The 45453-nt window shown below is 69.1% G+C and carries 34 protein-coding genes and 2 pseudogenes (1 of these 36 running past the window's edge); 27 read left to right on the top strand and 9 right to left on the bottom strand.

The features are described from left to right. The 9 genes from HV826_RS04440 to HV826_RS04400 all read left to right on the top strand — a co-directional run. Positions 1 to 708, top strand: a 708-nt coding sequence (locus HV826_RS04440) for an FIST signal transduction protein (RefSeq protein ID WP_176415742.1), incomplete at its 5' end; no start/stop codon positions are given. Positions 709 to 724: 16 nt separating this feature from the next. Continuing rightward, positions 725 to 3319 (top strand): ATP-binding protein, encoded by a 2595-nt coding sequence (locus HV826_RS04435; RefSeq protein ID WP_176415741.1) that lies wholly within the window; start codon positions 725 to 727, stop codon positions 3317 to 3319. A gap of 238 nt (positions 3320 to 3557) precedes the next feature. Continuing rightward, complete coding sequence (locus HV826_RS04430) at positions 3558 to 3809, top strand: hypothetical protein (RefSeq protein ID WP_176415756.1); 252 nt, start codon at positions 3558 to 3560, stop codon at positions 3807 to 3809. Beyond that, on the top strand, positions 3806 to 4156 hold the full coding sequence (locus HV826_RS04425) for a helix-hairpin-helix domain-containing protein (RefSeq protein ID WP_176415740.1): 351 nt from the start codon (positions 3806 to 3808) through the stop codon (positions 4154 to 4156). The genes HV826_RS04430 and HV826_RS04425 overlap by 4 nt, the downstream gene beginning before the upstream one ends. Positions 4157 to 4309: 153 nt before the next feature. Continuing rightward, the gene (locus tag HV826_RS04420; protein WP_176415739.1) at positions 4310 to 5995 is read left to right on the top strand and encodes a dipeptidase; all 1686 of its coding nucleotides are present in this window, start codon (positions 4310 to 4312) and stop codon (positions 5993 to 5995) included. 202 nt (positions 5996 to 6197) lie between these two features. Then, a complete protein-coding gene (locus HV826_RS36955) occupies positions 6198 to 7364 on the top strand; it encodes an ADP-ribosyltransferase domain-containing protein (protein ID WP_255208368.1) in 1167 nt (388 codons plus the stop codon). A 155-nt stretch (positions 7365 to 7519) separates the two neighbouring features. Next, a complete protein-coding gene (locus HV826_RS04410) occupies positions 7520 to 8083 on the top strand; it encodes a MarR family transcriptional regulator (RefSeq protein ID WP_176415738.1) in 564 nt (187 codons plus the stop codon). A gap of 194 nt (positions 8084 to 8277) precedes the next feature. Then, positions 8278 to 11415 (top strand): DUF4175 family protein, encoded by a 3138-nt coding sequence (locus tag HV826_RS04405; protein ID WP_176415737.1) that lies wholly within the window; start codon positions 8278 to 8280, stop codon positions 11413 to 11415. Beyond that, positions 11412 to 13196: a peptidase MA family metallohydrolase gene (locus HV826_RS04400; protein ID WP_176415736.1), complete on the top strand. Its 1785-nt coding sequence runs from the start codon at positions 11412 to 11414 to the stop codon at positions 13194 to 13196. Before HV826_RS04405 ends, HV826_RS04400 begins: the two co-directional genes overlap by 4 nt. A 216-nt stretch (positions 13197 to 13412) precedes the next feature. On the opposite strand, the gene HV826_RS04395 is transcribed toward HV826_RS04400, so the two are convergent. Continuing rightward, positions 13413 to 13616: a hypothetical protein gene (locus tag HV826_RS04395; RefSeq protein ID WP_176415735.1), complete on the bottom strand. Its 204-nt coding sequence runs from the start codon at positions 13614 to 13616 to the stop codon at positions 13413 to 13415. 690 nt (positions 13617 to 14306) lie between these two features. Between HV826_RS04395 and HV826_RS04390 the strand changes: the two are divergent. From HV826_RS04390 to HV826_RS04365, 6 genes and pseudogenes are all read left to right on the top strand, one after another. Continuing rightward, a pseudogene (locus HV826_RS04390) lies at positions 14307 to 14665 on the top strand (transposase); the annotation flags it as partial. 122 nt (positions 14666 to 14787) lie between these two features. Continuing rightward, positions 14788 to 15946: pseudogene (locus HV826_RS04385) on the top strand (IS256 family transposase). A 206-nt stretch (positions 15947 to 16152) separates the two neighbouring features. Then, positions 16153 to 17622: a dGTP triphosphohydrolase gene (dgt, locus tag HV826_RS04380; protein ID WP_176415734.1), complete on the top strand. Its 1470-nt coding sequence runs from the start codon at positions 16153 to 16155 to the stop codon at positions 17620 to 17622. Positions 17623 to 18592: 970 nt separating this feature from the next. Next, positions 18593 to 19024: a DUF1622 domain-containing protein gene (locus HV826_RS04375; RefSeq protein WP_176415733.1), complete on the top strand. Its 432-nt coding sequence runs from the start codon at positions 18593 to 18595 to the stop codon at positions 19022 to 19024. A gap of 163 nt (positions 19025 to 19187) precedes the next feature. Continuing rightward, the gene (locus tag HV826_RS04370; RefSeq protein WP_255217033.1) at positions 19188 to 19862 is read left to right on the top strand and encodes a DUF4142 domain-containing protein; all 675 of its coding nucleotides are present in this window, start codon (positions 19188 to 19190) and stop codon (positions 19860 to 19862) included. 86 nt (positions 19863 to 19948) lie between these two features. After that, entirely contained in the window at positions 19949 to 20227 is a 279-nt protein-coding gene (locus HV826_RS04365) for a hypothetical protein (RefSeq protein WP_255217032.1), read from the top strand. A gap of 67 nt (positions 20228 to 20294) precedes the next feature. On the opposite strand, the gene HV826_RS04360 is transcribed toward HV826_RS04365, so the two are convergent. Continuing rightward, positions 20295 to 22331 (bottom strand): S9 family peptidase, encoded by a 2037-nt coding sequence (locus tag HV826_RS04360; protein ID WP_176415732.1) that lies wholly within the window; start codon positions 22329 to 22331, stop codon positions 20295 to 20297. A gap of 190 nt (positions 22332 to 22521) precedes the next feature. Here HV826_RS04360 and HV826_RS04355 point away from each other — a divergent pair, with 190 nt between their 5' ends. Continuing rightward, positions 22522 to 23142: a DsbA family protein gene (locus HV826_RS04355; RefSeq protein WP_255217031.1), complete on the top strand. Its 621-nt coding sequence runs from the start codon at positions 22522 to 22524 to the stop codon at positions 23140 to 23142. 3 nt (positions 23143 to 23145) lie between these two features. On the opposite strand, the gene fliB is transcribed toward HV826_RS04355, so the two are convergent. Next, positions 23146 to 24429, bottom strand: coding sequence for a flagellin lysine-N-methylase (gene fliB, locus HV826_RS04350; protein ID WP_176415730.1), 1284 nt, complete (start codon positions 24427 to 24429; stop codon positions 23146 to 23148). Positions 24430 to 24438: 9 nt separating this feature from the next. After that, entirely contained in the window at positions 24439 to 27714 is a 3276-nt protein-coding gene (locus HV826_RS04345) for a TIGR02266 family protein (protein ID WP_368670834.1), read from the bottom strand. A 192-nt stretch (positions 27715 to 27906) separates the two neighbouring features. Between HV826_RS04345 and HV826_RS04340 the strand changes: the two genes are divergently transcribed. Next, entirely contained in the window at positions 27907 to 29049 is a 1143-nt protein-coding gene (locus HV826_RS04340; RefSeq protein WP_176415728.1) for a hypothetical protein, read from the top strand. 87 nt (positions 29050 to 29136) lie between these two features. After that, positions 29137 to 30156, top strand: a complete 1020-nt coding sequence (gene mltG, locus HV826_RS04335) for an endolytic transglycosylase MltG (RefSeq protein WP_176410013.1) — start codon at positions 29137 to 29139, stop codon at positions 30154 to 30156. 9 nt (positions 30157 to 30165) lie between these two features. Here the strand turns inward: mltG and HV826_RS04330 are convergent, their stop codons facing one another. Together HV826_RS04330 and HV826_RS04325 are read right to left on the bottom strand one after the other, a co-directional pair. Beyond that, positions 30166 to 30957: an enoyl-CoA hydratase/isomerase family protein gene (locus HV826_RS04330; protein ID WP_176415727.1), complete on the bottom strand. Its 792-nt coding sequence runs from the start codon at positions 30955 to 30957 to the stop codon at positions 30166 to 30168. 27 nt (positions 30958 to 30984) lie between these two features. After that, positions 30985 to 32346 carry a hypothetical protein gene (locus HV826_RS04325; RefSeq protein WP_176415726.1) on the bottom strand — a complete coding sequence of 454 codons (1362 nt, stop codon included), beginning with the start codon at positions 32344 to 32346 and terminating at the stop codon, positions 30985 to 30987. Between the two features lie 273 nt (positions 32347 to 32619). Here HV826_RS04325 and HV826_RS04320 point away from each other — a divergent pair, with 273 nt between their 5' ends. Genes HV826_RS04320 through HV826_RS04310 form a run of 3 tightly spaced genes read left to right on the top strand, consistent with a single transcriptional unit; the run spans position 32620 to position 36632 of the window. Beyond that, positions 32620 to 33648, top strand: a complete 1029-nt coding sequence (locus HV826_RS04320) for a MoxR family ATPase (protein WP_090488185.1) — start codon at positions 32620 to 32622, stop codon at positions 33646 to 33648. Positions 33649 to 33657: 9 nt separating this feature from the next. Further along, positions 33658 to 34536 (top strand): DUF58 domain-containing protein, encoded by an 879-nt coding sequence (locus HV826_RS04315; RefSeq protein WP_163785405.1) that lies wholly within the window; start codon positions 33658 to 33660, stop codon positions 34534 to 34536. Further along, positions 34533 to 36632, top strand: coding sequence for a BatA domain-containing protein (locus HV826_RS04310; protein WP_176415725.1), 2100 nt, complete (start codon positions 34533 to 34535; stop codon positions 36630 to 36632). Before HV826_RS04315 ends, HV826_RS04310 begins: the two co-directional genes overlap by 4 nt. 6 nt (positions 36633 to 36638) lie before the next feature. Here the strand turns inward: HV826_RS04310 and HV826_RS04305 are convergent, their stop codons facing one another. Both HV826_RS04305 and HV826_RS04300 read right to left on the bottom strand, forming a co-directional pair. Further along, positions 36639 to 37037, bottom strand: coding sequence for a hypothetical protein (locus tag HV826_RS04305; RefSeq protein ID WP_255207892.1), 399 nt, complete (start codon positions 37035 to 37037; stop codon positions 36639 to 36641). 16 nt (positions 37038 to 37053) lie between these two features. Further along, complete coding sequence (locus HV826_RS04300; protein ID WP_176415723.1) at positions 37054 to 38202, bottom strand: zinc-dependent alcohol dehydrogenase; 1149 nt, start codon at positions 38200 to 38202, stop codon at positions 37054 to 37056. 238 nt (positions 38203 to 38440) lie between these two features. On the opposite strand from HV826_RS04300, the gene HV826_RS04295 reads away from it, so the two are divergent. Beyond that, on the top strand, positions 38441 to 39526 hold the full coding sequence (locus HV826_RS04295; protein ID WP_176415722.1) for a YcjF family protein: 1086 nt from the start codon (positions 38441 to 38443) through the stop codon (positions 39524 to 39526). A 10-nt stretch (positions 39527 to 39536) separates the two neighbouring features. On the opposite strand, the gene dbpA is transcribed toward HV826_RS04295, so the two are convergent. Beyond that, the gene (dbpA, locus tag HV826_RS04290; protein WP_176415721.1) at positions 39537 to 40922 is read right to left on the bottom strand and encodes an ATP-dependent RNA helicase DbpA; all 1386 of its coding nucleotides are present in this window, start codon (positions 40920 to 40922) and stop codon (positions 39537 to 39539) included. 151 nt (positions 40923 to 41073) lie between these two features. Between dbpA and HV826_RS04285 the strand changes: the two genes are divergently transcribed. The 5 genes from HV826_RS04285 to nagZ form a co-directional block, all read left to right on the top strand. Next, the gene (locus tag HV826_RS04285) at positions 41074 to 41634 is read left to right on the top strand and encodes a hypothetical protein (protein ID WP_176415720.1); all 561 of its coding nucleotides are present in this window, start codon (positions 41074 to 41076) and stop codon (positions 41632 to 41634) included. A 160-nt stretch (positions 41635 to 41794) separates the two neighbouring features. Continuing rightward, the gene (locus HV826_RS04280) at positions 41795 to 42721 is read left to right on the top strand and encodes a DUF6209 family protein (RefSeq protein WP_176415719.1); all 927 of its coding nucleotides are present in this window, start codon (positions 41795 to 41797) and stop codon (positions 42719 to 42721) included. A 160-nt stretch (positions 42722 to 42881) separates the two neighbouring features. Beyond that, entirely contained in the window at positions 42882 to 44381 is a 1500-nt protein-coding gene (locus tag HV826_RS04275) for an ATPase domain-containing protein (protein ID WP_176415718.1), read from the top strand. A gap of 2 nt (positions 44382 to 44383) precedes the next feature. Beyond that, entirely contained in the window at positions 44384 to 44749 is a 366-nt protein-coding gene (locus HV826_RS04270) for a response regulator (protein ID WP_176415717.1), read from the top strand. A 100-nt stretch (positions 44750 to 44849) separates the two neighbouring features. Next, positions 44850 to 45453: the 5' portion of a beta-N-acetylhexosaminidase gene (gene nagZ / locus HV826_RS04265; protein WP_176415716.1), read on the top strand. The gene runs 506 nt beyond the window's last position; the window shows 604 of its 1110 coding nt (coding positions 1–604); its start codon is at positions 44850 to 44852; its stop codon lies off the right edge, out of view.

Genomic DNA, 45453 nt, shown 5'->3' with positions numbered 1-45453 from the left:
GGCGTCGTCTGGGCGGGGGGCGGAGCGGGAGGCAACCTCCAGAGCGGCACGACGGCCCAGTTCGCGGATGGGCAGGCCTACCGGGACCAGGCGGTGGTGATTGCCTTGGATGCCCAGGCGCCGATAGGCGTTGGGATTCAGCACGGCTGGTATCCCTACGGCCCACCGACCCAGGTCACGAAGGCCCACGGCGCGACCGCCATCGAGCTCGATTACGAGAGCGCGTTCGAGGTCTACCGGCGCACGGCCGCGAGCCGCGGAGACGCGCTGGACGCGCAGGGCTTCGCCCTCTTTTCGATGACCCACCCGCTGGGGATTCCTCAGGCCAATGGAGAGTTCGTGATTCGCGACCCCATCTCCATCGGCCCCGACGGCTCGGTCCGCTGCGTCGCCGAGATACCTGATGGCTCGTTGATCCGGGTGATGGAGGGAGCGCGCGGGGACCTGATGGACGCGGCCGCGGGTGCGGCCACCCTGGCGCGGAGAGGAACCCCTGGCGCGCTGGGCGGCGCGGTCGTGTTCGATTGCTTCTCCCGCTACCCCATCCTGGGCGAGGAAATCATGGACGAGCTCTCACGCGTCCAGGGCGCGCTCGGGGAGACCACTCCGCTCGTGGGCTGTCTGACCCTTGGCGAGGTGGGGGCCATGGGAGGTGGCGTTCCGCAGTTCCACAACAAGACAGTGGTGGTGCTCGCCCTTCCAGGGTGATGGGACAAGGTCGGACATGGCGGACCCCTGCGAGGACGCGGACCGGAAGCTCACCGAGGAGCGCCTCGCGCTGCTGAGCGTGCTCCAGGAGCTCACCGTCGCGGCGCTCGACCTCTTCGACCCGAGCAAGCCCGCGGACGCCTTCATGGACCGTGTCGCGGAGCGGCTGGGGTGCATGGTCGCGCTCTGGGTCCAGGTGAACGCGCGGGGCCAGGTCGTCCTTCAGGGCGCGAGTGGGCTCTCCGCGGCGTCCCGCCAGCTTCCGCTCCCCGCCCGCTCAGAGTCCGGAGCGAAGCAAGGGCCCGGCGAGGTCAGCCTGCCCTTTCCGGAGCTGGAACTGCCGGGGCTCGTGCGCTGGTCCATTCCCATCATCGGGGCGGACGCGGAGCACAGCGCCAGCGCGCTGCTGCTGTACTTCGACCGCGAGCCTCACCTGCCGCGACAGTACCGGGGCATGGTGGAGCGGCTCGGCGGCGTGCTCCGTACCGCGCTCACGCACCGGCAGCTCTTCACCCGCATCCTGGACAGCGAGCGCGCGCTCCACCAGCAGAAGACGCTGCTGGAGTCCCTGAGCGAAGCCTCCGACGAGGGCATCCTCATCTCCACCCTGGAAGGAAGGGTCCTCACGCACAACCGCCGCCTCGTACAGCTGTGGGGGCTGGAGGAGGAGCTCCTGTCCGCATCCTACGGGGCGTGGGTCCGCGCGGCGGCGGAGCTCGTGGAGGAGCCCGCCCGGTTCACGGCGCGCGCCTTCTTCTTCATCGAGCACCGAGACGCGTCGGGACACGACGTGCTGCGGCTCAAGGATGGGCGGATCTTCGAGCAGTATGACGCCCCGGTGATGAGCGCGGACGGCCTCTACTATGGGCGGGCCGTCTACTTCCGGGACGTCACCGCTCGACAGCGCACGGAACGGGACCTCCAGCACGAGCGGGACTTCAGCTCGGCGGTCCTGGATACAGCCCGCGCGCTGGTCATCGTCCTGGATGCGGAGGGCAGAATCGTCCGCTTCAACCGTGCCTGCCAGGAGATGACCGGCTACGCCTTCGAGGAGGTTCGCGGCGCGCGGTTCTGGGAGCAGCTCCAGGTTCCGGAAGAAGCGGCGCGGGTCGAGCGGGACTTCGCCCAGCTCACCACGGGCCAGGGGCACGAGCAGTACGAGAGCAGCTGGCTCACGCGAGCGGGAGAGCGCCGCCTCATCTCATGGTCCAGCAACGTCCTCCGCGGCCCGACGGGAGCGATTGAGTACATCATCGGCACGGGCATCGACATCACCGAGCAACGCCGGGCCGAGCGGGAGCGAGACCAGACCTTCCTGCGTGAGCAGCAAGCGCGGACCCGCGCCGAGGAGCAGGAAGGGAGGTCCGCGTTCCTGGCGGAAGCCTCGGGACTGCTCGCGGGCGCGCTCGCGCCCGAGGACGCGCTTCGAAGCGTGGCGGCGCTGACCGTCCAGCGGTTCGCGGACTGGTGCGCGGTCGACCTGCTGGACAACGAGCAGGCCCCTCAGCGGCTCGCGGTGGCCCACTCCCAGGCACTGCGGGCCCGGTGGCCCGCGAAGGACGACCACGCGCCACCGGACCTCAATGCCACGCAGGGCCCTGGGCGGGTGCTCCGCCGCGGCGAGCCGGAGTTCTTCCTGGAGGGTTGCGGCTCCACGGCCCTCGGGTGCGGCGGCCTCGAGTTCCAATCCTGTCTGTCGGTGCCGCTGCTCGCGCGTGGCCGGACGCTCGGCGCGCTCACACTCGCCCGGATGGACGGCGAGAGCCGCTATGGCCCGGCCGAGCTCACCCTCGCGCAGGAGCTGGCCCGCCGCGCGGCCATGGCCGTGGACAACGCCCGGCTCTATCAGGAAGCCCAGCAGGCCATTGGCCTTCGTGATGAGTTCCTCTCCGTTGCCTCTCACGAGCTGAAGACCCCGGTCACCTCCCTCCAGTTGTCCGTGCAGGGCTTGCTGCGCCGCGCCCGGTCGGGAGCGCTCCGCGCCGCGCCGGCGGAGACCGTGAGCCAGTCGGTCGAAGGCATCGAACGCCAGGCGTTGCGGATGGCGAAGCTCGTCAACACGCTGCTGGATGTCTCGCGCATCCATGCCGGGCGGCTCGAGCTCGAGCTGGAGGAGGTGGACCTCACCGCGCTGGTCCGAGACATCGCGGCTCGCTTCGCATCCGAGCTGGCCCTCTCCGGCGCCACGCTCCGGGTTCATGCCGACACGCCGATGCCAGGAATCTGGGACCGGTCGCGGCTCGATCAGATTGTCACCAACCTGCTCTCGAATGCGATCAAGTACGGCGAGGGCAAGCCCATTGAAATCCTGGTCACCGGGGACGCCAGGACCGCCCTCCTGGAGGTGAGGGACCAGGGAATCGGCATCCCGGTGGAACAACAGGCGCAAATCTTCCGGGCCTTCGAGCGCGCGGTGTCATCGCGCCACTACGGAGGACTGGGCTTGGGCCTCCACATCGTCAGTCAGCTCGTCGAAAGGCTGGGAGGCGCGGTCCGAGTCCAGAGCGAGGCGGGGCGCGGCGCCACCTTCACGGTCGCGCTCCCCCGCAGCGGACCCGCCGCGCCGCGGCCGGCCCCGGCGGACAGACACCTCGATTCGAACCATGCCTGAGCGCGCGTTCGCGCCCTCCCGTGCCTGGCGCCGCGCTCTCGTCCGCTGAGAAGCCACTGGAGCCTCGCTGCCCGTCCTCGCCGCTGGACGGTTCTCACCTCCGCGCACGGTGTGCGCAGGGCGCCCCGAGGAGAACACCGCTGGCACGCGGGCTGCTCTAGCCCTCCCCGACCTCAGGCGGTCAAGCCGACGAGGCAGCCGCGCCGTGGTGGCGCGATGCGGAGTGTGGAGGTGGATGATGCTGACGGCGGGTAAGCGACTGGCGGTCTTCTCCATTCGCGAGGGCAAGGGCGGGAGCATCTGGGTGCGGGCGGGGAGCGCCTTCGTGAACAAGGACGGCTCGCTCAACGTGTTGCTGGACGTGCTGCCGCTGGACGGGAAGCTGCACGTCCGCGAGGCGGCGGAGAAGCGCGACGCGGCGGGGATGAGCGGGGGCCGCTACGCGGGCGAGCTGGGGCTGGACGCGGCGCCGGTGGGTGGACACTCGTGAGGGCGCTGTGCGCGGTGGTGGTGGGCCTGCTCTTGTGCGGGCCCGGGGTGGCGGGGGCGGCGAAGCTGCGCACGCAGCACACGGGGACGGTCAACCTCAACGAAGCCAGCGCGGCGGAGCTGGATTTGCTGCCGGGCGTCGGTGAGAAGGCGGCGCAGCGCATCATCGCGCACCGCCAGAAGCGGCCCTTCAAACGCGTGGAGGAGCTGGTGCGCGTGAAGGGCTTCGGCAAGAAGAAGTTCCTCAAGCTCAAGGCGCACCTGGCGCTGAGCGGGCCCACGACGCTGCGAGTCGAACAGGTGCCCGCCCCTCCTGAGAGAAAGGAGGTGAGCACGACGAACGACTGAGACGAAAAGCTCCGGCAAGAGGGGCCGCCGCCCGGGATTTCTCTCGTGGCCCGGCGCGGCGGCCCCGTGGTGCAAGGACCCATGAGGGGCAAACAGGGGAGCGCCCCGTGGGAGCGGTAGCCATCCGGGAGTGGATTGGTACCATCCGCCGCCATGAACCGACGCCTGACGAACCTGCTCACCGCGCTGCCTGTCACCGCCGCGCTGGTCGCTCCGCCCGTGCTCGCCTGCACAAGCATGCTGGTCTCCAAGGGAGCCACGGCGGATGGAGCCACCTTCATCACCTACGCCGCGGACGCGCACGAGCTGTACGGCGAGCTGTACTACACGCCCGCGCGCCGCCACGCGCCGGGCGCCATGCGCGACATCATCGAGTGGGACACCGGCAAGTTCCTGGGCCGCATCCCCCAGCCCGCCGCGACGTATTCGGTGGTGGGCAACATGAACGAGCACCAGCTCTCCATCGGTGAGTCCACGTTCGGCGGCCGAGAGGAGCTGGCGGGCCCCGCGGGCATCGTCGACTACGGCTCGCTCATCTACATCGCGCTGGAGCGCGCGAAGACGGCGCGCGAGGCCATCCAGGTCATGACGTCCCTGGTCGCCGAGCACGGCTACGCCTCCAGCGGTGAGTCGTTCTCCATCGCCGACCCGAAGGAGGCCTGGCTGCTGGAGATGATTGGCAAGGGCAAGGGAGAGAAGGGCGCGGTGTGGGTGGCCCGCAAGCTGCCCGACGGGTACCTCTCCGCGCACGCCAACCAGGCGCGCATCGGCACGTTCCCGCAGAACGAGAAGCAGACGACGTTCTACTCGCCGGACGTCATCTCCTTCGCCCGGGCGAAGGGCTGGTTCAAGGGCGCGGACAAGGACTTCAACTTCGCGGAGACGTACAACCCCATCGACTTCGGGGGGCAGCGGTTCTCCGAGGCGCGCGTGTGGAGCATCTTCCGGCGCGCGGCGCCGTCGATGAAGCTGGGCGCGGAGTACGCGACCGGCGCGGCGCCCCAGAAGCGGCTGCCGCTGTGGGTGAAGCCGGACAAGAAGCTGTCCGTGCAGGACACCATGGCGCTGATGCGGGACCACTTCGGGGGCACGCCGCTGGACATGACGAAGGACGTGGGCGCGGGCCCCTACGCGCTGCCGTACCGCTGGCGGCCGATGACGTGGGAGGTGGACGGCAAGCAGTACGTCCACGAGCGCGCCATCTCCACGCAGCAGACGGGCTTCTCGTTCGTCGCGCAGATGCGGGACTGGCTGCCGGCGCCCATTGGTGGCGTGCTCTGGTTCGGCGTGGACGACACCTTCACCACCGTCTACACGCCCATGTACGCCGGCATCCGGCAGGTGCCGCGCAACTTCGCGCAGGGCGTGGCCAGCCGCGGTGAGTTCTCCTGGGACTCCTCCTTCTGGGTGTTCAACTGGGTGTCGAACCAGGCCTACGGGCGCTGGAGCGACATGGTGAATGACGTGCAGAAGGAGCAGGGCGCGCTGGAAGGCCAGTTCCTCGCGGACCAGGCCGACATCGAGAAGCGCGCCCAGGAGCAGTTCAAGCGCAGCCCCGAGGAGGCGCGCCAGTACCTCACCGACTACTCGCTCCAGCAGGGCGAGAAGGTCCACGCCCGCTGGCGCAAGCTCGGTGAGACGCTGCTCGTGAAGTACATCGACGGCAACGTGCGCGATGAGATGGGCAAGGTGAACCACCCCAAGTACCAGGAGGCCTGGTACCGCCGCATCGTCCAGGAGAATGGCAAGGCGCTGCAGATGCCCGCCAAGCCCGCGGCGCCCGCGCCCGCTCCCGCCCAGAAGCCGGCGCCCAAGCCCACCGTGGCCCCCGCGCCGTAACACCCCGTCCGGGAGCGGGGAGCCCTCTCCCCGCGCCCCGGCCGGCGCTGCGTCCCGTGCGCATCAGCCCAGGCATCCGTCATCGGGCTGATGATTCCTGCTCCACCCCCTCCGGACACAACCTCGGCCACACCGGCACCGAGAATGGGGAACAAGCGCACATCAACCTCCTGGCACTCACCAGGAGGAGGGGGACAGAGCCATGGGTCGCATCACGAACAACACGACGACGAAGACGACCAGCATCACGCCCACCCGGACGACCGGCACGCCGCCTCCGCCGCCTCCGCCGAAGACGTCCGCGGCGCCGTCGACGTCGACGGGCATTCCGACGCCGCCGGATGCCTTCGTGTCCGGCACGCCCACCAACACGGTCCGCACCCCGAGCCTCACGTCGCCGCCCCCGCCTCCCTCGCTGGGCGGCGCGAAGGCGCCCGTCACCACCACGCCGACGACAGTCCCCGTCGCGGTCGGCCCCGCCGTCCTCCGGGCTGACTCGGTCATCGCGCCCTTCGTGGCCCTGGGGGTGCCCCGGGGCGCCATCAAGAGCATCAGCGACGGCGGCTTCTCCGCGCTCCAGGGCCTGCAGCGCAGCCAGGGTGACGCCAGCTCCGCCGACTTCGCCACCCTCAAGGCGGAGGTCGGCCCCAAGGCGGACCTCATCCGCGCGGTGTTCGCCCAGGGCGGGCCGCACGTGAAGGCGGGTGACGCGGAGCGCGTCAAGCTGGCCAACGTGTTCAACGAGGGCTTCACCGTGGACGCCACCACGGTGGAGAACTACCGCAAGCAGATGAGCGTGCTCACGGAGGGGAAGTTCGAGCCCTACGTGGAGATGGCGAACACCCACCTGACGCAGAACCAGAAGGACTACCCGAAGACGGCCACCAGCGTGGCGAACATCAACGGGCTCTCCGACGAGGGCAAGGTCTCCATCTACAAATACACACAGGAGAAGTTCAAGCCGTACAACGGCCAGGTCCTCTTCCCGCTGGCAAGAAATGGCGCCGGCCCGACGACGCAGGCGCTGCGCAACAACCTGGATGGCATTGCCGTCACCCGCGCGGCCCTCAACGAGCTGCCGAAGTTCCAGGGCACCGTGTTCCGCGGCGACAGCAAGAAGTACTACGACGCCTACACGAAGGACGCCGTCATCACCCGGGATGCCTTCACCAGCACGGCGAAGAACCCGGACGCGAAGTTCGATGGCGACGCCATCCTCGAAATCCGGACCAAAACGGGCCGCGACATCCAGGGCGCCTCGCTCAAGCCGGGTGAGGAGGAGGTGCTCATCCCGCCCGGCGCCACCTTCAAGGTCCTGGACCGGGACGACACGGGCTCCATCCTCCGGCTCACGCTCGAGGAGCTCTGAGCGCTCGCTCGCCTGGCACCCGGCCTTCAGGGCGGGGGGCTTGACGTCCTGTTCGCGAGCGGTCAACAGCCAACGGTTTTTCAGCAGCAGGTCGGACGGCGACGCGATAGACCTGCTGCGACTCAAACCATTGGCTTGAGACACGGAGGCAGCAGGTGACGGCAGAAGAATCCCCGAAGGACCCGGCAGGAGCGCCGCTGGAACCCCACGAAGGTGAGCGGACCTCCAAAGGCCCCCCCCTCGGTGAAGTGCTCGAATTCATGCGCCTGCTCTGGGCCGTGGACCACGGGCTCCAGTCCACGTCGAAGCGCATGGAGTCCTCGCTGGGACTCACGGGTCCGCAGCGCCTGGTCATCCGCCTGGTGGGGCGCTTCCCCGACATCACCGCGGGCATGCTCGCGCAGATTCTCCACGTCCATCCCAGCACCCTGACGGGCGTGCTCAAGCGCCTGGAGAAGCGGGGCCTGCTGGAGCGCAAGTCCGACCCGCTCGACGGGCGCAAGGCGCTGTTCTGCCTGACGGACGAGGGGCGCGCGCTCGACATCCCCTCCGAGGGCACGGTGGAGTCGGCGGTGCAGCGCGTGCTGGCGCGCCTCTCGCGGCCTCGCATCATCGCGACGCAGGAAGTGCTCACCGCCCTGGCCCAGGAGCTGGGCGGCGTCCCCATGCCCGAAGTCGAGTTCGACGAGGCGGGCGCCCGCAAGCAAGTCGTTCGATGAGCCGGTGGCCCGCCCGCTCGACCGCGTTACCTCCCGGACCCTCGCCCTTGTATCTCCTTCCAGCGTCAGACACCCGGAGCCCTTTGAACGGGCTCCTGGGTCGTTATGCTTCGCAAGAAGGGGGAGGCTGCTAGAAAATCGGGAAATAGGCCGCCCTCCCAGGGGTTGCCTCGCCACTGAGCGGACAGGACAGCGTGAACCTCGACACACCTCAGACACCAGGCCCCGAGCTCCCGCCTCCGCCCCCGCCGTCACCTCCCGCGTCACAAGCCCATACTCCCCTGGAGGCCCCGGGCGTGGAGGCGTTGCTCGCCACCGTCCAGGGCCGGCAGCGCCGGTTCCTGTGGCTCCAGGGCTTCATGCTGGGCGTGGCCACCGCGTGCCTGCTGCTGGTCGCCGGAGGCTTCCTGGCGCTGGTGGCGCCGCGCGCGGGCGCGTCCCTGATGTGGACGGCGCTGCCGTTGGGCGTGGCGGTGGCTTGCGTCTTCGGCCTGTGGCTGGCCCGCCGCCGCGTGGGAGACGACATCCTCACCGCGCGGCTGGTGGGCGAGAAGCGCCCGGAGCTGTCGCTGGATGTCCTCGCCGGGGTGGAGCTGATGCGCGAGCCGGACGCGCCGGGCAGCGGCTCTCCGGCGCTCGCGCGCGCCTTCCTGCGGGAGCTGGACACGCGGGCGCGCACGGTGGATGTCCGCACCGTGGTGGACAGCCGCCCGGTGCGTTACGTGGCCCTGGGCGCGGGCAGCGCGCTGCTGGTCCTGCTGGTGTTGATGGTCGTGCTCGGTGACCGCTGGTCCGCTGGCATCGCGCGCATCCGCGAAGTGGCGGCGAGCCCCAAGACCCAGGCCCAGGTGGAGCCCATCACCGGAGACATCGAGCTGACGTACCGCTACCCCGCGTACACGGGGCTGGCGCCGCGCACGGTGCCCGGAACGAACGGCGACATCAGCGCGCCGGCGGGGACGGAAATCCTGCTGAAGACGCGCTCGGACCGTCCGGTGGAGCGCGCGGAGCTGGTGGTCAACGGCCAGGCGCTGCCGCTGAAGGTGACGGGCAACCGCGACTTGGAGGGCGGCTTTGTCGCGAAGCAGTCTGGCCACTACCGCTTCGCCTTCTACGGCGCGCGGGACAAGGCGCTCGCGGTGGGGCCGGACATCGCCCTCACGGTGGAGGCGGACAAGGCGCCCGAGGTGTCGCTGCTGACGCCCACGGTGGAGCTGGAGGTCGATCCGGGCGACCAGGTGATGCTCAAGTACGAGGCGTCGGATGACTACGGGCTGTCCGGCATGGCGCTCGTGTTCCGCGCGCCCGGCGCCCAGCAGGAGACGCGCGTGCCGCTGCCGCGCGAGGACGGCCGGCGCCACCGGGGCACGTATTCGTGGAGCCTGGGCAACCTCAAGCTCGACCCGGGTGACCGGATTACCTACTACGTGGAGGCGCAGGACAACGACGCGGTGGAGGGCCCCAAGAAGGGCGTCAGCCGCACGCAGGTGCTGCGCGTGTACTCCGCGGCCGAGCACCGCCGCGCCGCGCTGGAGAAGGCGGAGCAGCTGTGGGGCCGGATGGTGGACCACCTCGCGGACCGGCTGGAAGGCCCGGAGCGCGCGAGGCAGAAGGACCCCCAGGCCATCACCGCCGGGGCCACGGTGGACACCAGCGGGGAGAGCCTGGTGGCGGACATGAGGACGCTGGCGCAGGAGTTGGCGCGCGAGCGCGACGTGCCCACCGAGCTGGTCTCCGCGCTGAGCAACATCTCCGAGTCCCTGGGCAGCCACATCCGCGGCACCGCGGAGCTGCGCCGGCTCTACCTGCGCACCCAGCGCGCCCGCGGCGAGGACTGGGGCACGGGCAACCGCCTCACCGCCGTGGTCAACGAAGAGATAACGGAGCTGGAGAAGGACATCCTCTACCTGGAGTCGCTGCTGGACCGGCAGAAGCTGGAGGCGCTCCAGGAGATGGCCAAACAGCTGTCCAACGAGCGGCGCGAGCTGGCGAACCTCATCGAGCAGTACAAGTCCAATCCAGACGAGGCCTCGCGGCAGGCGGTGATGGAGCAGCTCCAGCAGCTCAAGTCCCGCATCCAGGAGCTGATGCAGCGCATGGCGGAGATGCGCAAGGGCATCCGCGACGAGCACCTCAACGCCGAGGCCCTGTCCGAGATGATGAAGGACCAGGACATGCGCGGCGCGCTCGACGACGTGGAGAAGCTGATGCGCGAGGGCAAGGCGGACGAGGCCCTGGCGAAGCTCCAGGAGCTGGGCATGCAGATGGAGGAGATGCTGGAGAACCTGGACCAGGCCGGCGACGAGTTCGGCGGCGAGCAGCACCCCGAGCTGGCGGAGAAGTTCGGCGAGTTCATGGAGGAGCTGCAGGGCACCGTGCAGGAGCAGCAGCGCGTCGCGGACCAGACGAAGCAGCTCCGCGACCAGGGGCGCTCGCAGAACCGCGAGCGGCTGGCGGAGAAGGGCGAGGCCATCAAGGACAGCCTGATGCGCAAGGTCCAGCAGGCGCAGGAGGACTACAAGGCGTTGGAGCCCAGCCAGCTCAACAGCCGCGCCGCGCGTCCGCTGGAGGAGGCCCAGGCGGAGCTCGAGAACGTGGAGAACGCGCTGAAGGTGAACGACTACGACCTGGCGGCGGAGGCGGCGGCCCGGGCGGAGGACGCGGCCCGGCAGCTGGCCATGATGGGCGAGCAGCAGCGCCATCTGGACGAGATGTTCGGCAACCCGGAAGAAGTGGTGAAGCAGTCCACGGAGCTGGCGCAGCGCCTCAACCGGGACGCGCGCAACGTGTCGGAGGTGAACCGGCAGCTCCAGTCGCTCTTCCCGCCGCCGGGCTCGCAGCTGTCACAGCAGGAGAAGCAGCAGCTCCAGCAGCTGGGCGAACAGCAGTCGCAGCTGGAGGAGCGCGCGCAGGGCCTGCGTCAGCAGATGGAGGAGATGCAGCAGATGGCGCCCATCTTCGGCGAGGAGGCCACGCAGCAGCTGGAGGGCGCCGGCCAGCGCATGGGTGAGGCCGCGCGGCGGATGCAGGGCAAGGACCCGGGCCGTGGCTACGGCGAGCAGCAGGCGGCGCTGGAGGGCCTGCGCCAGTTCCAGCAGCAGATGCAGGAAGGCCAGCGCGGCGGCAAGGGCGGGCTCCCGCTGCCCATGGGCATGGGGCGCCGCCAGCAAGGCAACGGGAGAGACCCGAAGCAGAAGGTGGAGCTGCCGGACGAGGATGCCTTCCAGGCGCCGAAGGAGTTCCGCAAGGACCTGCTGGACGCGATGAAGCAGGGGGCTCCGGAGAAGTACCGGGAGCAGGTGAAGCGCTACTACGAGGAGCTGGTGAAGTGAGCCGCCACGCGCTGAAGCATCCTTCCGGATTCGGGGCGCTCGTCACGGCGCTGGCCATGGGGCTCCTCTGCGTGCCCCAGGCGGCGTGGGCGCAGGCCAGCTCGCTCAAGGACGAGGTGAAGGCGCGGCTGGAGCGCGTGGAGACGGCGCTGGACGACTGGGACGTGCCCGGCGCCCGGCGCGAGCTGTCCGGGGTGGAGCAACTCCTCCCCGCCGACGTGGAGCCCCTGAAGTACTTCCAGGGCCGGGTGGCCTTCGAGGAGGGCCGCTACGACGACGCGGTGGCGCTCCTGGAGGGCGCCCACATCGAGGACAAGCCTGGCAGCTACCTGCGGCTGGCCAAGGACACGCGCGCCATCACCCGGGAGCACGAGCGCGCGGAGAGCGAGCACTTCATCTTCCAGTACCCCAAGGGGAAGGAAGCGGTGCTGGTGCCCTATGCGCTGGAGACGCTGGAGGGCATCCACCGGGCGATGAAGGAGGACCTCGGCTGGACGCCGCCGGGCGGCAAGATTCGCGTGGAGGTAGTGAGCAACGCGCGCGAGCTGTCGAAGGTGAGCACGCTGACGGAGAAGCAGATTGGCACCACGGGCACCATCGCCATCTGCAAGTTCAACAAGCTGATGGTGACCAGCCCCAAGGCGGTGGCGCGCGGCTACGACTGGCAGGACACGCTGGCGCACGAATACATCCACCTGGTCATCAGCCAGATGAGCCGCAACACGGTGCCCATCTGGCTGCATGAGGGGCTGGCCAAGTTCCTGGAGTCGCGCTGGCGCGGCAAGGCGGGGCTGGCGATGACGCCCTCCACGCAGGCGCTGCTGGGCAAGCGGGTGAAGGCGGACACGCTCATCCCCTTCGAGAAGATGCACCCGTCGATTGCGCTGCTGCCCACGGCGGAGGACGCGGCCACCGCGTTCGCGGAGGTGTTCTACGCCATCGACTACGTGCACAGCGTCAAGGGCACGGCGGGCCTGCGCGCCATCATCCAGGAGCTGAAGGCCGGGCAGAAGGACCGCAAGGCGGTGGAGGCGGCCATGGGGATGCCCTTCGCCCTCTTCGAGAAGTCCTGGCTGGCGCACATCAAGAAGCAGCCCTTCCCCACCGAGCTGTTGCCGCGCGAGGACCGCGTGGTGCTGAAGGAGAACGCCAAGGGCAAGGTGAAGGACGACAGCGAGAAGAAGGGGCGTGAAATCTCCTTCGGCGACTTCCAGGAGGTGACGGAGGTGCCGGCGCGCAAGTTCGCGCACCTGGGCGAGCTCTTGCGCGAGCGCAACCGCGTGAAGGCCGCGGCGGAGGAGTACGCCAAGGCGCACGAGCTGGTGGGCGACAAGTACGAATCAGTGTCCAACAAGTACGCGTTGGCGCTGCTGGAGCTGCGGCGGCTGGACGAGGCGGAGCGCGTGCTACGCGGCAGCCTGCGCGTGCACCCGGGCTCACCTTCGACGAACGTCCACCTGGGCCGCATCCTGCTGTACCGGAAGGACTACCCGAAGGCGAAGACGGCCTACCTGGAGGCGCTGGCGTCGGACCCGTTCGACCCGGAAATCCACCTGGCCCTCACCCGCATCCACGGCTCCATGGGCGAGACGGCGCTGGCGGGCCGCGCGCGGCAGGCGAGCGCGCTGCTCACGGGCCTGAAGGCCGAAGAGGTGGACCGCGTGGCGCAGCAGTTCCTGCAGGACGAGGGCGGCCTGTCGGAGATGAACGTGTCGGGCACGTCGGACACGGAAGCGCCGAAGGAAGCGGCGCGGCCCGAGAAGCCGGACGCGGGGAACTGAGACTCTTCGCGTTGCGAGGCAAGCTAGAGTCTAGCCGGTTGCTGAAACGCTTTGGGCAGAATGCCGTCGGCTATAGTACCCAGCCGCCAGCGCCAAAGAACCAGCCCGCACACAAAAATCAAAACTGAGCCAGACCAGTGAACTACGGCTGATGCCGACAATTCGTCGGTCGGCACCAGCCAACTTCCCGCGCTCACCGCCTAGATTCGCCCCATGCTACGGCTGCCCCAGGTAGAGCAGATATAGCGCCCACATCAAGGTCACGACGGTCGCACTTCCGCCAAGTCCAATCACTTGGAGCCGATGTGCGGCCATCTGCTTCTCGGCCATTCGCATGTGGATTTCGTACAACGCCCAGAGGCACGTCAGCAGCGCGCAGCCACCGCCCAGCCCCCAATACAAGAGCTTCAGAACCGACATTCGGCACACCTTTCACTAGGGGTGGCCTCGGACATCGGATTGCGTGTCGCGAAGTGCCGAGGTACCTCCCCTGATTTCAACCGCTTGTGTCTGTGCTACATGCTTCCCATGTCGCCTTTTGTGCTACCTCCTTTCAAGTAGCTTGCGAATCTGCCTCACCCAGTCCATGTTTGAGCTGCGTGTCGCGAAGTGCCGAGGCACTTCCGCAATTCGAGGGGCGTCCACCTGCCAGTGGGCGCCCTTCGTTTTTCACTCGCAACTATTGGGCGGGCTACGAAGCAAGCTATGGGGGGGTTCCCAACCTGTCAACGCGAGATCTAGCGCCCACGCCGGCATGGTCCTTGCATTCTATGATCGATTCGCCCTCCGATTTTGTGCAGTTGCTTAGCCATGTACTGCGAGGAGTCTAGGGATGCGATGTATGCCTCCCCTGGAATCCAACCTCGACGGCAGGAAAAGGCCCCATGTTCTGCATCTAGGGCCAATCACCAACCCAGGCAACACATGTGTTGCGACAACTATACGCCTATGGCGGCACATGTAGCGTCACGCCTTCGCAAGCGAGCGTAACCACTGGAAGACGGCTACTGCTCCTCCTCCCCCGGATTTCTTGAGACCTCTCCCCTGGAGATAGCCTGAAGTTCCTCAGGTTTCGTGGAGCCCCACCAACTGTGGGAAAAGGGCCCCATGATGCCGAAGTCACGCCCCCCCCTTAACCGCCGGAGTTCCGTAAGCGGGTCGTCGAACTGATGAAGGCCGGCCGGTCCGGCAAGAGTCTCGCAAGAGAGTTCAGTTGTACCGAGCAGAGCATCCGCAACCGTAAGAAGCAGTTGGAGGGCAGCTGCAGTGGCGCCCCCAACAGCAATGGCGAGAGCAGGCCAGCTCCCAGGGCGAGCAGTGTCGCCTCGGGTGAGCGCGCCGAGTTCGAGCGACTGCGGCGCGAGGTGCGGGTGATGCGCGAAGAGCGCGACATCCTAAAAAGCTGCGGCCCAGTTCGCGCAGGAGTCCGTGGCGATGCCCAAGCGGCGAACCGACGCGTGAAGGCGGACCCAGGTCGTGTCCCTATAAGTGTGTAGATGGTGAGGAGGGACGAGCGGGAAAGAGGGAAGCTCCTCGATGAAACCAACCGAGACGGTCTCCCCCTGGCAGGGGAGCCGAGGAGATCCCTGACGTGGACGATACCGAGTTCGAATCCCCCGCGCACGAAGAGGTGCAGGCCGACCTGCGAGCGCTGTTTCGAGGCGCCATTCGGATGACGCTGGAGGAAGAGGTACCGGAGCTGGTGGGGGCTGGCCGGTGGCAGCGGATGGTGGGCCAGGCGGACGTGCATAGCGGCAGCTACGTGCGCACGTTGGTGACGACAGCGGGAGCTGTGGAGATGACGGTGCCGCGCACCCGGCACAGCGGCAGCGCGGGGGAAGTGCTGGGGCGCTACAAGCGTCGCAGCGCGGAACTCGACGAGGCGATTACCAGCGCGTACGTGCAGGGCGTCTCCACGAGGAAAATGGGCAAGGTGACGCGCGCGCTCATGGGGCAGACTCAAGGCGCTGCGTACCCAGCCCCTTACCCAGGCCTACCTGTACCTGGATGCCACCTTCCTTGACGCCAGGTGGGCACGCACGGTGCAGAACGTCTCCGCCCTGGTGGCCTACGGCGTGGGCGAGGATGGGCACCGGCACCTGCTGGCCGTCACCCTGGGCGGCAGCGAGTCGGCGGATTCCTGGTTGGACCTGCTTCGCCAGTTGCTGGAGCGTGGGTTGAAGGGCGTGCGGCTCGTCATCGCCGATGGGCACGCGGGACTATCGGCCGCCGCCCGCCAGGCCCTGCCAGAGGCGCGGTTGCAGCGCTGCACCGTGCACCTCACCCGGAACGTGCTCGCCAAGGCCCCCTGGAGGCTGCGTGGGCGCCTGGGCAAGGAGACGTCCGCCGTCTTCGAGGCCCCCAACCTCCAGGACGCCAGGAAGCGGCTGGAGGCCCTTGCGCAGGGGCTGGGGCGTCACCTGCCAGAGGCCATGGAGTGCCTCCGCGAGGGCTTCGCCGCCGCCACCTGCTTCTTCGCCTTCCCTAAGGCCCACTGAAAGCGCCTTCGCAGCACCAACGGACTGGAGCGCCTCAACGGCGAGGTGAAGCGCCGCATCCGCGGTGTCGGCGCCTTCCCGGACCGCGCCAGTGCGCTGCGCCTCATCACCGCCGCCGCCCTTGAAGTCACCGGAGTCTGGGATGACCGCCGCTACCTCGACATGTCCCTGCTGAATTCAACCGCCGATTTCTGCGCTTGGCGGCCGATTTTCCGGGGGTGGGAATGCCTCTCAGGGCTAAGCAAATTGTGAGTAGGCCCTTACGAGAAGAAGCACCGCGCTGCCGCTTGAGGGCGAAAGCGCGGAACACTTTGCGGAACCGGGGCAACGTCAAAGCAATGCCGCACAACAGATGGAGCGAAATTGACCCATCGAAACGTGTCAGCCGATCACCTATGATGGTGCATAGGCAACGTGAACTCTTGCTTCGAATTCACCCATGAATGGGGGGGACACAGATGTCACTGGACTGGACCACACTGCTGTGCATCAAGAGACTTCGAGAGATCGAAGGTGGCAGTCCCTCGCAACCAACCACCGGTGACGACCGCTCCGCTTTCGATCGCGACTACGACCGCGCCATATTCTCGACGCCTGTCAGAAGGCTTCAGGACAAGACTCAGGTCTTCCCTCTGGACCCCAATGACGCGGTGCGGACGCGCCTCACCCACTCCATGGAAGTCTCCACGTTAGCCCGCGGACTCGCACGCGGAGCGGCTCGCTGGATGCTAAACGAGAAGCATCTGAAGGATGCCGACCAAGCACTCGAATTCGAGTCCATCGCTGCCACGTGCGGCCTCATTCATGATTTAGGAAACCCTCCTTTTGGACACGCTGGGGAACGAGCTATCAGCAGCTGGTTCGACAAGCGCTTGAAACACAATAAAGACTTTTTTACGGGCCTCGGGGACGAATCCACCGAACTCGGACAGCAGCTTCGAAATGACTTCCTCTATTTCGAGGGAAATGCACAGACCTTGCGCATAGTATCCAGACTTCAACTCCTGGCAGATACGCATGGCCTCAACCTGACTGTAGGAACGCTATCTGCGGCTATGAAGTACACAGCCGCCTCCCATGAATTGGTGGAGAAACAGCCTCACGAACGAACAAAACCTGGCTACTTCGCTTCGGAGAATGTCATTGTTCAGACGGTCCGTAAACACGCCGGAACCGACGCCATGCGGAACCCCATTGCTTATCTCGTTGAGTCCTGCGACGACATGGTCTACGCGACCGTGGACATTGAAGACGGCGTCAAGAAAGGCATCATTAGTTGGAGTGGACTTAAGAAGGCACTCCTTGATGCGGCAGACTCCGACGAGAAGGCAATCGAAGCAATCCAAGTCCAGATCGCCAAAACCGAGAATTACATCAACAAGGCTCGAAAGCGACCTACCGGTAAGTCACTCGACGAAGCCCATGCTCAGTACTTTCGAACGCTAATCATTGGTGAGACCAAGGTCGCAGTCCTTAAGGCCTTCCAGCACTACTACTCCGACCTCATGGAGCGGCGCCCGATTGACGGAGGTGAACTTATCCCACTAAGCGCAGCCTCGGCGCTCATCAAGGCTTGCAAAAAGGTGGGGCGTACGCACATCTACACTTCGGAAGAGACTCTTCGACTGGAGACGATGGGACGAAACATCCTACACGACCTGATGGACATCTTCTGGGAGGGAGCCTCGGCATACCCATTGCCCACCGCTCCTGAAAAGCACGAGGAGGAACTCAAGGAATTCAGGAAGAGCCCCGAGGGAAAGATCTACCGCCTGCTCTCGGAAAACTACCGAACAGCCTTCGAATCCGCCATAACGGAGAAGCGACTCCCCCCGCTGTACCACCGCTTCCAACTCGTAACCGACTACGTGTGCGGCATGACCGACACGTTTGCGTGTAAACTCCACAGCCAACTTACGCATGGATAGCGCCGTCACTAGAGATCCAGAAGGCGTCCTCCGAAGGAGGCTGAGTGACTTCATCACTCGCAGGTGGCTCTGGCATCGGGCCATTAACACCCTCCTTAAGACCTTTCGGGCGCAGGACTGGACGGTCTTCGTCTTCGGCGGAACGCTGCGCGACCTGCTAGCGCTGAAGACCAGCTCGGTCCCTCGCGATCTGGACCTCGTTGTCGCGGGAGCCACTCGGGAACAACTCCAGCGCGAATTCTCCAACGAGGTGGTCCGCGTCAATCGCTTCGGCGGACTGCACCTACTCGTTCACCGGGTCCCTGTCGATATCTGGCCTCTGGAGTCTACCTGGGCGTTTCGGCAGGGGCTCGTTCAGGGCGGCGACTTTGGGGATCTACCGAAGACTACCTTCCTCAATGTCGAGGCAGTGGCAGCAGAATTCGATACACGGCCTGGCCGCGCCCGAAGGGTCCACGGAAGCACATTCTTCCGTGCCGTACAGGAGCGAGTGTTGGACATCAACCTAGAAGAGAACCCCTATCCAGGATTGTGCGTTGTCCGATCGCTAGTCATGGCTCGAAAGCTCGATTTTTCCCTGGGCCCCCAGCTGACTCGATTCATTGCGCACCATGGAACCCGCACGGCACTTGAAGAAATGGAGGCCGTGCAGCTCTCACACTATGGCCATGTCCGACTCAACCGCAACCATCTTCACGGTGTTATCCAGGTAATGAGTACCCGAGCTCGCTCGCTTCGCCCCAAGCCGGTTAGGCTCCCTCGCGCGCATCAACTTGGATGGACCTTTCAACCGCCCACCGCGATTCAGAGCCCCAGTCAGCTTGACTGGTATACTGAGTGATGTGAGCGTCGCTTACGGGGAAACGCGTCCCCTCAAGCTATTACCTTCGTAGCAACCAGTGCGCGAGCAAATACACCGGGGCCTTTGCTCCGTTCGCCCCCATGCCTAGCTTCCCGCACGGGAGGCTCGATGGAAGTCGGATCCATCATCTCGCTCGCCGCCCAGCTCATGGAGTGGGCGGGCGTAGGCAGCATGGTGCTGGGGGCCGTGCTCGCCCTCGTCTTGCTCGTCACGGGCAAGCCGCTCCCCGCGGGTGAAACCTACCGCCGCTTCCGGCTGAACCTGGGCCGCGCAATCCTCCTGGGCCTGGAGTTCCTCGTCGCCGCCGACATCATCCGCACCGTCAGCCAGCGGCCCACGTTGGATGGCGTGCTGGTGCTGGGCCTCATCGTCCTCATCCGGACCTTCCTCAGCTTCACCCTCACCGTGGAGCTGGAGGGACGCTGGCCCTGGCAACACCGCGAGGACATCGCCGACCCTGGTCATCCTCCGCCAACGTCGTCCACCCCGCAGCGCCACCTGCCGCCCTCGCCCGACCCGCCACGTCCGGTGAAGCACTGAACGCAGCGGGTCGGCCACCTGGGCAGCGACACCGTCCTCCGCCGCACCCTGCCCTCCCCCCGCGTGAAGTGGCGCACGAACACGTCCTCACATGCCGTGCATCTCGCGCCAACGCCGCTCCAACGTGCGCGCCCGCATTCCCCCACACAAGGAGCAGCACTTCATGAAACATCCCCTCCCGGGGCTCGTCCTCGTCGCCTCGCTGTTCACCCAGGGCGCGTCCTTCGCCCAGTCCGGCATGCCCGACAGCCCGCCCTCCCAACAGGACACGGTGTCCGTTCAAAAAGGCATGGCCACCTACCGCGGCTACACCGCCCCCACGGACGAGAAGGCGCTGCTCGACCGGCTGCACCTGGCGAACCAGCACGAAATCAAGACGGGCCAGCTCGCCCAGCAGCGCTCGCAGAATCCGGACGTGAAGGCGTTCGGCACCATCATGATGAAGGCGCACACCGCGCTGGACCAGAAGCTCACGTCCTACGCGCGCAGCAAGGGCCTGAAGCTGGCGGAGACGCCCAAGCCGATGAACGACGCGGAAGAAGCCTCCATGGCCAAGAACAAGGCCACCCAGGAGCAGCTCCAGGTCATCCGCGGCGCCCCCTTCGACTCCGCCTATCTGGCCTCGCAGGTCGCGGGACATGACGCCGTCCTGGGCATGGTCCTCACCGCCCAGAAGGCCATGCCCAAGGCCACGCCCGAGCTCGCCGCCATGCTCCAGGACCTCAGCAAGCAGGTGCCCGCTCACCGCCACCAGGCCTGGTCCATGCTGGGCAAGCTGGAAGGCGACACGGGCGTGGGCGGCTCCGGCCCGGCGCACGAAGCTCCGCCGAAGCCCTGACCCGACGCGCGGCGCGCGCTCCCACGCCGTACTCCCCTGAATCCCGATGATGAAGCCGGGGACGCGCACGGGGCATGATGGCTCGCATGATGCCTCGGACGCTGACCCTGACCTTCGCCGTCACCGTGAGCGCGCTGCTGACCGGCTGCTTCAGCGACACGGACACCCTCTGCGAGAAACGGAAGGAGTGTTTCTCGGACACGCTCGACGTCCAGTCGTGCGAGGACGACCTCAGGGCCTGGATGGAGCGGCAGGACCAGGACCGCCGCCGGGACAAAGTCGCCGAATGCGCGGACTGCCTCGGCAGCCACACCTGCTCGCAGATTCGCACCGCCTGCATCGGCGCCTGCATGGGCGTTCCCTGAGGCATGAACGACAGCGGGGCCCGCACCTCACGATGCGAGCCCCGAGTCCTACGACATCACGCGGTGACTACTTGCGCGTCCACTGGTCCAGCCAGCCAAGGACTTCGTCGTGCCACTGCACGCTGTTGGCCGGGCGCAGCACCCAGTGGTTCTCCTCCGGGAAGTAGAGCAGCTTGGAGGGAATCCCCTTCCGCTGGAGCGCCGTGAAGGTGCCCAGGCCCTGCGTCTCCACCACGCGGAAGTCCTGCCCGCCGTGGATGACCATCATCGGCGTCTTCCACTTCGCGACGTGCTCAATCGGGTTGTGCTTGCTGTAGCCCTCCGGGTTCTCCCACGGCGTGCCCTTGTGCTCCCACTCCGGGAACCACAGCTCCTCGGTGTCGAAGTAGCCCATGCGCTCGTCGAGGATGCCGTCGTGGTTCACCAGGCACTTGAAGCCGTCCGGCCAGTTACCGGCAATCCAGTTGATCATGTACCCGCCGTAGCTCGCCCCCAGCGCGCACATCTTGTCCTTGTTGATGAAGCTGTAGCGCTTGAGCGCCGCGGCCAGGCCCTTCTGCAGGTCCTCGAACGGCTTGCCACCCCAGTCATCGGAGATGGAGTCGGTGAAGGCCTGCCCGTAGCCGGTGGAGCCGTGGAAATCGACCATGACGGCCACGTAGCCACGCCCCGCGTACACCTGCGGGTTCCACCGGTAATGGAAGTGATTGCCGAACGAGCCCTGCGGCCCACCGTGGATGAGGAACGCCAGCGGGTACTTCTTCTTCGGGTCGAAGTTCACCGGCTTCACGACGTACGCGTGGACCGTCTCGTTGTTCCAGCCGGGGAACGAGAACTGCTCGAAGGCGCCGAAGCGGATGCGGGCCAGCGCGTCCTGGTTCACCTGGGTGAGCTGGCGCGAGGCCGAGCCATCCACGTTCATCACGTGCAGGTCCGCGGGAGAATCCAGGTCGTCATACACATAGACGAGCCGGCCTCCGGCGGCCGGCTGCGGCGCGCCCGCGGCGCCATCCTTCGTCAACTGGGTGGGCTTGCCCGTGGCCACGTCCAGCGCGAAGACAGGCTGCTGGCCCACGTGCCCGGCGCTGGCGAAGAGCGTCTTGCCGTCCGCGCTCCACGCGAGGCTGCCCACGGAGCGGTCCCAGTCCTGGGTGAGCACGCGCTCCTGGCCGCCAGGCCAGGTGCGGAGGATGACGCGGTAGCGGTCCGCCTCGAAGCCGGGGCGCGACATGGCCAGGTAGGCCAGCGTCTTGCCGTCCGGGCTGAAGACGGGGCTGGTGTCGGTGGCGCGGTTCTTCTCCGTCAGCTTGCGCGGCTTCGCCTTGCCATCAATCGGCGCGACGAAGAGGTCCAGGTCCGTGGACCAGGCCTCGGTGCGGCCCACGTCCCGCGCGGCGAAGACGATGCTCTTGTTGTCCGGCGTGAAGGTGAACTCCTCCGCGCCACCAAAGGGCTTGGAGGGGCTGTCCGCGTCCATGCCCTTCATCACGTCCACGGGCGCGCCGCCGGCCACGGGGACGACGAAGACGTGCGAGCGCCGTCCGTCCTTCCACGTGTCCCAGTGACGCGCGAAGAGCTTGTCGTAGGTGCGGCCGGTGGCCTTGCGCTTGGAGCGTTCCTCCTCGCGCTGCGGGGTGCACTCCAGCGTGGTGCAGTCCGGAAACACCTCCAGCGCCACGGCCAGCCGCGTGCCGTCCGGCGACACGCGGAAGGCGCCCACGTCCAGGGGCAGCTTCGTCACCTGCACGGCCTCGCCGCCGTCCACGGCCAGCCGCCACACCTGCGAGGAGCCGCCGCGCGAGGACAGGAAGAAGAGGCTCTTGCCGTCCGGCGCCCAGGTGGGCTCGGAGTCCGCGTCCGGATGCGAGGTGAGCTGGCGCGGCGCGGCGTTTCCGTCGACGCCGACGAGCCACAAGTCGGTGCGTCCCCGGTTGGCCTCCATGTCCGTGGTGCGCAGGACGTAGGCGACCTGCTTGCCGTCCGGCGAGACGCTGGGGCTGCTCAGCCGGCGCAGCGAAATCATGTCGTGGTGGGTGAACGGCTGGGGCCGGGCCGGCGCCGGAGTGGCGCTCAGGGCCAGGGCCGCGAGAAGCGACAGCGACAAGGGAGTCTCCTGGTTCAGTCGCCCCGCCGTCACCCCAACCGAGGGGCGCGTCACGGGCACGGTTGTCGGGGGTGGACGCTGCCTGCTACGGCCCGCGCTGTCCACCTCCGCGTACCCGGGGTGCCACCCACGCGCGGCCCCGGCGCACTCCGTCATGACGCGGCGCTTCGACGCAGTTAGACACGGCCCCATGAGCGAGCCCATCACCGTCCGCGTCTGGTCCGATTACGTCTGCCCCTGGTGTTACGTGGGCTACGCCGAGGTCCAGAAGCTGAAGCAGGAGTACGACGTCCAGGTGGACTGGCGGCCCTTCTACCTGCGCCCGGAGACGCCGCCCGAGGGCCTCCCCCTGCCCGACTACGTACGCGAGAAGATGAAGGACCCGAACAACCCGCTGAAGCTCCGCGCCCAATCCGCCGGGCTCACCCTGGTGATGCGGGACCTCATCCCGTCCACCCGCCGCGCCCACGAGGCCACCGAGTACGCCCGCGAGCAGGGCCGCCTGGAGCCCTTCCACGCCGCCCTCCTGCGCCGCTACTGGAGCGAGGGCCAGGACCTCTGGCAGTGGGACACGCTCCGCGGCGCCGCCCAGGAGGCGGGGTTGGACCCGGACGCGGTGCAGCGCGTCGTCGAGGAGGGCCGCTACACGAAGGTCGTGGAGGACGCCATCCAGGAGGCGCGGACCCTGGGCGTCAACGCGGTGCCCACGTTCGTCGTCGGGGAGCGCTTCGGCCTCCAGGGCGCGCAGGAGTACCCGGTGTTCCAGGAGGCCATGCGGCGGCTCGGCGCGACGCCCCGCGCGCGGCCCTGAGCGTCAGAGCCCCTTGAGCAGCACGAGCATCCGGCCGAGCGTCTCGTCGCCCCCGCTCCCCGCCAGCCCCTGGGCCAGCGCGTGGAGCTGGGGCGCCTGCTCGACGTGCTTCGCGATGAGCTGGAAACACTCCACCGCGGCGGCGTCGAGCCGGGACCGGGCTTCGGCCGTGTCCGCCGCGCCCTCCGCGCAGAGCGCCACCACCGTGGGGTGGCCAAAGAGCGTCCAGCTCACGACGGCCTCGCGCAGCGCCATGCGGAACACGTAGTCCAGCACCCGCGGCGCGTCGGTGAAGGGGTGACGCAGCCAGTGGTTCACCGCGTGGTGGCGCAGGTACTGCTCCACCCGCTGTGACAGCCCGGGTGACAGCCGCTCACGGCGCTCCGCGTAGCGGCGCCACGCGTCGTCGGGCAACAGGTCCGCGCCGCCGTAGGACTCCAGCACCCACTCCACCAGCGTGTGGAACCGCTCGCTCCGGACCGCGCCCAGGCGGGACTTCAGCGCCGCGGCGCAGATGCCCACCCACGGGCCTCCCGGCAGCGCCAGCGCCGCGAAGCCACCGTGCAGCGCCGTCAGCGCCTCCGGCAGGGAGAAGGCCCGCAGCACCTCCGCCAGCAGGGCCTCCGCGCCTTCACGCGCGTCGCCGCGAAACACCTCCGTGCCTTGGAAGTAGAAGCCGTCCAGCCTCAGGCCCAGCTGCCCCAGCGCGAAGAGCCTCGCGGCGAAGGGCAGCTCGCGACGCTGGAGCACCGACAGCGCGGTGGAACGCACGGCCTCCGCGTGCCGCGTCCACGCGTCCTCGGAAGCGCCGCCGCCCAGGGAGCGCGCAACCTCGGGACGAAGCGCGAGGTCCTCGGACACGGGCACGGTGTCCACGGCGTCCTCCGCCAGCAGGCACAGCCGAGCCACCTCTGGACACGCGAGCGAGCCCGTCACCTCCAGCCCGTGCGCCCAGCGCGTGGCGACTCTCGGGAAGGTGGCGCACGCGTCCGGCAGCGCGGCCTCGCCATAGGCGCGGTGCAGCGAGCACGTCTTGCGCGCATCCAGGAACACGCAGTGCCCGTCCTCGCGCTTCGCGATGACGGCCTCGTCGCCAGGGCTGGCGCCGGGCTCCGGCTGGATGAAGGCCTCCACCCGCTCCGCGTCCGGGCCGCCCGCCGCCGCTTGCTTCAAGTGCCGCAGGCGCGGCTCGCTGACGAGCACGACGAGCCCCGCGCAGCAGGTGTCCTCGCAGGCGTCCGCGAGGCACCTGAAGCGCGTCATGTACCGGGGCGCGGTGGCCGTCATGGAGACACGTTACTTCCGGCCCAGCGCCTTCTTCACGAAGCCCCAGAAGCCACCCGCGCGCTCCTTGAGGTCGGCGCCACGGCGATCCTCGGCGGCCTTCACGGACTCCTTGCTGACCTGGAGCTGCTTCTGGAGCTCCTCCGGCGAGTAACGCGTGGCCAAGGTGGCCTTCACTTCCTTGCGCGTGGAGTACTCACGCGCCTCCACGTGCAGCACGCATTCGGAGTCCAGCTTGAGCGTCACCGCCACGCGCACCGAGCCCTTGGGCCCCTTGGGCAGGCCTTCGATGCGCACGGTGCCCAGGTACTCGTTGGCGGAGATGTGGTTGTCCTCGCCCTGGAAGATGGACAGCTCCAGGAAGGCCTCGTTGTCCTTCGTCGTGTTGATGGCGAAGGAGCGCTGCGCGGGCAGCGGGCTGTTGCGCTCGATGACGCGCTTGAAGGCGCCGCCGGGCATGGCCACGCCCACCGTCATCGGCAGCACGTCGATGAGCACCACGCTGCTCACCTTGTCCACGGAGCCCGAGTAGAGCGCCGCGCCCAGGGCCACGGCTTCATCCGCGTTGACGCTGGCCTGCGGGCCCTTGCCGAAGAGCCCCTTGAGCTTGTCGCGCACCAGCGGCATGCGGCTCATGCCACCCACGAGGATGATGTCGTCCACCTCGGCGGCCTTCAGCTTCGCGTCCAGGAGCACGTCGCGCACCACGTCGATGGTGCGGCTGAGCAGCGGCTCGCAGATCTTCTCCAGCTCCTGCCGGCTGAGGACGACGCGCAAGTCACGCGGCCTGCCCGTGTCGTCCATCATCAACATGGGGATGTGGACCTCGAAGGTGCTGCGCTCGGACAGCCCCATCTTCGCGCGCTCGGCCGCGTCACTCACGCGCGACAAGGCGATGCCGTCACCCGTGAAGGCGATGCCTTCCTTCTCCTGGAAGCGCGCCAGCAGGTAGTCGACGATGAGGTTGTCGAAGTCGATGCCGCCCAGGAAGATGTCGCCGCCGGTGCCGAGCACCTCGAAGACGTTCTTCTCGATTTTCAGAATCGTGGCGTCGAAGGTGCCGCCGCCCAGGTCGTAGACGAGGACCTTCTTGTTGAGGTCGCGGTTGAGGCCGTAGGCGAGCGCCGCGGAGGTGGGCTCGTTGAGGATGCGCTCCACCTTGAGGCCCGCGAGGATGCCGGACTTGCGCACGGCCTCACGCTGCGGCTCGGAGTAGTACGCGGGCACCGTCACCACCGCGCGCTCCACCTTCTGGTTGAGGTGGGCCTCCGCCATCTCCTTGCACTCGCGGAGGATGATGGCCTGCACCTCTTCCAGCGACAGGGCCGTGTCCGCCAGCCGCACGGCGGCGCGGCCCGCGGAGTCGGGGACGATGTCGTAGTGGAAGCGCTCGCGGACCTGGTTCACCACGGCGCTGTCGTAGGGACGTCCGACGAGCCGCTTCGCGCCGTAGATGGTGTGCTGGGGACGCAGCACCAGCTGGTTCTTCGCGCGGTGGCTGACCAGCAGCTTGTTCTGCGCGTTGAGCGAGATGACGGAGGGAATGGTGTTGTAGCCCTCGCGCGAGCGCAGCACGAGCGGCCGGCCGTTGGAGAGCAACGCCACGCACGAGTTCGTGGTGCCCAGGTCGATGCCGATGACAGGCCCCGTGCCGCTGAGCGGCCCCGGCGGAGGCAGGAACACCGTCTTCGGCAGGCCGTGTTCATCCAGACCGGGCGCTTGCGCGGCGGCCTTCGCCACGGCGGGCGCGAGCACCGAGGGTGCCGCGGGCTGCTCCGGCGCCCGAGGCGCCTCCCGGCGCACCTGGGGAAGCCCCTGTGGAGGCGGCGGTGCCACGGGCGGCGGAGGCGGCGGACGCAACGCCGCGGGCGGCTGCACCGGCGCGGGCGGAGGGACGGGCGCCGCGCGTGGAGGCGGTGGCGGCGCGACGGGAGGGACCTCCTCCATGTCCTCGGACAGGTCGAGGTCGAACTCGATGCTGCCTCCACCCGTGCTCGCCGGAGCAGGTGCGCGCGGCGGAGGAGGAGGCGCGGGGCGCACATCCTCGGTCAGGTCGAAGTCGAACTCGATGCCAGCAGCGGGAGACGCGGTCGGAGCCGGCGGCGGCTTGCGTGCCACCGGGGCGCGAGGCGGCGGCGGCGAGGGCGCGGCCTCGACCTCGCTCAGGTCGAAGTCGAACTCGATGCCAGCAGCGGGAGACGCGGCCGGAGCCGGCGGCGGCCTGGGTGCCACCGGGGCGCGCGGCGGCGGCGGCGAGGGCGCGGCCTCGACCTCGCTCAGGTCCAGGTCGAACTCGAAGCTGCCTCCACTGGAGACAGGTGCTGGCGGAGGTGCCACGCGCGCGGGCGGCGCCGCGGGCGCACGAGGCGGCTCCGCGATGGCGTCCCCCAGGTCCAGCTCGAACTCGAAGGGCCCACCCCCCGCCGGTGCGGACGACGCCGGCTCGACCTCCAGGGAGATGCCGACCTCGATGGGCGGCTCGTCGAGCGGCGCGCCCATGGCCACGGGCACATCCCCCGCCGGGCTCTCGATTTCAAACTCGAAGCCCGGCAGTGGCTCGTCGATGTCCAGCGCGCCCACGGGCGGTGGCGGCGTGCTCGCGATGAGCTCGTCGAGCGGAATGTCCACATCGTCAGCGGCCACCGGAGGCGGCGGCGAATAGGAGACAGGCACGCGGCTCGGAGGCGGTGTCCTCGGCTCCGCCTCCACCGGCGGGCCCAAGTCGAACGGCTCGTCCAGGACCGGCGCGGAGGAATTCCCCTCCGGCTCCAGGTCATCGAACAGGGAGTCGAGCGCGATGCCCCCCACCTCCGCGGGCGCGGCGGCGGGGCGCGCGTGCACAGGGGACACGGGACGGGCCTGGACCGGCGACGCGGGACGGGCCTGCGCCATGGGCGCGATGGACGGCGCAATCGCGGGCGCGATGGACGGCGCAATCGCGGGCGCCACGGACGGCGCAATCGCGGGCAGCGGCTGGACGGCGGGCTCGCTGGAATCCGCGACGGTCTTCCGCATCAACATCATGTCGACGAGCGCGCGGCTCGCCGTGTCCAGCTCCTCGAACTGCAGGCCCATGCCCGGAGGCCCCGCGGGGTCACCGACCTCGCGCACCCAGCGGACCAGCGCGGAGCCACGCAGCACCCGCACGCCTCCGGCAATCTGCACCTCGAACTTGACGGGGGTCCCCACCGCTTGCGGGGTGCGCGAGCGGATGAACATCCCACCCGGGCTCAGGTTGGTGGCGAACTCCTCCGCGAAGCTCCCCACGCTCTCATGCTTCAGCTTCACCAGCAGGCCAACTGCTTTCCTGTCCGTGGTGCGCCTGCCTTGATCCATGGCGAGGACAATCGCGGTACGCGACCCGCCGCTCAAGTAGGTTTTGACCCCTTGGTCCCCTGCCCGGCGAATGGGCGCTGACAGGTGGGCAGACTGCCTACCTGCACCTTCCCATATCCTCGGCCGCGTCCCTCGGGAGCCCCCATGAGCGCCATCCCTCTCGCAGTCCCAGTCCCCGCACGCGCGGGCTGGCTCGTCGACCGGCGGCACGACCTGATTTCCACCGGGGGCGGCCTCGGGGTGAGCCTGGCGCTGGTCGGACTCCATGTCTGGGGCGGCGTCAGCAGCCTGGTGTTGTGGTGGGCGTGGGTGCTGGCACTGGATGGGCCGCACCTGTTCGCCACGGTGTCGCGGACCTATCTGGACGCGAAGGAATGGCGGACGCGGCGGCGCTTGCTGCTGGGCAGCCTGGCGTGGTTCGCGGTGGGCCCGGCGTCATTCGGGCTGTCGGCGCTGCTGGGCACGAAGCTGCCCTTCGCCCTCTTCATGACGGCGGCGGCGCTCTGGGCCTACTGGCACGTGGTGCGGCAGCACTACGGCATCATGGTGCTGTACCAGCGCAAGGGCGGTGAGTCGCTGCCACTGGACCGGCGGCTCGACAGCGTGACGCTGTACACGGGGCTGCTGGCGCCCTTCGTCGCGTTCGCGGTGTCGCATCCGGGCGCGCGCAAGCAGCTGGGCCTGCTGGGTCCGCCCACGTGGGAGCCGGTGGTGGCCGGGGCCTGCTTCGCGGCCGTGCTGGCGCTGGTGGTGCTCTACGCGGGCCGGCAGGTGCGGCGCCACCGCGCGGGCCTGAAGGTGAATGCGCCCAAGCTGCTGATGATGGGCGCGGCGATGGGGCTGTCGGCCGGGGTGTTCTGGCCACCCTTCGCGGCGCGCATGGACTTCATCATGTTCGCCGTGGTGGTGACGGCGTTCCACAACGTGCAGTACCACGGCGTGGTCTGGTTCTATCACCGCAACCGCTACCACGCGGCGGGCGTGGACCCGGCGCCGTTCGGCTGGGCGCCGAAGGTGAGCCAGCGCTTCATCCTCTACGCGGGGTGCGGCGTCGTCTTCACGCTGCTGTACCGGGGCCTGGGCTGCGGCTTCGGCGCGCACCCGGGCTGCGGCGGCTTCGACTTGAAGGTGCCCCTGGGCGCGGGGCTGACGCTGCGCAACCTGATGGAGTGCTTCATCTGGGGCTTTGCGCTCCACCATTACTACCTGGATCAAAAAATCTGGCGCGTGAGCCGGGACAGCGGGTTGAACCGGGACTTGAAGCTCGAGCCGGCACCGGCCGCCTGACCTCCGGCCCGCCTGGCGCCCAGGAGGCGACATCTGGATGCCGGAACCCCAAGCGCGGTCCGAATCCGGTGATAGCGTGCGCCGCGAATGAAGCGGATTCTCTGGGTCCTGGGTGCAGCCCTCGTGCTGCTGGTGGCGTCCGGCGCGGGCGCCTTCTTCTGGATTGAGCAGCAGGCACACTCGGCCGCGGCGCCGCCTGGCGCGGATGTGGTGGAGTTCACCGTGCCCAAGGGGACGTCCGGGCGCGGCCTGGGCACGCTGCTCGAATCGCAGGGCCTCATCCGCGACACGCGGGTGTGGCGCTGGCACCTGTACCGGCGCGGCAGCTTCGCCCCCAAGGCGGGCCGCCATGAGGTCAGCGCGTCGATGACGCTGGCCGAGCTGGCCACGGAGCTGGAAGGCAACCCCATTCCCGAGGACGTCCCGTTCGTCGTCGTCGAGGGCTGGCGCCTGCGCGACACGGACGCGGCGCTCGTGGCCGCGGGCTTCATCGAGCCGGGCGCGTACATCGCCGCGGCCAGCAAGCCCCAGCGCTTCACCGCGCCCTTCCCCCTGCCCTCCACCGGCACGCTGGAGGGCTACCTCTACCCGGAGACCTACGGCGTGATTCCGGGCAAGTTCGACGTGGAGGCGCTCATCCAGCGTCAGCTGGACGCCTTCGCGCAGCGCTTCTACGCGCCCAACCGCGAGGCCCTCACGAAGAGCGGACGCACGCTGCACGAGGTGGTGGTGATGGCCTCCATGCTGGAGCGCGAGGAGCCGCTGCCCGAGCAGCGCCCCCTGGTTGCCGGCATCCTGTGGAAGCGCGTGGACAAGGGCTACCCGCTCGGCGTGGACGCCACGTCGCGCTACGAGCTGGCGCGGTGGAATGACCGCATCGCCTTCCTCAAGCGCCTGCGGGACCCGCGGGACCCATACAACACGCGGCACAAGAAGGGCCTGCCGCCCGGCCCCATCGGCGCGCCCACCGTGGCCTCGCTCCAGGCCGCGATGGCGCCCAAGCCGAGCGAGTACTGGTACTACCTGCACGACGCGCAGCGCATCCTCCGCCCGTCGCGCAACGCGGAGGAGCACGAGGCGCTCCGCCGCAAGTACAACGTGTACTGACGCGCGGACTCAGCGCCCCTGGAACACGGGGGCGCGGCGCGCGGCGGCGGCAGCCAGCCCCTCACCCAGGTCCTGGCTGCCGTAGCTCTCCGCCTGGAAGCGCGCCTCCTCCTCCAGCGCGCGCTGAAGCTCGGCCCTGTCGAGCCCCAGCCGCTGCTTCAGCGCACGCACGGCCAGCGGCGCGTTCGCGGCAATTCGTCCCGCGAGCTCCTGGGCCCGCGTGAGCACCTGTCCCGCGGGCGCCGCCTCCAGCGCCAGTCCCAGCTTCACCGCTTCCCTGCCATCGAAGCGGCGGCCGGTGAGCAGCAGCTCCGCGGCGGCCTGCGCCCCCGCCCGGCGCGGCGCCAGGTACGTGGCGCCCATGCCCGGATGCAGGCCCAACTGGACGAAGTTGAGCGCCAGCTTCGAGTCCTCGGCCACGAGGCACACGTCACACGCCAGCGCCACGCACAGCCCCGCGCCAATCGCCGGCCCATCCACAGCGGCGATGACGGGCACCTGCAGGTCCAGCACGCTGAGGTAGCGCGCATAGAAGCTGAGCATGAACGTGCGCGCCTCCTCGAAGGGCGCCTGACGCAGCCGCTCCAGCATCTTCAGGTCCCCACCGGCGGAGAACGCGCCTCCCGCCCCGGTGAGCACCACCGCCCGGACCTCGTCACGCCCCTTCAGCGCCTCGACACGCGCGGACAGCGCGTCTCCCAGCTCGGGCGTCATCACGTTGCGTCGGGCGGTGTCATTGAGGGTGAGGGTGGCGACGGCACCCTCCACCTCGAGGAGGACCTCTGCGGCGGGAGCGGACATGGCCGCGCACTGTAGCGGCCCTGGCCGCTACGGCACCACGAGACGAAGGAAGGCGTCCTGGTTCCAGGTGTCGCCCGCCCCATCACGCTGCCAGCCGGTGACGGCGAGCCCGCGGCCCGGCACCGTGGCCACGCCCGCGGTGGTCAGCGAGCACACCCCGCTGGCGCAGGGCTGGGCCTCCAGCGTCTGCTTACCCAGCCACGCCCCCGAAGCCGCGTAGCGCGTCAGCACGCTGCCACACGTCACCGCGACGCCGCCGGAGTCCTCCACCGCGACGGACGCGCCTGGCTCGGTCACCGGTCCGCACATGGGCTGGCGCACCCAACCCGCGCTGCCATCCGCGCCCGCCGTCAGCACGAAGGCCCCCGAGGAGCCGAGCGACGCCTCGCCCCACACCAGCAGGCCCATGAAGTCCCCCGCCGCCACGAGCGTGCCATCCGCCGCCACCGTCACCGAGGTGATGCGGCCCTTCACGCCCGGCAGCTCCTTGCCCCAGAGCAGGCGGCCGGACGCATCGAACGTCAGCAGCACGAAGCCACGCACGCCGGGCGCGCCGAACGTCTGGCCGTCCACCTCCAGCGTGTCCACGAGCTGCCCGGCCAGAATCGACTGGCCCGAAGGCGCCAGCGCCGCCGCGTGCAGCGCGGTGTCCATGTTGGCGCTGTGGAAGCGCCGCGTCCACAGCACGGAGCCGTCCGCGGCGTAGCGCGTGAGCACGGGGTCCTCGATGAACTCCCCCTCCCACTCCTCGCCCGCGGCCAGCACGCCGCCCCGCGCGTCCGCGGCGATGTCGTAGACCTTCTGTCCCACGCGGTGCTGCCAGACAGGCGTGCCCTCGGCGTTGAACTTCACCAGGAAGCCGTCCTGCGCCTCGCCCAGTCCGAAGTCCGCCGAGTAGAGGAACGCGTTGCCCGACAGGAACGTCGCCGCGTCGCTCGCCGCCACGCGCGTGTCGGAGAAGCGGTTGCGCACCCACTCACGCGACCAGCGCGGCGTCCCATCCGCCGCGGCGCGTGAGAGCGTCAGCGCCAGCTTCTCACCTTCCACGGGCTCGCGCTCACCGTCCTGGCGGGGCGTGCTGGACACCACCACCGCCACCTCTCCGGAGGGAGCCGTGGCAACGCCCGTACCCATGTCGTCCTGGGGTCCACCCACCACCTGGTTCCACGGCGAGGCCGCCGCCGGAATCGGACGCTGCGGGAGCCCGCTGGAGTCCTGCGGCGCCGTGGGCGTCACGGACACCCCGGGTGCGGCTTCGTCGCCGTCACGCGGCGCTCCGACCGGAGCCTCCCCGTCTCCTCCGCACCCGCCCGCCACCCACAGCAGGGCGACTGGAAGAAGCCCCGCCCAGAGATTGCCACGCCCACCACGCCGCCGAAATGACCCCATGACACGCTCCAAGGAGCCTGCTCCCGTCCACCGGAAGCGAGGCCCTGGGAACCTAAGCAGCGTGTCCAGCCCCCGGCATTCCCCCCCAGCCCAGGGGCAGTGTCACATGGCAGGGGAGCATGCAGGCGATCAGCGCCCGGATGTGCCCCGGCGTGCCGGGGTGTGCGGCAGCGGAATAGGTCACCCCCAGAACGGTTGCCAGCGCACGCCCTGGCGCAAGGGTGGCGGAATCCTTTGGTCCCAGCGCCACCCACGAATTAAGAGAACCCTTCCATGGAAAGCGCCGCCCCCGACTCTCTGCCCGTGCCTGACGCCTCGAGCGACGACCTCCGTGCCGTCGAGGAGCTCGCCCAGGCCCGCAACGAAATCGTCGCCCAGATTGAAAAGCGCGTCGTCGGTCAGCGCGAGGTGGTGGAGCACCTGCTCATCTCCCTCTTCAGCCGCGGCCACTGCCTCTTCGTGGGCGTGCCGGGCCTCGCCAAGACGCTGCTCATCTCCACGCTGGCGGACGTCCTCAACCTGTCCTTCAACCGCATCCAGTTCACGCCGGATTTGATGCCGTCGGACATCACCGGCACGGACATCCTCGAAGAGGACCGCACCACCGGCCGGCGCACCTTCCGCTTCCTCCAGGGTCCGCTGTTCGCGAACATCATCCTGGCGGACGAGGTGAACCGCACCCCGCCGAAGACGCAGGCCGCGCTGCTGCAAGCCATGCAGGAGTACCGCATCACCGCCGGTGGCCGCACGTACCCGCTGGAGCTGCCCTTCCTCGTCTTCGCCACGCAGAACCCCATCGAGCAGGAGGGCACCTATCCGCTGCCCGAGGCCCAGCTCGACCGCTTCATGTTCCTGGTGGACGTGGGCTACCCCACCGCCGACGAAGAGGTGCAGATCGTCAAGAGCACCACTGGCGGTCCGCAGCCGAAGCTGGAGAAGATCCTGTCCCCCGAGCGCATCCTCGCGCTCCAGGAGCTGGTGCGCCGCGTGCCGGTGCCGGACCACGTGGTGCGCTACGCCGTGGAGCTGGTGCGCCACACGCGCCCCAAGGAGCCGGGCGCGCTGGACTTCATCGCGAAGAACGCGTCCTGGGGCGCCGGCCCCCGCGCCAGCCAGTACCTGGTCGTCGCCGCGAAGGCGCGCGCCATCCTCCACGGCCGCTTCGTCGCCACCGTCGAGGACGTGCGCGCCCTGGCCCGCCCGGTGCTGCGCCACCGCGTGCTGCCCAACTTCACCGCGGAGAGCGAGGGCATCACCTCCGTGAAGCTCATCGACCAGCTCCTCACGGTGGTGAAGGGCTAACGCCCGCACATGCTGCTCGACGCCCAGACGCTGGCCCGCCTCCAGGGAGTGAAGCTGCGCGCTCGCGCGGTGATGGAGGGCGTGCTGTCCGGCCTCCACAAGAGCCCCCATCAGGGGCAGAGCGTGGAGTTCGCGGAGCACAAGGAGTACGCCCCGGGCGACGAGCTCCGCCACCTGGACTGGAAGGCCTACGGCAAGTTCGACAAGTACTACGTCAAGCGCTTCGAGCACGAGACGAACCTGCGCGCCGTCATGGTGGTGGATGCGTCCGCCTCCATGGGCTACCGCAGCGGCGCGCTGAGCAAGCTGGACGTGGCCACCACGCTGGCGGGCGCGCTGTGCTACCTGCTGGTGCGCCAGCAGGACGCGGCGGGCCTGGCGCTGATGGCGGGCGGCAAGTGGAAGGACGTGCCGCCGCGCGCGTCGGCCGGCCACCTCAACGTGCTGCTGGACACGCTGGAGCACACCACGCCCACCGGCGCCACGGACCTGGGCAGCGCGGCGGACCACCTGGCGGAGGTGCTGCCCCGGCGCTCCAGCGTCATCGTCCTGTCGGACCTGCTGGATGAGAACCAGGACGCCCTGCGCCGCATCCTCGCGCTGCGCCAGCGGAAGAACGACGTGTCCGTGTTCCACCTGGTGGACCCGGCGGAGCTGACGTTCCCCTTCGATGACCCCACGCTCTTCATCGACATGGAGGGCCAGGGCCGCGTCGAGGTCAACCCGCGCGAAATCAAGGAGAGCTACCTGGAGGAGTTCAACGGCTTCCTGGCGAGCGTGAAGGCCGCGTGCGCCGAGGCGGACGTGGACTACGACCTGGTGCGCACGGACGACAAGCTGGATGACGTGCTGCTGCGGTACCTGTCGCGGCGCGGGAGGCGCCGGTGACCTTCGGCAATCCGTGGATGCTGCTGGGCGCGCTGGGCGCCCTCATCCCCCTGCTGGTGCACCTGTTCGACCGGCGCCGTCCCCGGCCGCACCCCTTCGGGCCGCTGGCCTTCGTGATGCGCAGCCAGAAGCGCACCGCCAGCCGCCTCAAGCTCAAGCGCCTGCTGCTGTACGCGCTGCGCACGCTCATCCTGCTGGCCATCCCCATCGCCCTCGCCCGCCCGGAGCTGACGCGCGACGCGGCCGCCGCGCAGGTGGTGAAGGGCCCCGCGGCCACCGCCATCATCCTGGACGCGTCGCTGTCCATGCGCTGGTCGGACGGCACGCCGCTCTTCGAGCGCGCCCGCGACGAGGCCCGCGACGCGCTGAAGGACCTGCTGCCCGAAGAGCCCGCCACCGTGCTGGTGTGCACGCAGTCCCCCGCCGCGCCGCCGCCGCCGGGCTTCGACCGCGGCCGGCTGCGCTCGCTGGTGGATGAAGCGAAGGCCACGCACGGCGCCGCGGACCTGTCGCGCTGCCTGGACCTGGCGGCCCGCGCGCTGGAGGAGAACCCCATGCCGGCCAAGCGGCTGGTGCTGGTCTCCGACATGACGGCCTCCGCCTTCCGGCTGGAGGCGCCGCCGCCCACGGTGAAGGGCCCCACGGGCGCGCCCGTGAAGCCGGAGGTGGTGCTGCGCGACGCGGCCGAGGGCCACGAGGTGCTGAACAACCGCGCCATCGTCGACCTCAAGGTGGAGCCCGCGCTGCAGGCCGGCCCGCGCACGTTCCAGTTCACCTTCACGGTGCGCAACTTCGGCGCGGAGCCGGTGAAGGATTTGGAGGCCACGGTGCGCGTGGGCGAGTCCACGCTGGCCAAGGGCTTCGTGGACCTCCCCCCGGGCGGCACGACGCAGAAGGCGCTCACCGTGCGCTTCCCGCAGGGCGGCACGGTGCTGGGGCAGGTGACGCTGGCGCCGGACGCGCTGGTGGAGGATGACCGGCGCTCCTTCGTGCTGCCGGTGCCACGCGCGCTGAAGGCGCTGGTGGTGAATGGCTCGCCCCACGCGACGCGCTACCGGGACGAGGCCTTCTTCGTGGACGCGGCCCTCACCGCGCCGGGCTCTCCGGTGGAGGTGGCCACGCGCGACGCGGAGGTGGGCCTGCGCGAGGACTTCTCCACCTACGATTTGGTGCTGCTGCTCAACGTGCCCGCGCCTGGCGCCGACGAGGCCCAGAAGCTGGCGGCCTTCGTGGAGAGCGGCGGCGGCCTCTTCATCAGCATGGGCGACCGGGTGAACCCGGAGGCCTACAACCAGCGGCTGGGCCCGGTGCTGCCGCGTCCGCTGCGCTTGGTGCGCACCAGCGCCGAGCGCGATGACCCGGACGCGGACACGAAGAGCGCGCGGCTGGCGCAGGTCTCCGTGGAGCACGTCCTCTTCTCGCCCTTCACGGGGCAGGCGGAGGAGGGGCTCGTGGGGGCGCGCTTCTACAAGTACATGCTGCTGGAGGCGGACTCTCCGGGCGCGGCCGGCGCCAGCCAGGTGCTGGCCACGTACGAGGACGGCGCGCCGGCGGTGGCCGTGGCGCGCAAGGGCAAGGGGCGCGTGGCGCTGCTCACCAGCACGGTGGACCGCGACTGGAGCGACTTCTCCATCCGCACGTCCTTCCTGCCGCTGATGCAGCGCTTCGCCGCCTACCTCACCGGCTCCCTGGACGAGCGCGAGGAGGTGCGCGTGCGCGTGGGCGAAAGCGCCACGCTGCGTCCGGAAGGCGCGCGGAAGGTGTCCTCGGTGCGCGCGCCGGACGGCAGCGAGGTCGCCGTGAAGGAGCAGCCGGAGGGCGCGCTGGTGGCCGGGCCGGTGACGGAGCCGGGCGTGTACTCGGTGCTGGGCGCGGACGGGAAGGTGCAGTCCGACTTGTCCTTCGCCGCCGTGCTCGAGCCCTCCGAGAGCGACCTGGGCCGTGTGCCCATGGACACCCTCACCGCCTACTTCGGAGAAGAGACGGTGAAGGCCTCCACGGGTGACGCGGACAAGCCGACCGTGCCGCTGTGGACCTGGCTCATCCTGGCCGCGTGCCTGGCGTTCTTCTTTGAAGGCACGCTGCTGCGCAAGTAGCCGGCGTCAGGCCCGGAGCCGGCGCATCAAGACGCCGCCGACGAGGACGACCGCCGCACCCGCCGCGAGACGTGGAAGGCCCCTCCGCAGCTTGTGCTCGGCCACGTCCACGCGGTCCGCCAGCAGCAACATCATCCAGTGCCGCGTCCAGTGGTCCGGGTACTTGTAGGCCAGGCGGCGCAGCACGCCGGAGACGCCCTGGGGCGGCTGGGCCGTGCCGAACACCAGCGGCATCTTCCGCGCGGGCTGCCCGTGCTTGAACACCGCCACGTCCGACTGCTGGCGGGACGGCGTGCCCCGCGCGTCGCCGCGCAGCTGAGGTGACTCCTCCTTGGGGAAGCCGGGGCGGTTCTTCGGGTCGGCGTCCACGCCGTAGCCGGGGATGTTTCGCGCGTTCGGGTTCATGGTGGGCTCCTTCCACTCAGGCATGGCCATGCGGGGAGAGGACGCACTTGATGCAGCCGTCCTGTTTCTTGGAGAAGAGGTCATACGCCTTCGGCGCGTCCTCCAGGCTGAAGCGGTGGGTGATGATGCCCTTGGCGTCCACGCGCCCCTTGCGGATGTGCTCCAGCAGGTGCGGCATGTAGCGCTTCACGTTGCACTGGCCCAGCCGCAGCGTCTGGTTCTTGTTCATCGCCGTGCCGATGTCGACCAGGTTCCACGGCGGCCCGTACACCCCCACCACGGAGATGACACCGCCCTTCCGGGTGGCGTGCATGCACCAGTTGAGCGCCGTGGTGGTGCCCGCCTCGGCCATCAGCCCCAGGCCCAACACGCGCTGCAGGAGCGAGCCTTCGGCCTCGCAGCCAACCGCCTCGATGCTCACGTCGGCGCCCCGGCCCTCCGTGGTCTCCTTGATGGCGGTGACGATGTCCACGTCCTTGAAGTTCAGCGTCTCCACGTGGGCGAACTTCCGGGCGAAGTCGAGCCGGTAGTCCTGCAGGTCCACCGCGATGACGCGGCCGGCGCCCATCAACCACGCGCTCTTCATGGCGAAGAGGCCCACCGGGCCCGCGCCGAACACCACCACCGTGTCCCCCGGCTGGATGCCTCCCATCTCCGCCCCCATGTAGCCGGTGGGGAAGATGTCGCTGAGGAAGAGGACGTCCTCCTCGTCCATGTCCTCCGGAATCTTCATGGGCCCCACGTTGGCGAAGGGCACGCGCACGTACTCCGCCTGCCCGCCGTCGTAGCCACCCGTGGTGTGCGAAAAGCCGAACGCGCCGCCCGCGACGTCGCTGGACGGGTTGGAGTTCTCACAACACGCCGTCAGGCCCTTCTTGCAATAGAAGCAAGCGCCGCAAGAGATGTTGAAGGGCACCACCACCCGGTCACCCGGCTTGAGGCTGGTCACGCCCGGGCCCACCTCCTCCACGACGCCCGCGAACTCGTGGCCGAACGTGCAGCCCACCCGCGTGTCGGGGATGAGGCCGTGCAACAGGTGCAGGTCCGAGCCACAAATGGCCGTCTTCGTGACCTTGAGCACCGCGTCCTGCGGGTGCTCGATGCGAGGGTCCGGCTTGTCCTTCACCCGAACCTGGTACGGCCCCTGGTAGCTGAGTGCGCGCATGCGAGTTCTGCTCCTTTGTGGGTAAAGGAGTGAGGACCGCGCATTGACACGGCAAGGCGGGGCCGGCGCCCGTGTGTGTGCTCCCTGTCCTGGCTGGCCGCGCCGGGCGAGCAGGCCCGACAGGGCTCCCCTGCCCGCTCGCCCCGCCGGTCCACCGCCGGCGCGCGGAGGCTTTCCGCTACGCTGGGGCTCCCTCCCCTGATGCGGGAGGACTCACCGAAGGAGGCGGCGGCGGTCCATGGACATCCATCTGGCGGAGGAGATTCGCAAGCAGGTCGAAGAGGCCTTCCGCAAGCGCGGCCGGGTCAACATCGTCATCGCGGGCCGCAGCGGCGTGGGCAAGAGCACGCTGGTCAACGCGGTGTTCCACGGCCGCATCGCGGACACCGGCCAGGGCCGCCCCGTCACGAAGGAGACGCGCGAGTACACGAAGGACGGCATCCCCGTCAGCATCCTCGACACCCGCGGCCTGGAGCTGGGCGCCTTTCAAGAGACGCTGAAGCTGCTGGAGGAGCTGGTGGCCGCGCGCGCCAAGGACGCGGACGCCACGCGCCACCTGCACTGCGCCTGGCTGTGCATCAGCGAGGACTCGCGCCGCGTGGAGGATGGTGACGTGAAGGCGGCGGAGATGCTCGCGCGGCACATGCCGGTGGTCGTCGTCGTCACGAAGGCCCGCAGCGACCAGGGCCTCCGCGCGGAGGTGCAGAAGCTGCTGCCCATGGCCCGCAACGTCATGCGCGTGCGCGCGCTCCAGGAGACGGACGACGAGGGCCACACGCTCCAGCCCAAGGGCCTGGTGGAGCTCGTCGAGCTCACCATGGAGCTGGTTCCAGAAGCCCAGCGCAACGCCTTCGCCGCCGCCCAGCGCGTGAGCATTGGCCAGAAGCGCAAGCGCGCCCACGGCATCGTCGCCAGCGCCGCGGCCGCCGCCGGCCTCATTGGAGCCGTGCCCATCCCTTTCGCCGACGCCGCCCTGCTCGTCCCCACGCAGGTCGGAATGCTGGCGGGGGTGAGTAGCGTCTTTGGCCTCCCGCTGACGGAGGCCTTCCTCTCCACGCTGGTGGGCGCGGGCATCACCGGCCTGGGCGCGACATTCACCGGCCAGTCCATCGTGTCCGGCCTGCTGAAGCTCGTCCCCGGCCCGGGCACGGCGCTTGGCGCGCTCATCTCCGCCACCACCGCCACCGCGCTCACCACGCTGTTCGGCGAGGCCTACGTCGCCGTCCTCTCCAAGCTGATGGAGAAGCGCCGCGGCGAGCTGCCCACGGAGGAGGAGGTCATCCAGGCCTTCCGCGAGGAGATGTCCCTGCGCGGCGCCGCGTGAGCCGCCCGGCCTACTTCACGCGCTCGATTTTGTACCGGCGGCCCTTGATGCGGCCCTCGCTCAGCCGCTGGAAGGCCACCCGCGACACGCGCCGGGCGACGGCGACGTAGGCCACGTGGTCCTGGATTTCAATCTTGCCCACGTCGGTCGCCTCCAGCCCGCCCGCCTCGCCCGTGAGCGCGCCCAGGACGTCCCCGGGCCGCAGCTTGTCCTTGCGTCCGGCGGAGATGTAGAGCGTGTCCCACGTCGACTCCAGGGACACCGCGTTGCGCGGGTCCGCCGAGGGCAGCGACTCCACGTCCCCGCGCTCCAGCTTCACCCCGGTGGCCAGTTGGATGTCGTCCACCTTGCGGCCATCCCGAGGCGCGACGATGGAGACGGCCAGCCCCGCGCGCCCCGCCCGTCCGGTGCGGCCGATGCGGTGCACGTAGGGCTCGGCCTGCATCGGCAGGTCGAAGTTGATGACGGCGTCCAGCGCCTCCACGTCGATGCCGCGCCCCGCCACGTCCGTGGCGATGAGCACCCGCGTGCTCTGGTTGCGGAACTTCGCCATCACCCGGTCCCGCTCGAACTGCTCCAAGTCCCCCTGGAGCCCGTCCACGCTGACACCCGACGCGGAGAGCGACTTCTTCAGCTCCACCACCGTCGCCTTGAGGTTGCAGAAGACGATGGCGGACGCCGGCTGGTAGTGCCGGAGGATGCGCAGCAGCAGGGCCTGCTTCTCTCCCGGCTCGCAGTCGTAGCGCACCTGCTGGATGTCGGGCCCCGCGGTGGTGCTCTCCACCGTGACGCGGACGGGTTGACGCTGGAAGTCGCGGCTCAGCGCCTCGATGTCCGGCGGGAAGGTGGCGGAGAAGAGCACCGTCTGCCGCCGCGGCGGCATGGCCCCGAGGATGCGCTCCATGTCCTCGCGGAAGCCCATGTCGAGCATCCGGTCCGCCTCGTCGAGCACCACCGTGGACAGCTGCCGCGTCTCCAGCGCGTCCCGGTCCAGCACGTCAATCACCCGGCCCGGCGTCCCCACCGCCAGGTGCGCGCCCTTCTCCAGCGCCTCCAACTGCGGACGGATGGGCTGGCCTCCCGCGAGCACCAGCACCTGGAGCCCAGGCAGCCGCCGCCCCAGCCTGCGGATCTCCCCCGCCACTTGCGCGCACAGCTCGCGCGTCGGGCACAGCACCAGCGCCTGCACCTTGCGGTGCTGCAACTGGACCTTCTGGAGCAGCGGCAGCGCGAAGGCCGCCGTCTTCCCGCTGCCCGTCTGCGCCTGACCGACCAGGTCCCTGCCCTGGAGCAGCACCGGGATGCTCTGCGCCTGGATGGGCGTGGCCGACTTGAAGTCGAGCTCCTCCAGGACCTGGAGCAGGGGAGGAGCCAGCGCGAGCGATGAGAAGTCCATTCGGGGCCCATGGCACGGCACACCCGCCGAAGCCAGGACAAGTGAAGCCACCACCCCACCTGGCCGCTCTCACTGGATGCTTGTCACACTTTCTGTGAAAATCTCGTTTTTACCGAAAAGCAGCTGTGCCTGTCCCTTGCCTGGAGCCCCCATGTCCCCCATCCGTATCTCCCTCGCCCTGCTGGCCACCACCCTCCTCGCCATTGGCTGTGGCGGGCCCGAGGAGCAGCGCATTGAAGAAGGTCCGGCGCCGGTGCTTGAGTCCTCCGGCGACACGGCGGGCGACGTGCAGGCGTTCAACGCCTGCACCGTGACGCTCGCGTGTCCGGGCGGCACGTCGATTCAGTGCGGCAGCCTCCTGGGGGACTGCCGCTCCACCACCAAATCCGTGACGTGTGATGGCGTCACGCGCACCTGCGGCCCCACGTCCTGTGCTCCGGCCCGGAAGAGCATCACCGAGAACATCAGCGTGTGCTACCCGTCGAGCCACCCCTACGGGCGCTACTCCATCTCCAGCCCGGAGAGCGGCGTGACGTACACCTGGTCCAGCAACTACGCCTCGCTGCACAACAACACGGGCTCGTACGTCGTCCTCTCCGCCACCTCGGTGGGCTACTTCACCCTGTACGTGACGGCCTCGCGCCCGGGCTGCGCCCAGACAACGACGTTTTCGGCGGACTTCTACGCCGAGGACGCGGCGTCCTGCTTCTGAGGCCCTGACGCTCGACAGGAGGGCCCGCCCTGGGAGCCTGCTCGCTCCCCCAGCGGTCCGCCGTGAAACCGCCCGCCCCCTGACAGGGCGGGCGACCGGCAGCGCATGCGACAGGAAGTCCTGGTAAGTGGCGACATCCCCGCTTCATGGAGTGCCCCGCATGGAGACGTCTGTCTGGAAGTCCCTGGCCCTCGCGTTGCCGCTGATGGCGGCCTGTGGTGGCGCTCCGTGGCAGGAGGAGACGTCCGCCAGCGCCACGGCGTCACAGCAGGCGCCGCTCACCACGCCCACCGCCACGGTGCGCTTCCTCACCGGCTGGACGCACACACAGCACGGCGCCATCGTCCGCGGCGGCACGCTCGTCGTCGACTATGACTTGTACCGGATGACGGACTGCCACCACAGCACCTACGCCGGCCAGCAGGCGTGGGACACGCTGGCCTACGTCCGCTTCCTCCCCAGCGGACAGCTCTTCAGCGGCAGCGTGAAGCAGGCCACGGGCAGCACGTCGTTCGTGAACAAGCCCTTCGAGGTGACGGTGCCCTCGGACGCCACGAGCGTGGAGACGTGGTTCTTCACCTCCGGCCGCACCTGCGCGGCGAAGTACGACAGCAACCATGGCCAGAACTACGTCTTCCCCGTGGAGGCGCAGTCACCGTCCGCGGTGGCCTGGGCCGGTGACTGGGGCGGCAGCTTCGCGCGCGACTGCGAGCACCGCGACGGACTGGCGGACCCCATCGTCATCGACAGCTACGTCATGGAGCGCGCCTGCAAGTTCGTGGACGCGGACGTGTACGTGCCCGGCGTGACGGATGCCGCCACCGCGCGTCCGGAGCTCCTCCAGGCGCAGGTGGCGTTCAGCGTGGACGGCGCGGCCACGCAGCACCACTGGCTGGCCTATCAAGGTCGGGTAGGCAACAACTACCGGTATCGCTGGAACCTCGCCGCGCAGCCGCTCGCGTATACGCCGTGGAACGCCTATGCATTCGGGTTCCGCTATTCAACGGACGGTGTGAGCTGGTATCGCATCGCGAGCGGCGCTGGCCCCGCGGGCGGCACCGCGCGGACGGTGCAGCGCGGATTCTGAGGCACTCCACCTCTGTTGAATGCCGCTGGGGCCGTGCGCTTCAGCGGCAGTTCGGAAGAGGCGCTGTGGCAAGAAGTGTTCCCCTGAGAAGGCGAGCGCACTGCTCCCAATCATTCCGGTGGGGCCACACTCGGGCCGGGCCCAGGAAAGGGAACGCGAAATGACCGAAGGCACTCCACGCGTGGCGGAACGGATATCCACGGGCATTCCAGGCCTTGACACCGTGCTGCACGGCGGCTTCCGCAAGGCCCGCACCTACATGCTGATGGGCCTCCCGGGTTCGGGGAAGACCATCTTCGCCAACCAGGTGAGCTTCCACCACGTGAAGCGCCACGGCGGGCGCGTGCTCTACCTGACGCTGCTGGCGGAGTCGCACACGGAGCTGGTCGGCAACCTCTCCTCGCTGTCCTACTTCGACCCCACGCTGCTGCCCGACGCCATCACCTACCTGAGCGCCTTCACGGTGCTGGAGCAGGGTGGGTTGGACGCGCTGGCGGAGCTCATCCGCAAGGAGACGAAGAACCACCAGGCCACGCTGCTCGTACTGGATGGGCTGGTGGCCGCGGAGGAGGTGGCGCCGTCGCAGCAGGCCCTCAAGAAGTTCATCCACGGTCTCCAGGTGGTGACGGGCCTCATGGGCTGCACGACGCTGATCCTCACCACCGGCCGCGGCCAGGGCCTGCGCGCCGAGCACACCATGGTGGATGGGCTGCTGCTGCTCCGGCAGCGCCTGTTCGGCGCGCGTGCCGTGCGCGAGCTGCTGGTGCGCAAGTTCCGGGGCAGCCCCTATCTGCTGGGCAAGCACAGCTTCGACATCACCGAGGATGGCCTCGTCATCTATCCCCGCCTGGAGACGCTCGCGGAGTCCGGGCCTCCGCCGGGGCCGCCGCTGGACGCGAAGTGCGCGTTCGGCATCCCCGGGATGGACGCGATGCTGACCGGGGGCGTGCCCCAGGGCTCGACGACCATCCTCCTGGGGCCGTCGGGCGGCGGCAAGACGCTGCTGGGGCTGAACTTCCTCGCGGAAGGCGCCCGGCGGGGTGAGCGCGTGCACTACTTCGCCTTCTACGACTCCCCCGAGCGGATGGTGACGCAGGCGGCGGGCATCGGGCTCGACCTGAAGCCCCTCATCGACCGAGGCGACTTCGAGGTCAGCTTCCGGCCGCCCACGGAGAACCTGCTGGACAAGCTGGGCGTGCAGTTGTTGGACATCATCCGGACGCACGGCGTGCGCCGGCTCTTCCTGGACGGCTACGACGCGCTCCGCAGGGCGGCCATCCGGCAGCCCCGTGTGTCGCGCTTCCTGGCCGCGCTGGTCAACGAGTGCCGCACGCGCGGCGTGACGCTGCTCTACTCCGTCGAGCTGACCTCCGCGTTCGGCGCGGAGGTGACCTTCCCGATGAAGGGCATCTCCATGGTGGCGGAGAACGTCCTCTTCCTGCGCCAGGTGGAGCTGAACTCCCAGCTGCGCCGCTTCGTCTCGGTGCTGAAGCTGCGCAACAGCCCGCACGACACCGCCCTGCGCGAGCTGCGCATCCACACGACGGGGATGGAGGTGGCGGACACCTTCACGGATGTCGAGGCGATGATGAGCGGCCTGCCACGGTCGACCACGTGGTCCGAGCCCCGGCGTCCCGGCGGCGGGCGCCAGGGGACGTAGGCATGGGCCCCATCCTCATCGTCGATGACGAGTTCGGCATCGTCGAGGCCATGCGCGACCTCCTGAACGACGAAGGCTACCGGACCGCCATCGCGCTCAATGGGAAGGAGGCCTTGGAGCGGATGGCCGAGGAGCGCCCCTGCCTGGTGCTGCTCGATTACATGATGCCGGTGATGAACGGCCCGGCCCTGTTGGAGGCGATGGAGCGCAGTCCCCTGCTGCGCGACATCCCGGTGGTGATGATGAGCGCCAGCCCGCCGGACTACTGGAAGCACCTGCGCTGCGCGGCCTTCCTGCCCAAGCCCTTTTCCCTGGACGACCTGCTGGAGGTGGTGAAGCGCTTCGCCCAGGGAGCCATCCTCCAGTAGCGCGCCTCACCGCCCTGCGGCCTGGCAGGCAGCCGACGCATTCTGGGGCACGGTGTTCCTCCCGAGCGCCCAGCCCCCGGCTTCTGCCAGACTGCGCGCCGTGACGACCACCTCCGCCCTCTACCGCGACTGTGCCCGCCTCTTCATGGTGGGCTTTCCCGGCACTCATATCGACAGCGAGCTGGCCGCGCTGATGGATGACGGCATCTACGGCGCCATCCTCTTCAAGCGCAACGTGGGCAGCGCCGCGGACACGGCCGCGCTGTGCCACGCGGTGAAGACACGCGCGGGCCGGCCCTTCATCCTGTCGGTGGACCAGGAGGGAGGCCGCGTGGCCCGGCTTCGCGGCGAGCCCTTCACCGCGCTGCCGCCCATGCGTGAGCTGGGGCAGCGCGGCGACGCGGCCCAGGTGGAGCGCGTGGGCCGGCTGCTGGCGTATGAGCTGCGCGCGCTGGGCTTCGACTGGGACTTCGCGCCGGTGCTGGACGTGGACACCCACCCGGACAACCCCGTCATTGGCGACCGCAGCTTCAGCCGCGAGGCGGAGGAAGTGGCGCGGCTGGGCGTGGCGCTCGCGCGGGGCCTGGAGGCGGGCGGCGTGGCTTCGTGTGGCAAGCACTTCCCCGGTCACGGCGACACCACCACCGACAGCCACCTGACGCTGCCGCGGCTGCCGCATGACATGGAGCGGCTGCGCCGCGTGG

Origin of the sequence: Myxococcus sp. AM010 (assembly GCF_013372585.1) — a bacterium.
Classification (GTDB): Bacteria; Myxococcota; Myxococcia; order Myxococcales; family Myxococcaceae; genus Myxococcus; species Myxococcus vastator.
This window is presented reverse-complemented; position numbering and strand designations above follow the sequence as displayed.

Excerpts from the sequence above, each read along its gene's own strand:
- fliB (WP_176415730.1), bottom strand. The coding sequence starts at position 24,429 with ATGACGGCCACCGCGCCCCGGTACATGACGCGCTTCAGGTGCCTCGCG.
- HV826_RS04370 (WP_255217033.1), top strand. The coding sequence starts at position 19,188 with ATGAAACATCCCCTCCCGGGGCTCGTCCTCGTCGCCTCGCTGTTCACC.
- HV826_RS04270 (WP_176415717.1), top strand. The coding sequence starts at position 44,384 with ATGGGCCCCATCCTCATCGTCGATGACGAGTTCGGCATCGTCGAGGCC.
- HV826_RS04375 (WP_176415733.1), top strand. The coding sequence starts at position 18,593 with ATGGAAGTCGGATCCATCATCTCGCTCGCCGCCCAGCTCATGGAGTGG.
- HV826_RS36955 (WP_255208368.1), top strand. The coding sequence starts at position 6,198 with ATGGGTCGCATCACGAACAACACGACGACGAAGACGACCAGCATCACG.
- HV826_RS04395 (WP_176415735.1), bottom strand. The coding sequence starts at position 13,616 with ATGTCGGTTCTGAAGCTCTTGTATTGGGGGCTGGGCGGTGGCTGCGCG.
- HV826_RS04435 (WP_176415741.1), top strand. The coding sequence starts at position 725 with ATGGCGGACCCCTGCGAGGACGCGGACCGGAAGCTCACCGAGGAGCGC.
- HV826_RS04315 (WP_163785405.1), top strand. The coding sequence starts at position 33,658 with ATGCTGCTCGACGCCCAGACGCTGGCCCGCCTCCAGGGAGTGAAGCTG.
- HV826_RS04305 (WP_255207892.1), bottom strand. The coding sequence starts at position 37,037 with ATGAACCCGAACGCGCGAAACATCCCCGGCTACGGCGTGGACGCCGAC.
- HV826_RS04300 (WP_176415723.1), bottom strand. The coding sequence starts at position 38,202 with ATGCGCGCACTCAGCTACCAGGGGCCGTACCAGGTTCGGGTGAAGGAC.
- mltG (WP_176410013.1), top strand. The coding sequence starts at position 29,137 with ATGAAGCGGATTCTCTGGGTCCTGGGTGCAGCCCTCGTGCTGCTGGTG.
- HV826_RS04280 (WP_176415719.1), top strand. The coding sequence starts at position 41,795 with ATGGAGACGTCTGTCTGGAAGTCCCTGGCCCTCGCGTTGCCGCTGATG.
- HV826_RS04285 (WP_176415720.1), top strand. The coding sequence starts at position 41,074 with ATGTCCCCCATCCGTATCTCCCTCGCCCTGCTGGCCACCACCCTCCTC.
- HV826_RS04295 (WP_176415722.1), top strand. The coding sequence starts at position 38,441 with ATGGACATCCATCTGGCGGAGGAGATTCGCAAGCAGGTCGAAGAGGCC.
- dgt (WP_176415734.1), top strand. The coding sequence starts at position 16,153 with ATGTCACTGGACTGGACCACACTGCTGTGCATCAAGAGACTTCGAGAG.
- HV826_RS04325 (WP_176415726.1), bottom strand. The coding sequence starts at position 32,346 with ATGGGGTCATTTCGGCGGCGTGGTGGGCGTGGCAATCTCTGGGCGGGG.
- HV826_RS04275 (WP_176415718.1), top strand. The coding sequence starts at position 42,882 with ATGACCGAAGGCACTCCACGCGTGGCGGAACGGATATCCACGGGCATT.
- HV826_RS04365 (WP_255217032.1), top strand. The coding sequence starts at position 19,949 with ATGATGCCTCGGACGCTGACCCTGACCTTCGCCGTCACCGTGAGCGCG.
- HV826_RS04330 (WP_176415727.1), bottom strand. The coding sequence starts at position 30,957 with ATGTCCGCTCCCGCCGCAGAGGTCCTCCTCGAGGTGGAGGGTGCCGTC.
- HV826_RS04430 (WP_176415756.1), top strand. The coding sequence starts at position 3,558 with ATGCTGACGGCGGGTAAGCGACTGGCGGTCTTCTCCATTCGCGAGGGC.
- HV826_RS04340 (WP_176415728.1), top strand. The coding sequence starts at position 27,907 with ATGAGCGCCATCCCTCTCGCAGTCCCAGTCCCCGCACGCGCGGGCTGG.
- HV826_RS04320 (WP_090488185.1), top strand. The coding sequence starts at position 32,620 with ATGGAAAGCGCCGCCCCCGACTCTCTGCCCGTGCCTGACGCCTCGAGC.
- dbpA (WP_176415721.1), bottom strand. The coding sequence starts at position 40,922 with ATGGACTTCTCATCGCTCGCGCTGGCTCCTCCCCTGCTCCAGGTCCTG.
- HV826_RS04355 (WP_255217031.1), top strand. The coding sequence starts at position 22,522 with ATGAGCGAGCCCATCACCGTCCGCGTCTGGTCCGATTACGTCTGCCCC.
- HV826_RS04420 (WP_176415739.1), top strand. The coding sequence starts at position 4,310 with ATGAACCGACGCCTGACGAACCTGCTCACCGCGCTGCCTGTCACCGCC.